At 60.4% G+C, this 57,671-nt stretch carries 41 protein-coding genes and 9 pseudogenes (1 of these 50 running past the window's edge); 19 read left to right on the top strand and 31 right to left on the bottom strand.

All coding sequences use genetic code 11. The annotated features are described in order from the left end of the window. Together P3T40_RS39370 and P3T40_RS39365 are read right to left on the bottom strand one after the other, a co-directional pair. Positions 1–1,486, bottom strand: partial view of a polysaccharide biosynthesis tyrosine autokinase gene (locus P3T40_RS39370; RefSeq protein ID WP_429273089.1) — the 5' portion only. The gene continues 842 nt to the left of window position 1, outside the view; 1,486 of the gene's 2,328 nt are visible here — the first part of the coding sequence; the start codon lies at positions 1,484–1,486; its stop codon lies beyond the left edge, outside the window. Between the two features lie 33 nt (positions 1,487–1,519). After that, positions 1,520–2,830: a polysaccharide biosynthesis/export family protein gene (locus P3T40_RS39365; protein WP_429273088.1), complete on the bottom strand. Its 1,311-nt coding sequence runs from the start codon at positions 2,828–2,830 to the stop codon at positions 1,520–1,522. Between the two features lie 1,291 nt (positions 2,831–4,121). Here P3T40_RS39365 and P3T40_RS39360 point away from each other — a divergent pair. Continuing rightward, positions 4,122–5,402, top strand: a complete 1,281-nt coding sequence (locus P3T40_RS39360; RefSeq protein WP_429273087.1) for an O-antigen ligase family protein — start codon at positions 4,122–4,124, stop codon at positions 5,400–5,402. Between the two features lie 330 nt (positions 5,403–5,732). Here the strand turns inward: P3T40_RS39360 and P3T40_RS39355 are convergent, their stop codons facing one another. From P3T40_RS39355 to P3T40_RS39335, 5 genes and pseudogenes are all read right to left on the bottom strand, one after another. After that, entirely contained in the window at positions 5,733–7,193 is a 1,461-nt protein-coding gene (locus P3T40_RS39355; RefSeq protein WP_429273086.1) for a flippase, read from the bottom strand. Positions 7,194–7,505: 312 nt separating this feature from the next. Beyond that, positions 7,506–8,771 carry a glycosyltransferase family 4 protein gene (locus tag P3T40_RS39350; RefSeq protein ID WP_429273085.1) on the bottom strand — a complete coding sequence of 422 codons (1,266 nt, stop codon included), beginning with the start codon at positions 8,769–8,771 and terminating at the stop codon, positions 7,506–7,508. Positions 8,772–8,964: 193 nt separating this feature from the next. Then, entirely contained in the window at positions 8,965–10,101 is a 1,137-nt protein-coding gene (locus tag P3T40_RS39345; protein ID WP_429273084.1) for a glycosyltransferase family 4 protein, read from the bottom strand. 658 nt (positions 10,102–10,759) lie between these two features. Continuing rightward, positions 10,760–10,948 (bottom strand): annotated as a pseudogene (locus P3T40_RS39340) (IS30 family transposase); the annotation flags it as partial. Between the two features lie 195 nt (positions 10,949–11,143). Continuing rightward, a pseudogene (locus tag P3T40_RS39335) lies at positions 11,144–12,368 on the bottom strand (ISL3 family transposase). A gap of 220 nt (positions 12,369–12,588) precedes the next feature. Between P3T40_RS39335 and P3T40_RS39330 the strand changes: the two are divergent. The 4 genes from P3T40_RS39330 (at position 12,589) to P3T40_RS39315 (ending at position 15,720) form a co-directional block, all read left to right on the top strand. Beyond that, positions 12,589–12,768 (top strand): hypothetical protein, encoded by a 180-nt coding sequence (locus P3T40_RS39330; RefSeq protein ID WP_429273083.1) that lies wholly within the window; start codon positions 12,589–12,591, stop codon positions 12,766–12,768. An 81-nt stretch (positions 12,769–12,849) separates the two neighbouring features. Continuing rightward, the gene (locus P3T40_RS39325) at positions 12,850–13,050 is read left to right on the top strand and encodes a hypothetical protein (protein WP_429273082.1); all 201 of its coding nucleotides are present in this window, start codon (positions 12,850–12,852) and stop codon (positions 13,048–13,050) included. 579 nt (positions 13,051–13,629) lie between these two features. After that, positions 13,630–14,760 carry a glycosyltransferase gene (locus P3T40_RS39320; protein WP_429273081.1) on the top strand — a complete coding sequence of 377 codons (1,131 nt, stop codon included), beginning with the start codon at positions 13,630–13,632 and terminating at the stop codon, positions 14,758–14,760. A gap of 36 nt (positions 14,761–14,796) precedes the next feature. After that, entirely contained in the window at positions 14,797–15,720 is a 924-nt protein-coding gene (locus P3T40_RS39315; protein ID WP_429273080.1) for a class I SAM-dependent methyltransferase, read from the top strand. A gap of 58 nt (positions 15,721–15,778) precedes the next feature. On the opposite strand, the gene P3T40_RS39310 is transcribed toward P3T40_RS39315, so the two are convergent. The 5 genes and pseudogenes from P3T40_RS39310 to P3T40_RS39290 all read right to left on the bottom strand — a co-directional run. Next, on the bottom strand, positions 15,779–18,478 hold the full coding sequence (locus P3T40_RS39310) for a GMC oxidoreductase (protein WP_429273079.1): 2,700 nt from the start codon (positions 18,476–18,478) through the stop codon (positions 15,779–15,781). 56 nt (positions 18,479–18,534) lie between these two features. Continuing rightward, on the bottom strand, positions 18,535–19,509 hold the full coding sequence (locus tag P3T40_RS39305; protein WP_429273078.1) for a glycosyltransferase family 2 protein: 975 nt from the start codon (positions 19,507–19,509) through the stop codon (positions 18,535–18,537). Between the two features lie 300 nt (positions 19,510–19,809). Beyond that, entirely contained in the window at positions 19,810–20,970 is a 1,161-nt protein-coding gene (locus P3T40_RS39300) for a glycosyltransferase family 4 protein (RefSeq protein ID WP_429273077.1), read from the bottom strand. Between the two features lie 529 nt (positions 20,971–21,499). After that, positions 21,500–21,982: pseudogene (locus tag P3T40_RS39295) on the bottom strand (group II intron maturase-specific domain-containing protein); the annotation flags it as partial. Positions 21,983–22,020: 38 nt separating this feature from the next. Then, positions 22,021–22,731 (bottom strand): annotated as a pseudogene (locus P3T40_RS39290) (amidohydrolase family protein); the annotation flags it as partial. 982 nt (positions 22,732–23,713) lie between these two features. Between P3T40_RS39290 and P3T40_RS39285 the strand changes: the two are divergent. After that, positions 23,714–24,340 carry a helix-turn-helix domain-containing protein gene (locus tag P3T40_RS39285; RefSeq protein WP_429273076.1) on the top strand — a complete coding sequence of 209 codons (627 nt, stop codon included), beginning with the start codon at positions 23,714–23,716 and terminating at the stop codon, positions 24,338–24,340. A 33-nt stretch (positions 24,341–24,373) separates the two neighbouring features. Here the strand turns inward: P3T40_RS39285 and P3T40_RS39280 are convergent, their stop codons facing one another. Further along, positions 24,374–27,349, bottom strand: a complete 2,976-nt coding sequence (locus P3T40_RS39280; protein WP_429273097.1) for an FAD-binding and (Fe-S)-binding domain-containing protein — start codon at positions 27,347–27,349, stop codon at positions 24,374–24,376. A 200-nt stretch (positions 27,350–27,549) separates the two neighbouring features. Next, on the bottom strand, positions 27,550–28,587 hold the full coding sequence (locus tag P3T40_RS39275; RefSeq protein ID WP_429273096.1) for a DUF1338 domain-containing protein: 1,038 nt from the start codon (positions 28,585–28,587) through the stop codon (positions 27,550–27,552). A 173-nt stretch (positions 28,588–28,760) separates the two neighbouring features. On the opposite strand from P3T40_RS39275, the gene P3T40_RS39270 reads away from it, so the two are divergent. Continuing rightward, entirely contained in the window at positions 28,761–29,693 is a 933-nt protein-coding gene (locus tag P3T40_RS39270; protein ID WP_429273075.1) for a LysR substrate-binding domain-containing protein, read from the top strand. Between the two features lie 16 nt (positions 29,694–29,709). Here P3T40_RS39270 and P3T40_RS39265 read toward each other — a convergent pair whose 3' ends face one another. The 4 genes and pseudogenes from P3T40_RS39265 to pcaQ form a co-directional block, all read right to left on the bottom strand. Then, a complete protein-coding gene (locus tag P3T40_RS39265; RefSeq protein ID WP_429273074.1) occupies positions 29,710–30,780 on the bottom strand; it encodes a 4-hydroxyphenylpyruvate dioxygenase family protein in 1,071 nt (356 codons plus the stop codon). Positions 30,781–30,789: 9 nt separating this feature from the next. Beyond that, positions 30,790–32,166, bottom strand: a complete 1,377-nt coding sequence (locus P3T40_RS39260) for a transposase (RefSeq protein WP_429273073.1) — start codon at positions 32,164–32,166, stop codon at positions 30,790–30,792. Then, positions 32,163–32,713, bottom strand: a pseudogene (locus P3T40_RS39255) (IS607 family transposase). The gene P3T40_RS39260 and the pseudogene P3T40_RS39255 overlap by 4 nt, the downstream one beginning before the upstream one ends. Before the next feature lie 225 nt (positions 32,714–32,938). Continuing rightward, the gene (gene pcaQ / locus P3T40_RS39250; RefSeq protein ID WP_429273072.1) at positions 32,939–33,970 is read right to left on the bottom strand and encodes a pca operon transcription factor PcaQ; all 1,032 of its coding nucleotides are present in this window, start codon (positions 33,968–33,970) and stop codon (positions 32,939–32,941) included. 109 nt (positions 33,971–34,079) lie between these two features. Between pcaQ and pcaH the strand changes: the two genes are divergently transcribed. Continuing rightward, on the top strand, positions 34,080–34,784 hold the full coding sequence (gene pcaH, locus P3T40_RS39245; RefSeq protein ID WP_429273071.1) for a protocatechuate 3,4-dioxygenase subunit beta: 705 nt from the start codon (positions 34,080–34,082) through the stop codon (positions 34,782–34,784). A 3-nt stretch (positions 34,785–34,787) separates the two neighbouring features. After that, positions 34,788–35,378: a protocatechuate 3,4-dioxygenase subunit alpha gene (pcaG, locus tag P3T40_RS39240; RefSeq protein WP_429273070.1), complete on the top strand. Its 591-nt coding sequence runs from the start codon at positions 34,788–34,790 to the stop codon at positions 35,376–35,378. Between the two features lie 200 nt (positions 35,379–35,578). Here the strand turns inward: pcaG and tssJ are convergent, their stop codons facing one another. From tssJ to P3T40_RS39225, 3 genes and pseudogenes are all read right to left on the bottom strand, one after another. Continuing rightward, positions 35,579–36,109, bottom strand: a complete 531-nt coding sequence (gene tssJ, locus P3T40_RS39235) for a type VI secretion system lipoprotein TssJ (RefSeq protein WP_429273069.1) — start codon at positions 36,107–36,109, stop codon at positions 35,579–35,581. A 13-nt stretch (positions 36,110–36,122) separates the two neighbouring features. Continuing rightward, positions 36,123–37,286, bottom strand: a complete 1,164-nt coding sequence (tssG, locus tag P3T40_RS39230; RefSeq protein WP_429273068.1) for a type VI secretion system baseplate subunit TssG — start codon at positions 37,284–37,286, stop codon at positions 36,123–36,125. Beyond that, a pseudogene (locus tag P3T40_RS39225) lies at positions 37,283–38,089 on the bottom strand (type VI secretion system baseplate subunit TssF); the annotation flags it as partial. The pseudogene P3T40_RS39225 and the gene tssG, both read right to left, overlap by 4 nt. Here P3T40_RS39225 and P3T40_RS39220 point away from each other — a divergent pair. Both P3T40_RS39220 and tssE read left to right on the top strand, forming a co-directional pair. Then, positions 38,082–38,843 (top strand): annotated as a pseudogene (locus P3T40_RS39220) (AAA family ATPase); the annotation flags it as partial. The pseudogenes P3T40_RS39225 and P3T40_RS39220 overlap by 8 nt on opposite strands. A gap of 11 nt (positions 38,844–38,854) precedes the next feature. Continuing rightward, positions 38,855–39,286 (top strand): type VI secretion system baseplate subunit TssE, encoded by a 432-nt coding sequence (gene tssE / locus P3T40_RS39215; RefSeq protein ID WP_429273067.1) that lies wholly within the window; start codon positions 38,855–38,857, stop codon positions 39,284–39,286. A gap of 58 nt (positions 39,287–39,344) precedes the next feature. Here tssE and P3T40_RS39210 read toward each other — a convergent pair whose 3' ends face one another. The 5 genes and pseudogenes from P3T40_RS39210 to P3T40_RS39190 all read right to left on the bottom strand — a co-directional run. Next, complete coding sequence (locus P3T40_RS39210) at positions 39,345–39,923, bottom strand: NnrU family protein (RefSeq protein WP_429273066.1); 579 nt, start codon at positions 39,921–39,923, stop codon at positions 39,345–39,347. Positions 39,924–40,015: 92 nt separating this feature from the next. Next, complete coding sequence (locus P3T40_RS39205; RefSeq protein ID WP_429273065.1) at positions 40,016–41,086, bottom strand: substrate-binding domain-containing protein; 1,071 nt, start codon at positions 41,084–41,086, stop codon at positions 40,016–40,018. 61 nt (positions 41,087–41,147) lie between these two features. Further along, positions 41,148–42,533, bottom strand: coding sequence for an LLM class flavin-dependent oxidoreductase (locus P3T40_RS39200; RefSeq protein WP_429273064.1), 1,386 nt, complete (start codon positions 42,531–42,533; stop codon positions 41,148–41,150). Positions 42,534–42,579: 46 nt separating this feature from the next. Further along, complete coding sequence (locus tag P3T40_RS39195) at positions 42,580–43,809, bottom strand: SfnB family sulfur acquisition oxidoreductase (protein WP_429273063.1); 1,230 nt, start codon at positions 43,807–43,809, stop codon at positions 42,580–42,582. Between the two features lie 4 nt (positions 43,810–43,813). Then, positions 43,814–44,977, bottom strand: a pseudogene (locus tag P3T40_RS39190) (SfnB family sulfur acquisition oxidoreductase); the annotation flags it as partial. Positions 44,978–45,342: 365 nt separating this feature from the next. Here P3T40_RS39190 and P3T40_RS39185 point away from each other — a divergent pair. Genes P3T40_RS39185 through P3T40_RS39170 form a run of 4 tightly spaced genes read left to right on the top strand, consistent with a single transcriptional unit; the run spans position 45,343 to position 49,853 of the window. After that, entirely contained in the window at positions 45,343–46,317 is a 975-nt protein-coding gene (locus tag P3T40_RS39185; RefSeq protein ID WP_429273095.1) for a sugar ABC transporter substrate-binding protein, read from the top strand. Continuing rightward, complete coding sequence (locus P3T40_RS39180; RefSeq protein WP_429273062.1) at positions 46,314–47,879, top strand: sugar ABC transporter ATP-binding protein; 1,566 nt, start codon at positions 46,314–46,316, stop codon at positions 47,877–47,879. Before P3T40_RS39185 ends, P3T40_RS39180 begins: the two co-directional genes overlap by 4 nt. Positions 47,880–47,887: 8 nt before the next feature. Then, positions 47,888–48,901, top strand: coding sequence for an ABC transporter permease (locus P3T40_RS39175; protein WP_429273094.1), 1,014 nt, complete (start codon positions 47,888–47,890; stop codon positions 48,899–48,901). Then, complete coding sequence (locus P3T40_RS39170; RefSeq protein ID WP_429273061.1) at positions 48,894–49,853, top strand: ABC transporter permease; 960 nt, start codon at positions 48,894–48,896, stop codon at positions 49,851–49,853. The genes P3T40_RS39175 and P3T40_RS39170 overlap by 8 nt, the downstream gene beginning before the upstream one ends. Here the strand turns inward: P3T40_RS39170 and P3T40_RS39165 are convergent. From P3T40_RS39165 to P3T40_RS39155, 3 genes are all read right to left on the bottom strand, one after another. Then, positions 49,844–50,920 (bottom strand): ABC transporter permease, encoded by a 1,077-nt coding sequence (locus P3T40_RS39165; protein ID WP_429273060.1) that lies wholly within the window; start codon positions 50,918–50,920, stop codon positions 49,844–49,846. The two genes, P3T40_RS39170 and P3T40_RS39165, sit on opposite strands and share 10 nt — an antisense overlap. Next, positions 50,917–52,410, bottom strand: coding sequence for a sugar ABC transporter ATP-binding protein (locus P3T40_RS39160; RefSeq protein ID WP_429273059.1), 1,494 nt, complete (start codon positions 52,408–52,410; stop codon positions 50,917–50,919). The genes P3T40_RS39165 and P3T40_RS39160 overlap by 4 nt, the downstream gene beginning before the upstream one ends. A 231-nt stretch (positions 52,411–52,641) precedes the next feature. Continuing rightward, positions 52,642–52,905, bottom strand: coding sequence for an H-NS family nucleoid-associated regulatory protein (locus P3T40_RS39155; RefSeq protein WP_429273058.1), 264 nt, complete (start codon positions 52,903–52,905; stop codon positions 52,642–52,644). Between the two features lie 380 nt (positions 52,906–53,285). On the opposite strand from P3T40_RS39155, the gene P3T40_RS39150 reads away from it, so the two are divergent. The 3 genes from P3T40_RS39150 (at position 53,286) to P3T40_RS39140 (ending at position 54,918) form a co-directional block, all read left to right on the top strand. Beyond that, entirely contained in the window at positions 53,286–53,924 is a 639-nt protein-coding gene (locus P3T40_RS39150) for a LysE family translocator (RefSeq protein WP_429273057.1), read from the top strand. A gap of 330 nt (positions 53,925–54,254) precedes the next feature. Further along, positions 54,255–54,458, top strand: coding sequence for a cold-shock protein (locus P3T40_RS39145; protein WP_012428559.1), 204 nt, complete (start codon positions 54,255–54,257; stop codon positions 54,456–54,458). 235 nt (positions 54,459–54,693) lie between these two features. After that, the gene (locus P3T40_RS39140) at positions 54,694–54,918 is read left to right on the top strand and encodes a hypothetical protein (protein ID WP_429273056.1); all 225 of its coding nucleotides are present in this window, start codon (positions 54,694–54,696) and stop codon (positions 54,916–54,918) included. 72 nt (positions 54,919–54,990) lie between these two features. On the opposite strand, the gene P3T40_RS39135 is transcribed toward P3T40_RS39140, so the two are convergent. Continuing rightward, a complete protein-coding gene (locus P3T40_RS39135; RefSeq protein ID WP_429273055.1) occupies positions 54,991–56,664 on the bottom strand; it encodes an acyl-CoA synthetase in 1,674 nt (557 codons plus the stop codon). A gap of 134 nt (positions 56,665–56,798) precedes the next feature. On the opposite strand from P3T40_RS39135, the pseudogene P3T40_RS39130 reads away from it, so the two are divergent. Beyond that, positions 56,799–57,086: pseudogene (locus P3T40_RS39130) on the top strand (helix-turn-helix domain-containing protein); the annotation flags it as partial. 14 nt (positions 57,087–57,100) lie between these two features. Here the strand turns inward: P3T40_RS39130 and P3T40_RS39125 are convergent. Then, positions 57,101–57,493, bottom strand: coding sequence for a transposase (locus P3T40_RS39125; RefSeq protein ID WP_429273054.1), 393 nt, complete (start codon positions 57,491–57,493; stop codon positions 57,101–57,103). Positions 57,494–57,671: the final 178 nt, after the last annotated feature.

The following is a 57,671-nucleotide window of genomic DNA, read 5'->3' as shown; positions in this document are numbered from 1 at the left end:
CGCTGAACGGGACCGCGCCGAACACGGGAAGATTGAAGCGCCGTTCCACCCGTTCGGGGTCACTGACGCCGACAAAATACGAGTCGCGCGCGAAGGCGAAAGCCACGCCCGCAATAATCCCGAGCAGGCTGCCCGCGGCAATGATCAGTGGTCCTTTAGGCCTGATCGGCGTGGAAGGTGGGAGTGCCCTGTCGACAATGTGCACGTTGCCCACCGTACCGGCACGGCTTATTGACAGCTCTTGCGTCTTGTTGAGCAAAGCGACATAGACTTCAGCATTGACCTTAGCTTCCCGTTCCAAGGACACCGCCTGGCGCTCGGAAGCCGGCAAGGTCCCGAACTGGTTCTCGAATCGCGATTTCTCGACCCCGAGCGCCGCGAGCTGCGCGTCTATGGATCGAACCTCATCGGCGCTGCCGGTAAAGCGCTGCAACAACTGGACACGTTGCATGCGTAATGCCGCAATCTGGCGTTCGTAATCGAGACCACCAGACAAATAAGTCTGTGCCTCCTGCGTGGGCTGAAATGAACCGGCCGTCTTCTGGTAATCCGCCAAAGCTGTTTCGCTGGCGCGCAACTCGTCGCGCACCCGTGGCAATTCAGCGTTCAGAAAAGTCAGCATTCGATTCGCTTCTTCCTGGGCACGCTCGGTACGTTGCTTCAAATATGAAGCAGCCACGGCATTGACGACTTCCGTAACGAAGAACGGTTTATTGCCGCTATACGCGATCTGCACGAGGCCCGTGTCCTTACCTCTCTCGCTCACCTGCAAGCCGACCGCGAAATTCACGCTGGCCTGGAGTTGTGACGCACGGGTAACATAGAACTCGGTCCCCGGACGCGCGACCAGTTGGCTCACCAGCACATTGACGCCGTTGTCCTTCGCCGCCAGGCCGGCCCGCCCCTGCAACAACTCGTTCCCCTGCGGATCGAACAGCGCAAACCGGCACTGTCCGAGCGAGCGCAGTGTCAGACGCTGGTCCTCCAGCGAGGCGGGGACCGTCAACGAATCGACTTTGAACAGTTCACCGCCCCAGGCATAGGAATCCAGACCAAGCAGCGCGGGCTGTGGACGACCCTCGCTGGCGAACCACGCGCTGATTCGCCCGAGGACTGGAATGACATGGGGAGCGGTCGAGATATTCAGCTTGAATTGTTCAATGACCGGATCGATCACCACGCGGCTCTTGATGATCTCTACCTCCGCGTCGGCGTAGAGCAAGCCCGCACTTGGCAACACGGCCGAGGACGACGCCTGGTTGCTATTAGGCGCGTTAGGGTTCGGCGTGTCGAGTTGGACCAGGGCGTCGGCTAGATAGACCGGTGTAGCAAGCTTTGCATAGAGGACGGCCATAAGCGACATACTGATTGCAATAGTCAGCACCCACCAGATCTGACCGGCAATCATTCGGAACAGATCGCGCAGCACGTATTCTTCGTCTTTAGCTCGCACGGTCGAAATCTCGGGCATTTCATAAGCACTCATGTTGCACTCCGGGCGTGGCGGATGGCACAAATCCTAGCGGGTCGTTTGTACGGTGTAGAAGAGAGTCTGGATGGTCGGCGATATCTGGTCGAGCACGCGATTGAAGCGGGCCGAACTGGCAACCTGGACGTAGACCACGTCGCGGGGACGCAACTCGAACTGTGTCATCAGCATCAGCGCGTCCACTTGCGTCATGTCCAGCCTGTACACGTCAAGGTCGAGCGGGAAGGCGGCCGGAGCCGTGCCGGAGGCTGCCGCCGGAGCGGCCGTCTTCGTCATGCGGGGTTGCGCGAATTGCTGATCCGAGCCCCGTATCACATAGACCAGGCGAGGATCGGCGGTTTTCGGATCGATGCTGTTCGCATTGGCCAGCGCATCGGCGAGCGTCAGGCGACCCCGAATCATCGGTACGATTTGCGGCTTCACCAGTTCACCGAGCAGGAATACGCGGCTCTTGCTGCGATCCGGCACGTCGACGATGTCGTCGTCGCGCAGCAGCACGTTTTGCTGGATCTCGCCGCGATCGAGCAATGCCGCGACGTCCACACGGTAGCGCTGACCGTCGCGCGTGACGCCCACGTTCTGCAGGTCCGCATCGGCATTCGCCCCGCCGGCGCGATTGATCGCGTCGACGATGGACAAGGGGACGTCGGTGACCGGTTGCGCCATAGGCAGCTTGACGTCACCGGTAACCTGCACCTGCTTGCTGTAAAAACCGGTCACACGGACATCGAGTTGCGGGTTGCGAATGGTCTTGGCAAGAGACGTTGTCAATTTCTCCTGCACTTCCTGTGCGGTATCTCCAATAACATGTACCCGACCGACACGCGGAAAAAAGATGGTGCCGTCGTTGGCCACACGCACCGTCACGCCGCCCACCTGCGCGCCACTCGCGGCGGCGCCGGCGGCGTTGGCCTGTGCACTGCCCGCAGCCGCGCCAGAATCGCCGCCGGGTGGCGCCACGGGCAACGGCGGCATGCCCCCTGTGCCCGTGCTGAGCGCGATGCCGTTCGAACTGAACTCAGGATGATCCCAGACGGTAACGCTTATCTGGTCATTCACGCCTATCTGATAAGCGTAGAGCTTGCGCGTGTTCTTGTTGAGGCACGTGAGCGGGCAGGTGCTTTCCAGAGATCCGATGTTCGGCCTGGGGTTATGTTCGAAATAGGTCGAGTCAATGGGCTGCACGTGATAAATCACTTTGCCCTGCTCAGCACTTTCCGCCGACGGCATCTGGTCCAGGCGATCGGTGTCGAGGTAAGGTCCCGGTGCCAGCGCGCAACCACTAAGAGATGCAATGAGAGACGCGCCGGCCAGCAAGGACACAAGCAGTTTAATGTTCATATAAGTTGCTCTCACGGATCGTAAACGCCCAATTTCTGCAGCGCTATTTCCCTGGAACAGCGGGGTTCGTGGGAGGGGCCGCATTCGGGTCACACTGGTACGACTTTTCTTTCCACATTTGCATTGCACCGCTAATCTGATGTCAGGCGACGCTCGTTTGTGCCTGTTGCTGGTATCCGCCAGGAAAGAACCGTCGTCCCCCGGAAAATCCGGATCTCCTGCAGGCTGATAAATGGACAGAGAAAACGAGCCGAGGCCGCCGCTCGACTACACACTCCAGCGCTTCCACCCATCCCGGTAAGTGCGTTTGCGAACATTGCGCCTTGGATTGCTTAAATTAGCCAGTGCGATGACTTGTCCGCTGGTCCGGAATGCGATCGATTTGATATACCCAGCTTTTTTCCTGAACGAAATTCGTTAGCTTCCGTCAGGCTCGCGGAGCATTTGGCACGGTCGACCGTATCCTTTAGCATATCTGAGCAATGTATCGACTAAATAAAGGCTCATGCGTGCGCGAGTACACGTTCGCGGCGAGATGGTGCACCCGGTCAGGGATTGCGAGTGGAACATGGCGAGGAGACAACCCGACGCCGTCGAACTCCAACGATCAGGCAAATGAGCGTCCGGACGCCAGGACTCCCCTCGTCCCTTGCGCTAGCAATGCATAGGACGATTGGCGAGCCTTGGTGCGATCGCGAACAGAGCGATGGAATTTGGGAATATAAAGTGGTGCCAGCGTCGACGGCCGGTTGCCAAGGCCGGTTCGCCGCTGAAAAGGCCCGGTCAAATCATCGGGTTCCGAACAAAGCCCCGCAGTACGTCGCATTGACTCATCTGGCACCACGGACCGCTCCAACCAGGACCGAGGGGCTATTGCCGTGCCCCGGAGGCACGCAAAGCCAACCTTACTTTTCCGGATCTTATGATGTCAGGTGTTTCGACCACAAGTTCTGGGAACGACCGCATCGAAACATGGAAGACGCCATGGACGGCGCAACGCGAAAAGGCCCAGAACGCCCGCACAACGGACGAACCGGTGCTGTCTGAGTCCATGCGTACCGCCCCGGCATCGATGAACGCGAAGCGGCTCGAATTACGTCGTCGTCGCCGGCTGATGTATGCACCCGCGGCGTTTGCCGGATTTACGCTACTGCTGATCGCCTCGCATCAAGGTAGAGTGCTTGAACTGTTTTTCCCCGCCGGAGCACTAGCGGTGGCCAGTCTGCTCTACAAGCGCTCGCCCGCTCATTACCTGTCGTTCGTCTATTGGCTATATTTCCTGACGCCGGAAGTGCGGCGCCTGTCGGATTATTTCAACGGCACTTTCAACGAACGCAGCCTGATCATGCTTGCGCCGGTGATGGCGGCGGCACTGTGCAGCATGAACCTTCTAACGCATTTCCCGGTGCTCTTGCAGCGGCGCGCCATTCCTCTTACCTTGATCATGCTCGGCATCCTTTACGGCTATGTCATCGGCATGGTCGGCACAGGCATCGCGGCCGCTACCTTTGAATTGATATCCTGGCTGTTTCCGGTTCTGATCGGCTTTCACGTTCTCGTCAACTGGCGGCAATATCCAGATTATTACCGCACCATGCTCAAAACCTTCATCTTCGGCGGTCTGGTGATCGCAAGCTACGGCGTAGTGCAATACGTCAACCCGCCGGCCTGGGACGCATTCTGGCTGCTTCATTCAGGCATGAAGTCGGAGGGCGTACCGTTGCCATTCAGCATGAGAGTGGCGAGCACCATGAATTCGTCTGGCCCGTTCGCGAGCACCATGATGGTATGCCTGCTGATGAACCGGGCGGCACGCAACAAGGTGTCCCTGCTGGTGAGCGTCGTGGCCGTGCCCGCGTTCATTGGCACGATGGTGCGCGCGGCCTTCGGTGGTCTGCTGGTCGGTCTCCTTTACCTGTTCATCATGGCCGAGAACCGCAGCCGGCTGCGGCTGGCCGGGGGCCTTGCGGCGATTGTGCTGCTCTGCTCCCCGGTCGCGATGGTCGACAATATCTCGCAACAAGCGACGACGCGACTGGCGACCATCACTCAACTCAAAACGGATAATAGCTATCAGGCCCGCGCCGAGATTTACCAATATTTCCTATCCGAAATGACAACCAACATCGCGGGACGCGGACTGGGTGCGGTCGGCCTCGGCTCGAAGCTGTCCGATGATTCGGACCATGTGGTCGACTTCGACAGCGGCTTGATGGAAGTGCCATACGTGCTTGGGTGGCCCGGAACACTGCTGTATGTGGGAGGGCTGCTGATGCTCGTCTACCGTACCCTCGTCGCGAACATGTCGAACAAGCCCGACGGCTTCGCCCTAGCCAATGCCGCCGGGGCATTTGGCATCCTGTCGATGATGGTCTTCGCGCACACGCTGCTCGGCGCGTCGGGCATGTTCTTCTTTGTCGGAATGCTATTGCCGCTGGCGGAACGGCGCTATGTCCGTGAAATGCAGCGAGCGGTTCCGGCGGTTGCCCGTGAGCGGTTCCAGCCGCACAGCGCGCCGGCCGCAACAGTGGAGCAACTAAATATTGCGTCGCCGGTGATCCACGGTGGCTGAATGCTCAGATATCCATAGCAATCCAGCTCGAGAATCCCTTGAACAGTTAGACCCGCGCTGCAAGGGGTGGAACTTTCTTCGCGAACACATAATCAGCTGCTCCGTCATGGAGCCGGTGAGTACCGTCGTGCCCGTGTCCGCATCCGAAGCGGATCTGTCGAATTGATCTGATGGACGTCATTTGCCGCAGCCGCTGATGTCTCGTGGCCCGGTGACGGAAGTCGCAAGCGTATAACGGAATTCGGCGCTAGCGAAGTTCGGGGCCGCAGCCGGGTGTCTGCAACTCAACGGTATGGGCTGCAGCGTCCCTCCAGGAGGTTGTGGCCCCGTTCAGCTCATGCCGGGCAGGAACCTTCGGCAAATCCGGGCCGCGACGTCGCGTAATTCGCTCGAATCCCAGAAGGACCAGATGAGATTGCCAACGATCAGCAGCAACCCAATCGCGGCCATGCGCGGTAAGGAGTCCATGGAGTCGGAGCAGATCGTGGCGATGACCAGGAAAACCAGATGCCCGGCCATGTTGCGCACTATCGGCTGCGGCTTGAGTTTTGAGAAATAGAGAAAACCCACGTAGTCGAAAAAGGATTTGGCGACCACAGCCATGCCCACGCCCAGCATTCCGTACCACCGGATGCCAAGCCACAGCGCGAGCGCGAATATCGGCAAGCCGACCCACCCGACGAGGGCCACATGCGCCGGATTCGCCTTCGCCTGAATTAGGAGGCTGATGATCCTGGACTGTCCGACCAGCCACACCCCGGTCACCAGGATGCGTCCAACCGGCGCCGATTGATGGGCCATTTCGTGCCCAAGCCAGATGTTCAGAAACGGCGTGAGCGCGAACAGCGTGATCACGACGCAAGGCGTGAGCACGCAGTTCAGGAACGCGAGCGCTTGATGTGCTATTTCATCGGCGTGATCGCTCGCGGCGGCGGACAGGCGCGGAAAAAGAGTCCTTAGCATGGCCGTCGGCAACAGGTCCAGGCGCGTGATCAAATTTTGCGGCGTAGCGTAGTACGCCACATATCTGGCGCCCAGCATCGAGCCGATGACCACCCGATCCAGCGATGTGGATATCGCGCTCGCACCGGTATAAAGCAATAGCCAGCGTCCATATCTGAACAGTTCGTTGATCAGCGGCCATTCGGGTTTCGAGACGCGCTTGATGCCGATCGCACGGCAAGTGCCGTAACCAAGCAGGAGCGCGGCGGCTAGGCGCGCGATGACAGCCGCGGGAACCACCACGGCGAGAGACGGGGAGATCAGGTAGAGCGCGGCGAGCGGGAGCAACTGGAACAGGAACGTCCCAATGGTCTGGTTGACATTGAACAGCGTGAACTTCTCCATACCATTGATGGCACCACTGAATACCCATGACATATTCGCGACCGGTACGGCGATCGCAATCCAAGGCAAGGCCTTGAGCACCTCATGCTGGAACACCGGCTCGATAGCAGCGATATGCTCGATGTAGACGTATGCGCCAACCCAGATCAATGCCGCGCCGATCAGGCCCGTCGCTACATTCAGGAAAAACGCGCTCCAGAAGATGCGCTGTATCGTACCGTCTGTGGAATGACGCGCTTTTGCGATGTGATTTTCGGTTGCGGTCGAAATGCCAAGATCGAGTACGCTGAAGTAGCCGATCAGCGCCCAAACCAGATTGATCACGCCATATCGGTCGACTCCCATGCCGTGAATGTAGGCCGGCACCGTAACAAGCGATACGAACACGGGCAGGATAAGTCCGGTGAAATTGATTGCAACGTTCTTCAGAAGGCTTTTTTCCATCAAGCGAAGGACCGGTTACCGAACTTGTGCGGGATACGACAGAGGATTGCGCGTCGGCTTGCCGCGATACGAACGGACTTGCAGGCAAAATGACGAGGCATCATACTCCCAATGTACCAGTTGTTTTATTAGATTAAAACGGCTGCATTTTAGAATATGTACGCCGGCGAACGCTGTGCCCGGCGGTCTTCACGCGTTGCTTTCCTGTTAGGCGTCCGACGGCGTAGCATGCGCCGTGCGAGACATGCGCCGAGCGAACGGGCTCGGCGAAGACGGCACTGCTGGCGCTCCGTTGGCAGGTTCGCGTCGAGCTCAAGGGTGGGGCTTGATTTTGTTTTGGCCGCTTTCCGGCCTATTTGTCGACTGCGCAAGCGTTTCGTCGCGGCGCGCTCGGGATCCCGGCCACGCCATGTCGGAAAACGCGCTCGTCATCTGTCTGAGATATCGGTCTATGGAGAACTGCTGGCCCACGTCGGTAAGGCCTTGAGCTGCGAGTCTTGCGCAGAGCTCGGGCGAGCGCCGCAGGCTATCGATCGCTTCGGCGAGCCTTGCTGGATCGTCGGGTTCGACTATCCAGCCGTTCTGGAGGTGCCGAATGATTTCGCGGACCGCGCCGCCATTCGTGGCGATCACCGGCCTTCCCGCAGCCATCGCTTCGATGATGACGAGTCCGAACGGTTCGGGACGAATGGAGGCATGTACGATAAGGTCCATTGCCCTCATCCAGGATCCGACATCTTGCTGGAAACCCACGAAATGCACCCGGTTCGAAATGCCAAGCTTCTCGGCTTGCACGCGCAAACCTTTCGCATATTCAATCTCGCCAAAAAGCGCATCGCCGACCAGCACGAGACGCGCATTCGTTACGCGTGCGATCGCGTCGAGTCCGATATGCTGACCCTTCCATGGTGTCAAGCGTCCGAACAGGCCTACGAGGAATGCATCGGAGGGAAGTCCGGGCAACTCCCGCAGCTTTGCCAGCGCGCTCTTCGCTTGCGCCGCGTCTCCACGAAAGCGGGCGACGTCCACGCCGTTGTGTACGACCGGGACAGCGCTACGCGGCAGGCCGGTGAGTGCGATAAGCGCGTCGGCGGAAGCCTGCGAGTTCGCGATTACATGATCTATGCCAATTGCCACCGCCCATTTGATGAAAAGAAGATGTACCCGACTGAAGTGATCGCGCGAGACGATGTCATGGACATGCCAGACCGTGGGCTTGCGATGCAGTGCCCGGCCAAGAGCGCCCAGGATCAACGCCTTCTGTGTATTCAGGAACACGATATCGAATGACTTCGCACGGTGCGCGATCCTGCGGACCTGACGCGAAATTCCAGGCAGCGCGGCGAGCGCCGCCAACCTGAACCGGTCTTTCTTGATGGCTAACACACGCGGGTCCATGTCGACCGACACTTGCACGCCAGCCTCTTCAAGCTGTTCGCGGAACGGGCCGTCTGAAAGCAACAGCACTTCACTGCGTCGCATGCATCGGACGGCGAGCGGCAGCAGGCAGACTTCGGCGCCACCGATCTGGCCGCTTTGATCGATGAAGAGAATGCGCGGCTCTCCATGCGTCTGCATCGACGAAAGAGCGCTCGTGCGTTCTTCTACAGCCTCGCGAACGCCAGAAGCGATTTCATCCCTGCCCCTGTCAAGCGACAAGCCTGGAGTTGATTTCGGTGGTATTGACAAAGAAGTCTCCCATGGACTCGTACAAGCTGGCGGGAATTCTGAGCGTTGAACGACCCGCAATAGTCATCCACATCGCTGTGTACTAGCTGTGTGCTAACGTCTCGGCGCGGAAAACCGCAAGACGTACGTCAACGAACGCGTTCAACGATGCCTTGAAGTGCTCGACAGCAAAGCGCTCTGCGTTTTGCCGGCAATGCAGCGGATTGAACAGGCGGGAATTTCGCTCGAAGATGTCGACGGCTTCGAGTAAAGACTCGACCGTTTGCTCGCGGAAAAATATGCCCGTCGGACGTTCCGCGGAAGGACCGGCGACAGACTCGAGCGCACCGCCTTTTCCAAAGGCGATGACGGGCGTTCCACACGCCTGTGCCTCGACGATCGATATGCCGAAATCTTCTTCCGCTGCAAACACGAACGCGCGCGCCCTCTGCAGGTGATCGAGCAAGACCTCGAATGACTGATAGCCCATTATCTTCACATTGGGTCCCGCGACGGCCAGGATCTTACGCATGTCGGGTCCGTCGCCTATCACAACGAGCCGCCGCTCCGTGGTCCTGGAGAATGCCTTGACGATCAGGTCGATCCGCTTGTAAGGCACCATGCGCGACGCGGTGAGGTAAAAGTCGTCTTTGGCCGCGTGCAGCGTCAGCCCGGCCAGGTCAACGGGAGGATATATGACGGTCGCATCACGTCCGTAGATCTTCTTGATTCGACGCGCAACGAAGCGCGAGTTGCAGAGTAGATGGTCAACACCATTTGCCGAACGTGCGTCCCAACTCCGAATGTAATGCAACAACACCCGAGCCAACGCGGATTTGAACCCGGAGACCAGCCTCGCTTCCCGGAGGTACTGATGCTGCAGGTCCCAGGCGTAGCGAATTGGCGAATGCACATAGCTGATGTGTAGCTGATCCGGACCGATCAGAACGCCCTTTGCCACTGCATGGGAACTGGAAATGATGAGGTCGTAAGCCGCGAGATCGATCTGTTCGATGGCGAGTGGCATCAGTGGCAAGTAGCTCCGGTAGCGCGTGCGCGCGAACGGTAGCCGCTGAATGAACGAGGCGTAAACCGGCCGGCCCCGTACGCAGGCGCGGTCCTCGAGGAAATCCACGAGCGTATATATATCTGCCTGAGGAAAGCAATCGACAATCTGCTGCAGCACCTTTTCAGCACCGCCCGATACCACGAGCCAGTCGTGAACAATGGCAACTTTCATACGCTCCTCATACATCTGACGGAGGGTGCAGGATGAACTTCCAGAAACGCATTTAAAGCAAGGTCTTTTGGTATAACCGATGCATAGAATCAACACACGACAGGACTCGGCGCACGCCGATGTCGATCGAGTCGACGCGCCATCGAGATCGGTCCGTCAGGCAGCGAGGATCGCGTTGCGCTTCGCAAGCTCCAGACGATGTGCGAACTTTTTTGCAACCGCATATCGCGAACTTTTCGACAATTACATTATTTGAACTTTTGGACAACTACATAATCGAAGCTTTTTTACTACCACATAGTGCGAATTTTTGTACAATTGCATTAAGCAAACTTTTGGACAACTACATAATTAAAACTTTCGACAACCACATAACGCGAACTTTTGTACGACTGCATTATGCGAACTTTTGGACAACTACATAATTAAAACTTTCGACAACCACATAACGCGAACTTTTGTACGACTGCATTATGCGAACTTTTGGATAACTATATAATTCGTAATTTTTGACAACCACATAGTGCGAACTTTTGGATAACTGCAGATCAGTTCCGATACTGCATGGACCAATTATCTGGAACTGTACGCCGGGACACATACAGCCGGTTTGCGACTCTTTTCATGGGCAGTTTCAAATGTGAGGCGCAACAGCAGGTTAATGAACGGCAGCTGAAGTTATCGAAGCGGTTGCGAGCGTACGTTCGAACATCTCGAATGGCGAATGAAATGCATGCGTGACACGCGGTCGGCTGTTCAGGCTGCAGGCAATGGCATCGAATTCGTCTTGGTTGTAGACCGAGAGGTCGGTGCCTTTCGGCAAGTACCGACGCAGCAGTCTGGCGGTGGCGTGAATGCTGGAGCCCGGCTGCTTCATGCTTTCAATCTTCATGCGTTCTTCAGGCTGCAGTTCTTGGTAAGTTCTTTTTTGCATCGGCACACCTTACACGAGCAGGGTATTGCACTTCAAATTTGATCGCGCCATAAGTAATTTTAAGCATGATTTAAGTGGCTCTTTCAAAAATGCAGTGGGTAATGCGGCTCACGAGGCATGCGGATTGAAGGCCGAGAAGTCGAGCTTGCCGGCGATGAGGAACAGCACGGTTCGCATGGTTTTGAAGCTGGCGTATCCGCGCGCCTTGCGCTTGGCCGCTTGAAACAGGCCGTTGATCGCTTCAATGAAGCCGTTGGTCTGGCGCGTCTGGGCCCACGCGACGATGCCGTCGAAGTGTCGGCGAATCAATCGCGCGACGTCCTTCATCGGTTCAACCTTGGAACGCATGACGCCGGTACACCACCGGCGCAACATCCTGGAGAGCACATGGATCTGCTTTGCGATCGAGAATCTCGCGCAGTTGCTCGCGGTACATCCAGGCACGGGCGGTGCGGTTGGTGGTGTACTGGCTGATCAGTGCCTCGAGATCGGTCAGCTGCGCGAGGTTCAGCTTGTCTGCATCCTTGAGCAACGACCAGCGCATGCCCTTCAGTGCGGGATCGTTCTTCTGCTGCTCGCGGCGCACACCATCGAGGGCTTTGGACGCATGCGCAATGACGTGAAACTTGTCGAACGTCACGCGCGCATCGGGCAGATGCTCGTCCACGCCCTTGATGAAGGCGGGCGACATGTCGATGCTGACCGATTTGATCTGCGCAGGCGTTGCGTTGTGTTGCTCCAGGTGACTGGCAAAGCGTTCGACAACGCCGGCATCCTTGCCTGGCGTGACGAAGACCACGCGCCTGCCGTCCATGTCGGCGACCAGCGAGACATAGTCGTGGCCCCGTCGGCACGAGGTTTCGTCAATGGCCACCGCGGTGAGCTCGGACAAGTCAGTCGCGGCCATGGCCAGATCCACGTAACGATCACAGATGGCCTTCACGCGATGCCACGACAGGTTCACCAGACGAGCCACCGCCGCAAATGTCATCTCCCGGCACAGCGTCAGCACGAGCGCTTCAAACAGCAGCGTAAAGCCATCCAGCTTGCCCATCCAGTCAGGCTCCACGAGCCGCACCGTGCCGTCCGGCAGGCGTACACGCGGCACGCGCACCTCCAGATAACAGTCGAATTGGAAAAAGTTAAGGTGCCGCAGCCGTTTGATGACCGTGTCGTGCACCGGGTGTTCGCCCGGTACCCCGGGATAGGCAAACCGGCTGCCCGCGACAAAGTCCACGGCAATCGTCAGCTCCGTGCCGAAATCGACACCTTGCACATACCACGGTGCCTTGATTCCCAAGGCGGCTTCAAACAGCTGAGTTTGGTTCGTCATAGTTCGCTTAGTCTTGCAGGGCTGATTGCCGCATTCTGCCGCAACCAGCCCTGCATCAGCTTACTTCCCCTACACGCGTCAAGCGTTCGCTTCGCCGGGCTTGCGCCCGCGCTTGACCCGGCAGTACACCCACTCGAAATTCGAAAGAGGCATTTAAGTGTTCCTAGTAAATCTGTTTGGATTTGGCTAACGTGGCAGCATCTTGAAGCTGGGGTAGCGGATGAAGTGCATGGTAGGCCTGAGCGAAGTCGAGGAAATCACATTGCAGCAGCTTTCGATCAATCATAGGCACGGGGACACATGTACGCGCGCAGCGGGCCTGTTACAGCTTGGGCTCAAGGTCAAGCCGAAGGTCATCGCGGAGCAGCTTGGCGTCAGTGACCCGTCGGTCTACAACTGAGCTCGCGCATGGCGCGACGGCGGCGTATGCGTCCTCATGGGCGGCCATAACGGGTGCCGGCCACGAGCCCTTTCTGAAGCGATGGTCGCCACGGCGTTGGAAATAGCCCGTGCCGAACCCGTTGCCCTTGGCCAGGTTTCGCAAGACGTGGAAGAGATTCGTGGCGAGGCGCTGCCGTGTCGCATCGAAACGCCCGGCGAAGCTCTCAAGCGCGAAAACTTCTCGTTCAACCGCAACTGCTACCCTTTGAAAAAGAGCGTGACGAAGAGGCGTTCGCCGTGAAGCAGGCCACACTCGACAAACTTCAGGTCACCGCCCGCGACGGGCAGCAATGCCGCCTGTTCTACCTGGACAAAGCGGGCATTTGCGCAGCACCACTGGTTCAGCGCAGCTGGTCACCACGCGGCTTGCCCCCATGCCGTTGACCCAACACCCACCGCAGGCGCTCGATCATCGGCGCGCTCGACTTCGGCGGGATTGCGCTGATCCATGGTTCGCACAAGCGCGCTGTCAAGGCACTTCACGTCGTCGAGTTCATCGAAGCGCTGCTCAGCAGGTCGACGGCGAACCCGACGTGATCGTGCGCGATAACGCGAGCATCCATCATCAGGCTGCGGCAGCATTGAAATCGGAATGGGGCGTCAGGTCTTCACATAGATGCGATGCCGCCACCGAGGGGGTGGCGGAATCAGGCAACAGCGCGTTATGTGGCCTCGCCAACACTCAAATTGAGAAAGTGCCGAAATACTTTTAGCCAGTTCTCAAGTATCAGTACCCTGTATCTCCGGATGTACAGAGTGCGCGCACAGGATTGGGCAAAACTTTGGGTGACCTATGATATCGGAAGGTTTTTCGTCTGACATGGCAACCGACATTGCGACACGGCCACGAACCAACGTTCATGTTCATCTTTACTACGGCGTCGATCCGAGCCAGTATCGACAGGGCGAGAACGCGGGATGTCTATATGGCTACCACTACGCCGAATCGGACTCCATGGCGCTGACGTTTTCCAAGGATCACCCGGAAGGGCAGATCCTCAAGAAGTTTCGACGCGGCCTGAAGGCCCTCTTCGGCTGCGATCTCATTCATACGTTTAGAAACCGCGCCGCCATTCTTGACGCCGATGTGATCTGGACGCATACGGAGCGGGAGTACCTCTCCGTTGCCCTGCTGTTGATGCTTACCCGTCGACCTGACAAGCCACTCCTTCTCGCACAGACCGTATGGCTGCTGGATGTGTGGAAGTCGCTAAGCCTGTTCAAGCGGGTCGTTTTCAAAAAACTCATACGCCGGGCTAACCTGCTGACCACCCTGGCCTATGACAATGCGGCGCTGGCACTGAAGTTTTGGGGCCGCGAAGCGACCGTGGTGCTTTATGGCATAAACACAGACGACTTTCCCTTGAACGCCGTGCCTGACTGGCGCCCACACGAACCCTTGCGCATCGCTACTATCGGTAATGATCGGGACCGCGACTGGGACACGTTCATGGCTGCGTTCGCGCACGACGAGCGCTTTCAGGCCAGGTTGGCGACGCGCCGAAAGGTCCGGCGCCCGGCCCGGTCCGGAAACATCAGGGTTGCGCCGGTGTTCGGACTCGCAGAGCAACGCGAGCTATACGACTGGGCTGACGTAATCGTTGTCCCGTTGCATCCCAACCATCATGCATCGGGCATTACGGTCGTGCTCGAAGCGGTCGCCGCGGGAAAGCCGGTCGTCGCAACCGCCGACGGCGGCCTCTCGGCCTACTTCTGCGACTCGAGCATTACCTACGCGCCGCATCAGGATGCTCGCAGTCTGCGCGATACCGTCGTGGCGATGGCCGCTGATCCCACGGGAACCACGGAGCGGATTCGCCGCGCGCAGCATGAACTGGTATCCAAGGACCTGACGACGCGCGGTTTCGCGCGGCAGCACGTCATGCTTACGCATCAGATGATTGAAGCGGTGGCGGCGAGCGAAACCATGGCGCGCCTGACGGGCACATAGCTGCGCCAAGTCGGCCTGCGGACGACGAAGCCCTATTTGAAGGCCCATGATGAGGTGGCTGGCCTGATGGGGCCAACAAACTTTCGACGAATCCGTTTTATGAAAACAATGACTCTGAAAAGCTTTGGGACGCGGATGAAACGCAGTGTAAAGGTGCCTTTGATCGCCATGGTCACGATTTTGCCCGATGGCGTGCAACGCGCGTTGTTCGTTCCCTGGGTTCGCCGCATCGCGGATCGCGTTCCAGTGCTGCGAATCGTCTATACGGGTTGCTACCGCACCCATCCCATCGATCGGCTGCTCGGCACCGACACGGGTGGCATCATACCGCCCGAGCCACTCAACGGAGAGGCGGGCGTGGCGAGCGAGAATCTCCCTTACATGGGCTGCCAGCCAAGCATCGTGCGCAACGCGCTGCGTCAGCTTGGAGACCTGCATGGCTACACTTTCGCCGATATCGGCTGTGGCAAGGGCCGTCCGTTGATCATCGCTACGGAATTCCCTTTTGACGCCGTTCTTGGCTACGAGCTCAACCCGGTCCTGGTGAAAATCGCTAACCAAAACGCGACAATCGTCGCTCGCCGGTTTCCCGAGCGTACCCCGATGCGGGCGTTGGAGGCCAATGCACTCGAACTCGAACTTGCGCCGGGCAAGCTGGTGATATTCCTGTACAACCCGTTCGGCGAGTCTCTCGTCTCGGCGCTGCTGCGCAATCTTGAGAAAGGTCTCAAGACCGGCAGCATCGAGCATCTTTTCATCATCTACTGTCATCCGACTTGCGCGGAGGTATTCGACGCATCATCTGCTCTGGTGCGCTGCGTCACCGGCTCTGTTTCGTACGCGCCAGAGGAGATCGGCTACGGAGCCGAAGACCAGCTCAACCTTTTCATCTGGCAAAGCGTGCCGAGCGCACGGCCAGACCAAATGGCCTCACCGCGGGTATCGGGCCGGCCGAACTGAGGCTTGCCTTGCCTCGCCAAGTCAAGCACCCTCGGATATCCCGCGTCTTCCCGTGGTCTCATCGCTCCTTGGCGAGGCGCTCTTCCGATACGCGTGCCTCTCGCGCGCGCTGCAGGCGCAGTTCTTCAAGCGCGAGCTGATAAGCCTGCCCAATGCCAAAGTGGGGCACATAGCCGACCGCACGCAATTTATCGCATGAGAACCGCATCCGGCCGAGCGGATGGCGCAACGGCAGCGAACGGAACTTCATGAAATCGCGGCACCAGTCCAGGGGCCACGGCATTTTTATCGCGCTGAACCGAGGGTCCCCGGATGCCGTGAATGCCATCCTAAGAAAATCGCCATAAGTGTTGTCCGCGAAATCGTCTTCCGACAGGTTATAGACCCATACGCCCGGCTCCGCATGATCACGCTCCAACGACCGCTCCATGAACCAGACGAATGCATGAGCGACCTCGCGTATGTAGATATGGTGAGCGTGACGATAACCTGCAAGGTTCTTCTTCAACCGGCTCCAGTTTCCGAGCGCGATGAGGTCGGGCACATCAACAACAACCGTCGGCCGCAGGACCACGTATTCGACCGAGCACGCTTCGTCTGCAAGCGCGGCCTCGCCCTGCAACTTGGTACGGCCATAGGTGCGGATATAGTCCTCGGCCCAGTACTCGCTGCGGACATCATGCTGCGCGGTAAGCGTCGGGCTGTCTTCCGTGATGAGACGCTTTCGGCCACTGCCATAAACAGCCACGGAACTCGCATGGCAGAAAACCTTCACTTGCGCACGCTCGCTCGCCTGTGCCAAGGCCCGCGTCGCATCGACGTTTGAACGCTGCATTTTCCCGGTTTCACGCAGTTCGCCGCCCAGATGCAGAACGGCGGCACACCCCGCCACCACAGGACCGAAGTCCAGCGACTGATGGAAGTCGTGCTGGCACCATTCGACGCCAACCAGCCCTTTCATTTCGGCGACGGGCCGGGTCGTGAGCGCACGCACGGCATAACCATGAGCCGACAACTGAGCGATCACATGGCTGCCGATCCGCCCCGAGGCGCCGGTCACCAGCACGCGTGTCTGGTCACGGCAGAGGCCGGCCATTTCAGGCAATGCCACCTTTTCCACGGGAGCATGAGCACATGGCGCGACAACCGTTTCCCGGCTGGCCAGTTCGACCTTAAGGGTATCGGCCAGGCGAATGGCCAGAGCGACGATCATCTGCGTCGGATTGGCGTGGCCGGAGGTGGGAAACACCGAACTGCCCGCCACATACAAGCCATGCACGCCATGCACCTGTCCATGCGCGTCGACAACGCCCTGCTTGGGGTCATCCGCCATACGAGTGGTCCCGGTGGGATGGGCGACATCCTGGAAGCGCTCTGGCAGTGGTCCGTCATTTAGTACCCACTCGTCGAGGACAGGCGGATCGATGCCCATGCGGGAAAATTGTTCACAGACGACCTGGGCCATACGCCGAACCGTGCGTTCCTCTTGCTCGTGAATTCTCCAATCCACGCGTGACAGTCTTTGACCCAGGTAGTCACGCCGATCGGACAGCGTAACCCTGCTCTCCGGGTCCGGCCGCTGCTCGCACATGCAGGTGAGATCGAGTTGATCAAGTTTGCGTGGCAGGCCGTTGCGTTCGACGAAGTAGTCGTTGAGGCCCCGGGCGAACAGACCCGCGTTCGATGCGATCATGGCCGCGTCCTTGCGCCAATCGGCTTCCCCGCGCAGGAAGCGCTTTAATGCGTTCCAAGGATCATCCGGCGTAACGACTTCGCCAAGCCACGCGGAGCAGTTCAAGAGTCCTTCCTTGCGCTGTAGATCGGGGCTCAACCGTACGCCATGGCGAAACAGATGACCGCCGGACGGGTCCTTGACGTTATACAGGCCGAAAAGCTTCTGCAACCGCTCGGAGCCCTTGACGCGAAACGAGGCGACCGTACCGCGAGGATGATCCATCAGGAAGCGGCCGACGAGTCCGTTCTGATTCCCGAGCCCACGCGCCATGGTCTTGTCCGAGCAGAGCAGTATCCGGGCGTTCTCGATCCCGCCCGCACATACGACAACAGCCGAAGCGCGAAGCGTTCGTCTGCCTCCATCCGGGGCTGCGATCTCGACCGACTCGATTGCCGTCCCGCCCGGGTTGGTGCCGAGTTGAAGGACCGTGGCATTGGTGACGAGCGAAACGTTGGGAGCGAGACTTTCCAGCAACTGAGGACCGAAACGCATGTAGTCGTAGCGATTGCTCCGATCGCGGCTGAACTGCCAGAAGAACGGCTCCAGACAGGCCTTGTCCCAATCGAGCCGTGGTGGCTTGCACCCTGCAAGGGCCCAGAGCCCTTCGTCACCGAATCCATTGCCTGGGCCGATCCCAAGGTACGGTGGCGTACGGTCCAGGAATGGCTTCACGTGATCAATGGCGAACGGCCAGCCGGAATGCGGCACCCAGTCGCGACGCTCCAGGTCGATCTCGTCGAAAGGCGCGCAACGGCCGGTCCAGGTATGAGAACTGCCGCCAACAACCCGATTGCGGACGAGCCACTGGTCGAGCACCCGCGGTCGTCCAACGTTCTCTATTTCGTTAAGCGAATCGACATGGGCCTGACGCTCGATATCGCCGCTTTCAAGGACGACGACATCGAAACGCGCTTTGCCTAGCTCCCGAGCAACGGTGGACCCTGCGGGGCCGCTGCCAATGATGCAGATATCGCAATTGAAGCTGTGATCTGGCGGAACTGTCTTGAGGTCGATTTGTGGCATTCCCCCTCCTCCTGATTGGTACTGCGAATCGTGCTGGTGAAGGATTCGATGCCGGATTAGCCCGGGGTCCTGCCGCGGTCAGCCAGCTTGTCTCGTGCAAGGGTGAGACGCGCTAGCGCAGCGCCGCTGCGCGACGCCCGCCAGTCCTGAAGCGCTGACGTCTGCCGTCGAAGGACGCGGTTCCTAAGCAAGTACGCGAGACCCAGGCACCCGTCGTGACCAATCAACGCGATCCAGCACAGCGCGGCCCAACGGCGCACGTAGCGGAATTCATCGTGCAAAAGCAAATGCAGATTGTAGGATTCGTTTTCTACCGCGATCCACTTACGGCTGCCACGAGAGGAGCGTGTATCTTCATCGAATCGTTGAGCCGGGTAATGATCGACCGCCACCGCCGGGTCATAGACCAGACGCCAGCCTGATCGCCTCACCGAGGACGCGAACGCCATGTCGTTATGGACTTGAGCACCGGCGCCACGTAGCCGCGTGTCGAAGCCGATCGCGCCGTTGCGAATCGCGCTCATCCGATAACTCATGTTTGCACCCTTCAGAAAGTGCACGTCGCGCGCCCCCCCCACTCCGAGATGATGAGCGCCGATCGCACGGCCGGGGAACCGCCATCGACCGACGAACCGCTGTGCCCCGGTGAGTACCGCCCCGTCCTGGTGGACCCAGTCGCGGCCGCCCACCCCGCCCACGTCGGGCGAGTTGGCAAAGTGCTTTTCAATGATCGCCACCCAACCGGGACGTGGAGCGGCGTCGTCATCCGTGATCGCCACGATGTCGCCGGTCACCGCATTCAGGCCCGCGTTCAATGCCGCTACCTGACCGGGCACGTCGATCGCAACTTTCAAAAGTGGCAGGCAGCCCACCGCTTTTTCCATTGCGAGCCACGCGACGGTTTCTTCGTCATTCTCGCGAAACACAACAACGACCTGGTCCGGCCTACGGGTTTGGCACGCGAGCGCCTCCAGGCATCGAGCCAGGTCGGACGTACGTCGATAAGTTGGTACGAGTACGGTAATTTTCATATGTAATAGCGGTGTCCGACGCAATACACAAATGCGCGTCCGATTCAACACGCCGTCTCCGCCAATGCCATTGGCAGGCGGTGATCGAAGCGATGTAACTGGAATATCCCGCGGCGCCCGCGACACCGGCTGACCGGCGTCCTGACACTTCATGCGCATCATCGGACAAGAGCTATTTCCGGAGCGAGCCATCAATGCAGCCCATGCGCGGTATACGTACCACCCTGCATATGTGAACACGTCGGGTCAGCAGGCGTCTGTGCGACATCGAACGCTATCCGCAATGCAGCCGGTTCGCCGTCAGTACGTATCGATTGCTTCGCGGTAGACCGTTGCCACTTGCGCCGCAATCACGGGCAGGTCAAAGTGCGAGCGGACGTACTCGCAACAAGCGGTTTCGTCGGGAAGAATGCGCTTGCCGAGAAGCGCATCCGTGAGCCCGGAGCCCAGCGCCCGAAAGCCGCACGCTTCCAGCACCAGGGCCTGGCTGAGCGGCGCGACTGCCTCCGGCAAGCCGCCCACTGGCGTGACGAGAACGGGAGTCCCGGCCGCGAGGGACTCGATGGTGGTCAGGCCGAAACCTTCCAGCGCGGTAGTCGGCACCACCGACATGTCCGCCGCCCGATACCACAGGGGCAATGCTTCGTCGGCGACGAAACCCGCGAGGTGCACGTACTGCGACAGACCGCGGTGCTCGATTCGCGCTTGCAGCGCCGCCGTGAGTGGCCCCTTGCCGGCAATGGTCAGGAGTACGTCGGGTACGGACTGGCGCACGAGGAACACGGCGTCGATCAGATCCTCCAGACCCATGCGCGAGACGAGGCGACGCACGCAAAAAAGCATGGCTCGGTCCTGCGGAAGTCCAAGGGCGGCACGCGCGGCGCGGCGGTCGATGCCGGTGTCGAAATGCCCGACATCCACGCAGCCGGGCACGATACGAATGGTGCCTGCGCTGACACCGTATCGCTGCAACACATCGGCGAAAGCTTGAGACAACACGATATGCAGGTTGCCGCGCCGATACGCGTATTTCTCAATCGCACGCCGGATGGTTATGTTCATGCCTCCACGGGCCGCATGGGCGGATTCGTCGCCCCAGGGCCCATGAAAATGGATGACCTTCGGCACGCGCCGAAATGTGCCAAACACTGGAGCCGCATAAAGCGCGAAGTGCGCGGCCACCACGTCAGGCATGCGTGCATTGCGAAGCTGGGCAGCCGCACGCCGCAAGTTCGTTATCCTCGTCAACATCGGTGCGTCTGGCAATGCAAACGGGGTCACCGCGCCATGGCTCAACGAACGCACCTGCTCACTGCCCGCAACTAGGCCGCGTACGATCACGCCCTGCGCCGGAAGGGACCGCACGAGCTGACTCACCACACGGTCGAGACCGCCGGGCCGCTCGTCGAACCAGTTCATCCCGATCTGCAAGGAATCGATGGTCTGAGAAGGTTTATGCAAAACCTTTCTAGCGCACTGCGGGGCGCATATTGCAGCGTCGGCAGTCGTCATGATGATATTCTTCATGGGCGTCCTGTTACTGTTCATGGGCGAGACGTCGACCAGCGAGCGGTTTGCGAAGAGTGCGGGCCATGCGGCATCGGCAAGCCCGCTGCGTACCGCGCCCGCCCGCTCCCGCGGGCAGATCCGACGAGGTAACCCATCGAACGGTTATCAAGGCCGATGACATCGCCCTTTCGCGCCGGCCAACTTCGCAGTTACGCCTGTACGCAATATTGACTGTCACGCGGAAAGAGAGGTCTGGAGATTGCCGCGCGCGTGAGCACCATCGTCGTTGGCTGGATGAATTACCACCGAAGACGCCTTCAGGCCTTACGGGATCTTGTCGACCAATGCCGTTCAAGCGCCAGTTTCCTCGTCACACACGCTAAATCGCCCCATACAAAATCACCGTGCGCCATCGCACCGACACTAGCGCATCCCTCGACAGGGCAACCGTCGCTGGCTGAAATGGTTTCGCACGGTTTTTACCCACACGGCGCCAGTGTTTCAGCTGGATGGCACGCAACCGGTGACGCAACCACTCGTCCAGCTCGCGCCAGACCCCGGGGGTTTGCGCCAGCCGGAAGTACGCCTTCGAGCCCAACACATAAGACCTTAGCTGTTCCACCACTTCCTTCATGCTGCGCCCGCCTGAGCGACGAGTCAGTTCGCGAATGCGCTGCCTGAACGCCAGCAGCGGCTTCGCCGCCACCTTGCGTTTGGCCACACCGTCGGGAGCCACCCACAGGCTGTAGCCCAGAAACTTGCGACCAAACACACCGCCCACGGCGCTTTTGGTCTCGTTGACCTTCAGCCGCAAGCGCCCATACGGACGCCGCAACAATGCCATCACCAGCTCCCCCGCACGGCGACTGCGAACGTACACATTCGCGTCGTCGGCATAGCGTGCGAAGCAGTGACCCCGCCGATCCAGTTCCCTGTCCACTTCATCGAGCAGCACGTCGGCCAACTCCTCGTAGCGCTGCTGCCCCTGGTCGACAAGGCCTCACCGCGCTTAAGCATATCTTCCCCACTTGCTTGTGCGGTCAGTCTCTTAAAGGCGTTCCAGCCATTGCTGAATGGATAGGAACCTTTGTCCACCGGGAAATTGCTTTCGAACATGCAGCGGTTTGCACCAAAGGCTTCGATGCAGGTATGCACCCATGGCTTCCACGTTTCTGCAAGTTCGATCGAAGACGGTGGACGCTCACCTTTTTCAAAGTCGAAGCCGTTGAGATGCATACCCAACCCGCCGACCTTCACATACACGTTCGGCAATTGCGCGAGTTCGCGCATCGAGCGGGCCCATGTATCGAACACTTCCTTGCGTTGGTCGCCGTAGCTGGCGATTCGCACAACACCGTCGCAGTGGTTGACAACGAAGCGCGTATCCGGATACGCCTTGGCCAAATCGAACAGCTCCGGAAGCTGTGGAAAGAACAGCCAGGCGTCGTACGAAAGACTTAGCGGACCGAGTTGTGCTACGCCCGCGCGATAGGTCGGGTCGAGCAACAGTCCGCGCGGTACTGCTGACGAGGGATTCACGATTGTCTTATCGGCGTCCCACGTTACAATGTGCCGCACGCCACGCAGGCGACCATCGCCGGCATCGAGTTCAGCCTCCAGCAGATCGCGAACCGCTGCTCCGCGCCTGAGATCAGCGTATCCCACGATTCCTTTCGCGACCTGTGGCTTTTCTTTTTGTAACGGTGCGGTGCCGCATGCCAGAGCCGTCCGTCGAGTCTGGCAAGGGGCCGACCGGGAAGATCGGGAGCGCTATTCCGGACAAAAGGCTGCGTTGTTATCAACCTGAGCAGATCACGGTCATAATATTGTTGGCGACCCCGGCCCTCAACCGATGGTGCGCAAAATGAATAGCAACGAGCGCCATGCGCGCGGAGCGGGCCGACTCACGAAAGCCCTTGACCGGTACATAGCGGGTACCGCGCTATCGGAGCAGGCACTGCCACACAGCTGGGCACAGCGCTGGGCGTACGTTGCGGGGATATGTACGCCGATCGAGCGCCATTTACAGGGCGGGCGCGTGCGGTGGGAGTAGGCGCGATCCCGGACAATCGGAGTCGGTGTGTAATCCGAGGTCAAGGTCGCGTTTTAGACACCGAGCGAACATTTGATTGGCCGCTACGATCGACCGCGTCTGGCCGGGTGCCGCCTCATGCAAATCGCATGTCCCGCTTTGCTCTTGGACGGCGCTGGTCGGCAGCACGCGACCCGGAGCAGCCCTTCGACTTCGCCCGAAGCGGCCACTCAAACGTTCGCAGGTGCGGGGCGACAATGATTTCGAGCCAACGGACAGCGAAAACCGGGAGATTCGCCATCGTTAAGCACGCTCAGTACCACATTCTCGGCGTTCCGCGATCTTGCGAAGATACCAGTTTCCGAAGGGAAAACTCCCGCATCATTGCACGAGATCAGATCGTTATCGGCACGCCTGTACACGGAGCAATATGGCCCTGAATTCGCACAGGCGCTGTTGGACACCGCTCCGCAAGCATGGCCGCACTCTACCGCGATTCCCGCGGACGAAAATGGTCCGAGGTAAAGCTGAAGGCGGGCTAGCATTTTGGACGAATTTTGGATGAATGTTGGATGACCTAAGCCAGCAAAGGCTGGGCGACCGCCCCAATGTTATGATCGGAAACATTGCACGCCATGAGGCGCGCTTCTGTCCCTACACCCCATGGATACCCATATCACCAAACCCGCCGAGCCATCCACGTCGGATCTGGGTCGGCGCGTGCGTGCCGCGCGCCAGGCGCAGGATCTGACGCTCGAGACTGCGAGCCGCCTGTGCGGCGTGTCGCGCTCGACATTGTCGAAAGTCGAAAACGGCCTGATGTCGCCCACTTTCGACGTGCTGCAAAAGATCGTGCTCGGCCTGAAAATCGAAATCGGCGAACTGTTCGGCTCGACGCCGAAAGTCAGCGCCGGCGGCCGCCGTGCATTGACCCGCAAGGACGCCGGTCAACGCCATGCGTACCGCGGCTACCAGATGGAACTGCTTGCCACCGACCTCGCCCACAAGGCGATGCTGCCGTTTCGTATCCGCATCTCGGCACATACGCTCGATGCGTTCGACGACTGGGGACGACACGAAGGCGAAGAATTCCTTTATGTGATCAGCGGCAGCGTGTGTCTGTACTCCGAGCTGTATGCCCCCACGCACCTGAATGCGGGCGACAGTATCTATTTCGATAGCCGCACCGGTCACGCCGCCGTATCCACCAGCGACGAAGACGCCGAGGTGTTGTGGATGGCGACCAGCGCGGATATTCCGCAAGCGCCTGTGGATTCGTCGAAGAAGTAAGCGTGGGGTACGTCGGTCCGCATAGGCGTCACGTCACGCCGCGGAATGCGGCGCTGAGTTTGCCGCCGCAGCAGTAGCGGTCTCGCTGGCTGTCGGCGTTACACTTCGCGCCGCCAACGCCCGCTGCGCGAGTTGCGCAATATGCAGCGCGTGACGTCCGGTGCCCTGCTCGATCTGCTCGCGGCAACTGAACCCGTTAGTTAGCACGATGGTTTGAGCCGCCGCGCTACGAATCGCGGGGAACAGCTTGTCCTCGCCGATCTTCTCGGACAGCGCCTGATGCTCCGCGTTAAAGCCGAAAGAACCGGCCATCCCGCAGCATCCCGTATCGAGCAGTTTCCATTTCACGCCGAGCTGCGCGAGGAGCGCCGTGTCGCCTTGCATGCCGAACAATGCCTTCTGATGGCAATGCCCGTGCACGACGACCTCGGCGTCAAGCCTGGGCCAGTCGAACGGCTCGCGCACAACGAAATCGGAAAACAGGAAGGTCTGCGCCGAAAGGCGCTTGGCTTGCGCGTGATCGGGCAACTGCTTGAGCAGTTCATCCTTGAAGACGGACAGGCAGCCCGGTTCAAGACCGACCAGCGGCACACCTGCAGCGATATCGTCGGCGAGGTCGTCGAGCACATTCACCAGCAATTCGCGCGCACGCTCGAGCAGGCCGAAGTCATAGAGCGGACGGCCGCAGCACAAGCGATTTTTCGGCAACACGACGTCCCAGCCGAGTTGCGTCAATACATCAGCAGCAGCCTGCGCGACGTCAGGCGAGAAATGGTCGCTGAATGTATCCACCCAGAGGATTACTTTGCGGGCGGCCGGCTTAGGGCGGGCGGGGATAGGCGCCGCCGGGTCAGCCCCGGCACTGCGTGCCGCGCGCCGCACGATTTCCCGATACGTCTGCCGCGCAAACTTCGGCAATTCACGTGTTTGTGCAACACCCGCGATCCATTTGCTGAGCGGCGCAAGACCCGGCGCTGACGTCATGAAATTGGTCAGACGCGGAAAACGCGCTGCAAGCGGCGCCCATTTACCGATCCGGCCCATGAACATCGCCTGCCGGGGCCTTCGATTCGTTTCGTAGTAATGCGAAAGAAATTCTGCTTTGTACGACGCCATGTCCGTATGTGTCGGGCAGTCGGACTTGCAGCCCTTGCAGGCAAGACACGTGTCGAGTGCTTCCTTGACTTCACGGCTCTGCCAGCCGCCGGTGATCACGTCGCCCTGCAACATCTCCCAAAACAGATGCGCGCGGCCTCGGGTCGAATACTTCTCCTCGCGCGTGGCCCGGTAGCTGGGGCACATCGTCCCACCTTCGAGTGAGCGGCACTTTCCCATGCCGATACAGCGCTCCACAGCGCGTTGTAAACCATCGCCTTCCTGGCTCGTGAACGTCAGCCTGGTCTGCAAGTTGACTGGCCGATACGCCGGCCCCATGCGCAGGTTTTCGTCGGCGCGGTACGCATGGACTACCTTGCCGGGATTGAGGCGGTTGGCCGGATCCCAGATCGCCTTGAATTGCTCCATGGCCTGCATCAATTCCGGGCCATACATGATCGGCAGAAACTCGGCCTTCGCTTGACCGTCGCCGTGTTCGCCGGAGAGTGATCCGCCGAATTCGACCACCAGCTCCGCCGCCTCGCGCAGAAAGCGGCGCCACGTCGCAATGCCTTCCGCCGCGCGCAAATCGAAGGTGATGCGGGCATGCACGCAGCCATCGCCGAAGTGGCCGTACAGGCTGGTTTCATAACCATAGCGGTCGACCATTGCCTGGAACGCGCGCAGATAATCGCCGAGCCGTAGAGGATCGACGGCCGCGTCTTCCCAGCCCACTATCGGATCTGGACGCGCGGGATCAACCGACAACGCCACGGCCGACGCGCCCGTCTCGCGGATCGACCAGACCTTTGCCTGCAACGCGCGCTCTTCGACGAGCATCATCGAAACATTGGCACCCGCAGCACCCGAAGCGAAATACTGAGTCGCCGCGCGAGCCTGACTGACTGCCTCGTCCTGCGTATCCGCGCCGAATTCGAGCACGACCCACGCATCGCCTTCGGGCAGCAGCGCGATCTCTTCCTTTTTCAAACCACGTGCCTGCAAGCCGCGAATAATCGCGCGGTCGAGTCCTTCAATCGCAATCGGCCCGCACTGCATGAAATGGGGCACCGCATCGGCGGCCGTGAAGATATCCGCGAAGCCGAGCACGAGCAGCACGCGTTTCGCAGGGCTTTTGACGAGCCGCACTTTCGCCTGCAAGGTGATTGCGCACGTGCCTTCGCTGCCGACCAGCGCACGTGCGACATTGAAGCCGTTTTCCGGCAGTAGTTGATCGAGATTGAAGCCCGACACGCGCCGCTTGATCTGCGGGAATTTTGCGCGAATCAGCTCTGCATAGGTATCACGCAGTTGCTTGAGCGCCGCGTAAATCTCGCCCTGACGGCCGCCCGCTGCGATGATGCGTCCGAGTTCGTCGTCTGCAGTCGGGCCGACCCAGAAGCGCGCGCCGTCGTACGTGACGATTTCGAGCGCTTCGATGTTCTCGACCGTCTTGCCGGCCATTACCGAATGCGCGCCGCACGAATTGTTGGCGATCATGCCGCCGAGCGTGCAGCGACTGTGCGTGGCCGGATCGGGTGCAAAAGTGAGGCCATGCTGTTCCGCCGCGTCGCGCAGCGTGTCGCAGACCACACCCGGCTCGACAATCGCCGTGCGCGCCGCCGGGTCCACCGAGACGACGCGATTCACATACTTGCTCGCGTCCGCGACCACCGCGACATTCACGCACTGGCCGTTCTGCGACGTACCGCCTCCGCGCGGCAGGAACGGCACGTCGTTGCGTCGGCATACAGAGACGGTAGCGAGCAGATCGTCGACATCGGCGGGGACGACTACCGCAAGTGGCACCTGCCGGTAGTTCGATGCGTCCGAGGCATACAGCGCCTTCGACGCTTGATCGAAGCGCACTTCGCCGCGCACATGCCGGCGCAGATCGTCTTCGAGCGACTGCATGACCGCCGCCGTGCCACGAAACGGCGTAGCGACATGCCGGTTATCCTGAGCCCGCGTGCCATGCGCCGATCCGTCCGTGGCTTCCTGCACGACACTACTGCCCGCCTCCGCTACGGACGTTTTCCCCGCGGCGTTGAACCGCGCTTCATCGGTTGACGATTCCACCTCTACGGCACCTCGTGCGAATGATCGCGTCACGCTTAAGCAGCCTGACTGGCGGTCATCTTGAAGATTCCCTGGGCATTGCCCGCGTCGAAACGCAGGTCCGTTTCCCAGCGGCGTGTGTCCTGATCGAACGTGCGCTTGCGAGTGATGAACTCGTAGAACGAGCCCGGTACCTCGCGCGTGACCTTGCTGCCATCGGCCGCGCGAAACTCGCGCTTCACGATATCCGCACGATACGCGGTCTGGAACACCCGACCCGAACGCGAACGCTCGACTTCCGGTTTCATCGGGCGGGCCTTCGCTTTCTCGTCATCCGAAAGCTGGAAGACGTCGGCGACGCGATCCGTCGCATGGTTGAACGCATTGCCTTCGGTGGCGATCCACGCCATTTCCGCCGACTCCTTCAACAATACTTCGTAATCCGCCTTGCGGGGAATCTCGTGTTGCCGCGCAAACGCGCCAACGATCACCGGCAGCAGTTCATGCGCCGCGTCGAGCGGCAACACACCTTCGCGCTCGAGTTCCCACAGTTGTGCGGTCGCAACCGGCGTCAATGGATCGCGCGACGCGCCGATCACGTTGGTCACCGCTTGCTGAAACTCAGCCGAGAAACGCTCAGGATGCAGTTCGCTCACGAAGAACTGGGCGATTTCATCGGGTGCGTCCTCATGCGCCCAGGCACGGCCCGTCATGCCGAGACGGTCCAGCGGATAGCGGCCGTTGATCCGGAAACCGAGCGGCCTCAGGATGCGTGCAAACGCCGCTTCGCCCGGCGGCAGCGCGCCGCTTTGCGCCCAGCGCACCGTGCGCAGCGCGCCGTGATCGAAGTACACGCTGCCGCCCGCAGCCAGCGCGTCTTGGGTGTAGGCGCGGCCATTCGCCGAGCGCGCCAGCAGGTTTTCGAACAGCGCCATGTTCATCGCCTGCGCGAGTTCGGCACTCGTGACGACGCCGGGCTCCCATTCATTGAGCACTTGTGGATGATTGAGCGTCTTGAACAATGCCGCTGTCTTCTCGGCGCCGATCAGTTTCAGCAGCAGTTGTTCAACATTCGCATTTCGAACGGTTCTCAGGTTCTGCACGTCGTTTCTCGGGAGAGCGGACTCGGTCAAGTCCGCGTGGGAGTGGGGGGCGCCGGCGCTGCGTCAGCACGCAAGGATCGGCTCGTTTGAACGCGATTATTCAAATCCGCGGCCGTCCCGTAAAGCGAGATAAAATTCAGACTTGATGCGTTTTCGGAATCAACGTGCGAAAATTCAAGATCCCCAACATGGGCGCGCTGCTCGCTTTCGAAGCCGCGGCACGGCATGAAAGCTTCACTCACGCGGCACGCGAACTCTTCCTGACCGAAAGCGCGGTGTCTCGCCAGATCAATACGCTGGAGAGCAATCTCGGCGTGCGCCTGTTCGTGCGGGTCAAACAGCGCGTGGTCCTCACCAAGGCGGGCAAGGTCTATAGCGCGCAGGTGCGCCGTGCGCTGGAGGGGCTCGACCGCGACACACTGTCGATCATCGCGCACGGCAGCGGCGGCGGCTATCTGGAACTGGCCGCCCTGCCCACCTTTGCTTCGCACTGGCTGATTCCGCGGATGGGCGACTTCAATGCCCGCTATCCGGACGTGCGCGTGAACATGGGCGTGCGCACCGGCACGTTTCCATTCGCCGAAACCCATTTCGAAGCAGCGATCCACTACGGCAAGCCCACCTGGCCCGGCACGTCCGCCGATTTTCTGTTCCGTGAGGAGGTCGTTCCGGTCTGCGCAGCGAGCCTGCTGACGCGGCCGGTCTCGACGCCGGCCGATCTGCTCGACTACCCGCTGTTGCACTCGACGACACGCCCGGACGGCTGGGCAAACTGGTTTGAGAAGCTGGGCGTGGACGATAACCGCGCGATGCAGGGCGTGCGCTACGAACTGCATACGATGCTGATCAGCGGCGCGGCCGCGGGGCTGGGCATAGCGGTAGTGCCGCGTTTCTTTGTGGATGCGCAGTTAGAACGGCTCGGGCTGGTCGTGCCCTTCGATGCGCCGGCGCTTGCCGAAGCGGCTTACTACCTCGTCTATCCCACCGAACTCAGCCACGGCAGGCCGCTTGCCAGTTTCCGGGAATGGCTGCTGGGACAGGCTGCGGCATATGGTGCGGCTAATCCGGTGCTGGCCAGTGAGGCGGACGACGATTGAGGGGACCTGATCGCGATCAACGCGCCTGTGCCAGCGCGCTTAGATTGCCTTCGCCGAAGCCATGGTGTCCTTGGCGCTGCACGATCTCGAAGAAGATCTCGCCGGCGCGGCGCCGCACAAAGGTCTGAAAAAACAGTAGCGGCACGCCGTCAGGTCCGATCTCGCCGTCCACCAAAATCCGGCCGCGCTTGAGCCGTTCGATGTCGAGCCCGTGACCCGGCAGCCGCGCATCGATCTGGTCGTAATAGCGCGGCGGCGGCTCAACGAGTTCGATGCCGTTAGCCATCAGTTGCTCGACGCAGCCGAAGATATCGGCGGTAGCGAGCGCGATGTGCTGCACGCCCTCACCTGGATGATCCGGCAGATATTCGTGCATCAGGCTCGTGCGGCTCGTGCCTTCCTCATAGAGCGGGACACGAATCGCCCCGCACGGCGACACCATCACGCGAGATTCTGCCGAGACATGCCAGTTAGCGTGCAACTCGTGAATCTCGCGGAAGTTCAGCAGGTCGCGATAGAAGTCGAGCCATTCCTGCATGCGGCCCGCGCCGACGGTTTGCGTCAGATGATCGATGGCCACGAGACCCGTGCCCGCATGGCTCAGATCGGCCTGCGCCGTGTCGATCTCAATGGGCCGGAAATCGATGTCGAAGATCGAGATGTCGCCCAGGCCACCGCGCTGGCCGCCACGGCCGCGCCAGCGGTCAACGAAGTAGATGTGCGAGTCGCCGATGCCCTGGATGGCTGGAATCACCAGCTCGCCTTTGCCGATTTTTTCGCCCTCGAAAGCCCATGCGCCGAGTTCGATCGCGCGATCAAAGGCGAGCGGGGCGTCAGCCACGCGGATACCCACCGCGCAGATGCCCACGCCGTATTCCTCTGCGTAGCGCGCGGCGAACGAATCCGGCTCGGCGTTGAGCAGGAAATTCATCTCGCCCTGGCGGTACAGCGTGACGTCCTTGCTGATATGGCGCGCGATGGGTTTGAAACCGAGTTGCTCGAAGGTTTGCCCGAGCCCCTGCGGATCGCGCGCGGCAAACTCCACGAACTCGAGGCCAGCGGTGCCAAGCGGATTGTTCTGTTCCATGAAAGCTACTCAGAGTTGAGCAATGGATTTATCTGCACTTCGTTGACGCGGCTTGCGCCGTCCAACTGAAGCCTCATGACGCTCAGTTGCGCCGGATGAGCGCGCGAGCAGAATCTGCTTCACCTGAAAGTGAGGCATATACCGGGTGATTTCCTGGTCATGAATTCTGTTCCGCACGTTCCGCGCAGCATTGGCGTCCGCCTGAAGAACGTCCCCGTTGATACGGTAAAACTTGTCGCCCTCGCGCCTGCCATGCAGCAAGCCCGTGAACGAGTCCATTTGCGACGTGTAGGCGGCGTTCACGACGATATGCGTCGCTCTACGCTGCGTGCATACTTCATCAAGCGCCTGAGCCAGAACACCCTTGGCCCATGCGCTCATGCGGCGGTTGTATTTCCGCCATTGAACCTTGCCCCTGACTGGCGAGCTCGGGTCTTCTGAGCCGACCACTGCGGCCTTGTCCACGATCGTGTGTGACGACTGATAGGCGATGGTCCGCAACTTCTTCTGCGTGCGCTCCCGGCGCGCGTCAAGCTTCACGCGCCCGAGGTTGTTCGCCCTGATGTGATCAGCCTTGGCAATGCGGCCAGCCGCGCGATGCTTCTTCTCGAGCGCGTGCAGCCGGTTGCGCGCCTTCCCGGTCTTTGAGACCTGATCGCTGTACGCGCTCAGCACGGCACCGAAATTCTCGCCGTGACGCTTGCCGTCAGAGTCTGTGAATGCCTCGGTATAGCCTTTATCAACGCCGATCTCAGCAGCCCCGCACGGGCGACCTTCAGCCTTTTCAGTCGCATAACGAATCTCAACGGCATCGCCCTTCAGGATCACGCGCAAGTTGCAGCCCGCGAGGTCCACATTCTTTCCGCTGCTGTTTGTCGTGAGCATGAGCGGCTCGCCGTACTTCGATGCGATGGAGACCTTGACGACCAGGCAACCGTCCACGATGCGGCTCTCGTGCTTGTCTGAGCGCACAATGAACTGGTTGTCGCAATGGGATACGCCGTGGCGGAAGTGCTTGCGCATCATCCGGTGCAGATACCGGTCTTCGAGCCACCTGTCACTTTTCAGCAGTGTATAGAGCCGCTTCGAGGTCCGCTTCGCGATGGCCTGCCGCACCTTCGCGCAGGCAGCGGCCTTGTACGTCAGAATGTCGTTGACGGCATCCTTCGTGGTCTCCGCGCGGATCGTACCATCCACCGCGAGACCTGCATACCAGCCGCTGGCCGTCACTTCCTTGCGAATGTCAGCCGCACTCTTGCCGACGTTCCCCAGCGCGCCATAGCGACGCCAGAGGTCTGCGCGCACGAACGCCATCACGTCGCAGACCGCGCGAAGCGCAGGCAGCGAGGACGGCGTTGCGTAAAGAGTGCGGGTAACGGTTGTCATTGCAGAATTTCCTTCGGCTCCCTGCTTCCGGGGAAGTCTTCCCTGATCTGTTTCCTGTACTTGCGCAGCCCATACAGGCGGCACGAGAACGTATGCACGATAGCGAGCAGGTCCTCTGCCATTTCCTGCTGCGGCGACAGCGACTCCTGATTGACCACGACGATCTCGCAGCCGTGCTCACGAGAAAGATCGTCCAGCAGGTCGAAACCAAAGCGAACGAGGCGATCCTTATGAGCGATCAAAAGCCGCTCGATCTCGCCGCGCTGGATGCGCTCGATCAGCGTGAGGAAGCGCTTGCGCCTGAAGTTCGTGCCGCCGCCGATTTGCTGAATCCATTCATCAACGGCGATAGCGCCAGCGCGACAATATTGCTCCATCGCTTCAACCTGAGCAGCCAGGTCCTCACGCTGGCCCGCGCGACTGACGTGGCAGTACACTACGGTCAGGCGCTTCGCAGTCAGCTTGCCCTCGCGCTCCCAGCGGCGCACCGTACTGGTCGCGCGGCCGATGCGCTGGCAAAGTCGTTGATCCGATAAATTTTGCTCATGGCAAACAATTATAGATACTTCTGGGCAACACCTAGGTATCAGCTGATTGCTCCTTTATCATACGTTCCGACGCTCTTCCTGAGGTTGTATGCGGGTCATCGCAATTGCGCAACGTCGCGGCGCCCTGTGAATGCATCCGCGATGCGTGAACTGGCTACAGCTTTCTGACCGTGTTTGTACACCGGGGACGGGGCAGCCCGCAACCGCATTTTGTACTAGATGGTTCACTTTCGTGCGCGGTCTTTGAAAACGTTGCGCGGAATCGCCTCAAAGGGTTTGCGGCGGCGCTTCTGTGTCTTCGCCGGCGCGGCGGCCACAGCGGTGGCCGCCATGCGTTGCCGCGCGACGGTGCGCAGCGCGTCGATCAAGGCAAATCCCACCGGCGACGGCTGCGTATCGGAACGCCGGATCAGGCCGACCGGCTCGCCGGTGCCCGCGAACGGCAGAGGCAGACGTACCAGCATGCCGTGTGCCAACTCGTATTCGACTGCACTTCGCGGCACGAACCAGACTGCGTCATTTTCGAGCGCCAGTGCCCGCCCGGTCGATACCGAAAGCATTTCGACAAAGGCGGAGAGCGGCGGCACACCCCACGCCGCCAGCAAACTATCCGCAGATTGACGAATCAGGGTGCCGAACGGCGGCACGACCACCGTAAATCCTTCGAGCAACGCGGCTGGCAGCCCTGCGCTCGCCGCAAGCGGGTGCCCGGCGCGCACCACGGCGATCAGCGGCTCGTTGAATAGCTGCTCGAAGCTGAGTCCGACCATGCGCTCCGGGTCGGCCAGACGCCCCACGGCGAATTCAATGCTCCCCGCCTTCAGGCGCTCGAGCAATTCCGAGTTTGCACCCGTTGCGAGACGCACAATTACTCGCGGCCACTGGGCGGCAAACATCTTGAGCACCGGCGGAACCAACGCGCTCGCGACGGTGGGCAGAACGCCGATCTCCAGCGTGGCCGAGGCCGCGCCTTCAGCCCGCGCCAGCAGATCGACGCCTTGCCGCAGCGCGCTCACACAGGCGCTTGCATGCGGCATGAAGAGTTGCCCTTCGCGCGTGGTCACCGCACCGTGGCGGCCCCGCTCGAACAGCTTGACGCCGAGAATAGCCTCCAGTTCGGCGACTGTCTTGGAGACCGCCGGCTGCGTAATGGACAGGCTCTCCGCCGCCTTCTGGACTCCGCCGAACTGCGCGACGGCCAGAAAACACTGGAGATGACGGAATTTGACGCGGCTATCCGCGAGACTTCGTTGCATAACGAGATGTTATACGAAAGGCGAGAAAACGTCATTTTTCATAACTTCTTGGATTGGCTAAAGTCCTCACATCCCCTGCTATTCCAATATTCATCCAAGGAGACACCGCATGGACGAGTCCATTCTTACTCCGCGCGACTTCGAGTCGCATCCCGCTTACGTTTATCCCGGCTACGGTTCGTCCGTGAAGCGCGGCCCGACGCGTCCGCTGATTCCGCTGAAGGAAAAGCTGCGTGACCAGCGTGTGCCGGTGTATGGCGCCGAAGACCTTGGCGCGCTCGATAACGACCTGACGCGCAATGCCGCACGCAATGGCGAGCCGCTGGGCGAGCGCATCATCGTGACGGGCCGCGTGCTCGACGAGGGCGGCCGCCCGGTGCGCAATACGTTGGTTGAAATCTGGCAAGCCAACGCGGCTGGCCGCTATGTTCATAAGGCCGACCAGCACGATGCGCCGCTGGATCCGAACTTTCTCGGTGCTGGTCGTTGCTTGACCGATAACGAAGGGCGCTATCGTTTTCTGACGATCAAGCCGGGCGCTTATCCGTGGGGCAATCACCCGAATGCATGGCGTCCAAATCACATCCACTTTTCGCTGTTCGGCGATCACTTTGGGTCGCGACTGGTGACGCAGATGTATTTCCCTGGCGATCCGCTGCTGGCTTTCGATCCTATCTTCCAGGGCACGCCCGAGAATGCGCGCGAGCGCCTCGTGTCGCGTTTCACGCTGGATACGACCCAGGAAGCCTACGCGCTCGGCTACGATTTCGACATCGTGCTGCGCGGCCCGAACGAAACTCCGATGGAGCGCTAAGCCATGACCGCACTCAAACAAACGCCTTCGCAAACGGTTGGACCATACTTCGCGTATGGGCTGTGTCCTGAGCAGTACAACTTTGATTTGAAGAGCCTGTTTACTCCGGCGGTTGCGGATTATGAAGCGGCGGGCGAGCATATTTCGATCGTCGGTCAGGTGTTCGATGGCGACGGCAATGTGATTGGCGATGCGATGCTCGAGGTGTCGCAGGTGGATAGCCAGGGGCGCTATCCGGCTTCGCGGGCGGAAGTTGAAGCTAGCGGGTTTCGTGGGTTTGCGCGAGTTGGTACCGGGACCGATCCGCAGAAGCGGTTTATTGTCGAGACGGTTAAGCCTGGGCGGCCTTCCGCGGATGAAGCGCCGCATCTGAATGTGATCGTGACGATGCGCGGGATGCTGCTGCATACGTTCACAAGGATTTACTTCGATGATGAGGCTGCTGCGAATGAGAGTGATCCGGTGCTGGGTTTGGTGCCGGTGGAGCGAAGGGCTACGTTGATTGCGCGGCGTGAGCCGGGGACTACTAAGACGGTTTATCGGTTTGATATCCGTATGCAGGGTGAACAGGAAACCGTGTTCTTTGATTTGTGAGCTTTCACGGCGCTTTCACATTCGCACGATAGGATTGCCGCTCGCGATTTGAATTGATTGCGAAACTCCGAGTACTTTTGGGCCCGCTGTGTGCGGGCTTTTTTTCGTTTCATAACGCGCATTTGGTTCGCGCGCTCGGGGCGTTGGCCTTCAGCGTCTGTTGTCAGCGGCGTTGCCCAGCGTGCGATAAGTGCGTGTCATTAATCCACCCTCACGCCCGGTGTGTCGCCGGGACTAGCTAGTTTGTTCGCGAGAAGCTCCAGTTTGAGCGGCACATCGGCCGAGAGTTTTTTCTTCGGAATAACGCGACGCCAGGCGCCGTTCGAGTCCGGGTCGCGGTAGAACGCGACAACGGCCACGTATTCCGTGCCGGCCTGCATCGGTTGCGACAGGCTTGCGGAGGCACCAGGGTTCACGACGATCGCAATACTCCCCTGCAAGTCCTGCGCAAGCACAGTCTTGTCGTTCTTCAGCAGATCGTCATACGACGCGCCATCGAAAAGCTTGCGGTCCTTGAGCTGGTACACACGCACCGCGACCGACGTCGACCGTTGCGCCTCGTCGGGATTGACAGACGCCCGGGCCGTCAGATCGACGTTGAGCACCTTGACCTGTTTGAAGAAGACTGCGTGATATGCACTCGAGGTCGTGTCGGACACGGCCTGCCAGGCACCGCAGGCGGACAGCAGCGGGCCGGATGCAAGAATAATGGCTGTTAAACGGATAGACATGGAGACTCCAGAATCAGGCAAGCGGCGCGAGGAACGGGTTAGGTCCCGGCGCAGGAAATACTTCGTAGGAGCCGAGCGGGATCGTGATGAGGCGCTCGTCGTCTGAGGGCAGCACAGTCGTCCACGACAGGCGCGGTGCCGGTCCAGCCGGCGCGGCTGATGCCGGCAACGTTGAGCCGATCCTGGGCGCAGGCATAAGCTTCGACGACGCTTCCATACGCAGGAGCACGTCTGCCTTCGTACCGACGTACAGGCGGATAAATGCCATCAGCTCACGGTGCAACCATGCGCCAGGCAACAGGCCGTGGGCCTGTTCGGCGCTCGCCGGCCGTAACGTCACGCGAGCAGCGCGACTGCGATACTCGAGGCGACTCCTCAGCACATAGCCGCCACCGAGGCCGCGGCGTTTGCCCTCCTTTGGCGCACGGCTGGCGCTGCCGGTCGAAGTCAGCGGCTGTGGCTTGCCCGCGCCCTTCAGGGTCGGGTAAAACTCGTCGACGCGCACCTCGACGCCCGGCACCGCCAGCGCGACAACACCAGCAAGACCTTCGGGCGTGCGCGTGCGCTGGATCAGCAACCCCAGCAGCGCGAGGACTCGCGAATCTGGCAGCCCCGCTCGCGCCGGCTTCTCACCCCAGCCGAAACCGGCGAGACTCAGCAGCTTGCGCGAATGTCCGTCGGTACCGCCCGGCCGGAAACCTATCGGATAGCGGTACTTCTTCCATGCGCGATACAACAGCGTCACGACGCGGTGATTGAACTGGTCGAGGAACGCTTCAACCGCTTCATGTCCCTCCTCGCGTAGCACGATGTCATCGATCGTGTGCGAAGGCATCGCGGCATCCACGCCGTACAGGCCCATGAACGTCGTGCGTACCGTCGGCGTCGCGTGGGGGCGTTCTTCGTCAAATTCGACGGATGCGACTTCACCAGCGGGAAATCCCACGCGCGGTCGCGGACGGAATCGCACCGGCTCATGTTCATGCGTGTCACGCTCACCGAAGCCGGGACGATCCGGTACGCTCACTTCGAGCAACTGGCACAACTGCATGAAGCCCATCGTCGGCGCGCGTGTAAGCAACGAGGCGACGAGTGGTTCAAGATTCGGCAGGTCTTCCCATGGCCCAAGGCCACTTCTTGCGGGGCGCGGGGACTTCCTTTGGGCACGTGGTTTCATAGGGGGGAACGCAACGCCTTGCTGCGCGGCCATTCGGTACGTTGCTGGGATGGCAGGCTCACAATCGCGAGCTTCGTGAACAGGTTGATTTCTGCGTATAGCGCGAAGAACCGGTGCAGCAGTTCACCAAACAGCATCACGTCGCCTTCGCCAGCAAACGCGTGGGAATCGAGCGTCACTTAGATCAGCACGCCCCGCTCGACCGAACCACCGGATACCTCCTCGAGTAACTCCTCTGACACATGCAGGATGCCCGCAAGCCGTCGACGGTTTACCTCGTCGTCGCTCCAGTCGTAGAGCGCCAGTGCACCACGCAGCACTTCGGCGTCCATCATCGACAGGAAGTTCGGCGCAAGGTGTGACAGCACCCGCCACTGGAACCTGTCGCCCGTCGGCGGATAGAGCGGCAGCGTCGGTGCCGACAGATTGCGCACGCCCGAAACGTTCGGTGTGCTCGCGCCCAGTTCGTTGATGCTCGCTTCGCGCAGTCCCTTTCTCGGCAGCATGCCGTTCGTGCCCGTCACGCGCAGCGACAGGCTTTCCTCCGGCAGATCCTCCATCGCCTCCCACGCATGGCCGCCCAGGATGACCCACGTGTCGTGCAGGCCCGTGACACCCGGGCGCACCCGGGTATGGAAATACCGTTCAGGTGCTTCGTGCCGTAGCATGCCGCCACGGTGCCGGAACGTAGAAAACGGCACGTACTCGTAGCGCTCCGCGCTGTCGTGGTCGAACGATTCGATCGCGTCCACCGAGTAGGTTTCGACGTGTTCGCCCTGGTGGCCGGCTGGCACGACTCGGTACCAGGAATCACACTCGGTTTCGCAGCTCAAGGGATCGCCGCCGGGCTACGTCGGTTATGGCCGCGGCGGGATGCTGACGGAGGCGGTGCGTCAACGGCCGTATAGCGTCGTGCTGCTCGATGAAGTTGAGAAGGCACACCGCGACGTGCTCGACATGTTCTATCAGGTATTCGATCGCGGCATGATGCGCGATGGCGAAGGACGGGAAATCCACTTCCGCAACTGCGTTATCCTGATGACGTCCAATCTCGGCAGTGCACAGATCGACGAAGCGACGATAGAGAACCCTTTCATCTCACGGGGCGCACTGCTCGACGCGATTCATCCTCAGCTCGTCGCGCACTTCCAGCCGGCACTGCTTGCCCGCTTCCAGACGCTGGTGTACCGGCCGCTCGATGCTGTCGCGCTCGCGTCGATCGTACGGCTGAAGGTCACCAAAATCGCCGAACGTCTGCACCGTCAGTACGACGTCGCGCTTACTTGCGATGATGCGTTGGCCGGTTCGCTGGCGCAACTTTGTCTCGCTCGCGAATCCGGCGCACGCAACGTCGACGCGTTCATCAACCAGCGTATTCTGCCGGCCGTGTCGCGCGAATTACTGGCGCGGATGGCCAAAGGCTTGCTGCCGGTTGAAATCCGTTGGTCGATGTCGCAGGACGACAATCTCGTGATCGACTTTATCGATCGCAGCGATGCGCCTGCTTCGGCCGAGGCTTCAATCGACGATTCGGTTGCAGCCGGCATCGGTACCTGAAGGAGCGCGCGATGCCACCCGGTCCTTCCCTGTACGACATGCTGCTGGGGCACATCGGTGGTGAGCCGCTCGACGCCTACGACGATAACACGCTTGAGATAATGAGCGTCCAGCAGAACATCCGCCGCATCCTCAATACGCGAGCCGGAGCGCTCAAGCACCTGCCCGATTACGGATTGCCAGACCTCACGAACATCTACAAGGCTCTACCGGCTTCGGCGCATCTGCTCAAGCAGCAGATGGAAACCACGCTGCTGGCGTATGAGCCACGTATCCGGGCAATCGACGTCGACTACATCGACAATGCTGGCCCCGGGGTCCTGGTGAGCTACGAGATGACCTGTCACTTGAAGAAGGCCGGGCTTGTGCGGTTCGGAACCTATTTTGAGCCGCCAGGCCGTATGCGAGTCGAGCGGGTGCAGCAGGCAAAGTCCAACCAGTGACCGCAGGTATCGCGGGCGGCTATTCCAGCGTGAAAACGCCCATGGGTCCGCTTGACACTCACCCCAACGGCCTCACCCCAATCCACCACCCATGCAACCAGAAAGCAAACACAACCCAGGCCACCGCCCCACCCACCACCGCTATCCCATCCCTAGCCACCGTCCCCGCCGGATAAACCACCCCTAAAGCCGCATCCCGCCGCCGCGCAGCGAGATACGCCAGCACACCCCAAATCAGAAAAGCCGCAAAGAGGACAACAGCGTTCAAAGTCCCATTGGCCAGTAGATGCGCAAACGCCCATAAAGCCGCGCTCAAGGCCATCGGATGCTTAACCCAATCCTTAAAGTGATTACCGGGAATGTAAGCAGCAAGAAAGAGAATAAAAGCGATGAGCGTCAGCAGCGCAGCAAGATGCGGCGCCCAAACCGGCGGCGCCCACAGCACGACAGGATCGCGCCGTGCAATCCCGTAACCCCAGATAAGCAGCACCAACCCCACAGCAGACACTACGGAATACGCACCCTTCCAGCCCTTCTTCCCCAGCCGGGCAATCTGCCGCGTACGCCACGACTCGGCGAAAATTCGCACCGAATGTGCGCCCAGAAAAATCACCAACCCCAGTACTAGTACCGACATGGCAAGCTCCTCGCGACAGGTGTCGACAGATCGCCGCGATTGTCGCTCAAGATACTGATCCTGCCAATGCCGGACTCAACTCCAGCGCAAATTCACTCCGTAGCCGGTATCCAGGCCGCATTCGCTGCGTCGCTCGAGCGGAAGGCCGGGAATTTAGCTTCCAGTTCAGCAATCGTCTTGATGTCGATCTTCACGAGATCGTCACGCGTGATCAAGGTCGGCTTCACCACGATCTGATGGCCCGGGTCCACACCCGCTACCTCCAATGCAGCTGCCCGTACCGACACCGCGCCCACCACTGCCGGATTGGTCGCGGCTGTTGCAACCCACGCGCTGTTCGGCGCGCGAATCGCTTCGATGTCCGCGGTCGAAATGTCCGCACTGTAAATACGGATCTTCGAGCTCAGGTTCGCCTCGTTCGCCGCGAGCGTCGCGCCACGTGCGAATTCGTCATAAGGTGCGAATACCACGCGGATATCCGGATGCGCACGGTATGCAGCGGCGGCCTGATTCGCCACCGATTGCGCGATCGGGTTGTCCACCGTGCCCCAGCGCGCTTTCTCCTGTACCTGAGGATGGGCGGTCTTGAAGTCGCGCCACACTTCGTCACGACGATCGAGCGGCGCGAAACCGGCCACGTACACATACCCCGCGGCGAATGCGTCGCCGTTATCCTTCACGGCCTGGTTCAGCAACAAAGTGGCCAGATCATGATCGCTCTGCTCGATCTGAGGCACCTTTGGATTGTTCAGATTGACGTCGAAAGCCACCACCTTGATGCCCTTGCCGAGCGCGCGCTGCACCACGTCCTTCAGCGATTCCGGCAGGCCATGATTGACGATGATCGCCGACACGCCCAGGCTGATTGCCTGCTGGATCTGCTCGCGCTGCTCGGCGGCGTCCTGCCGTCCTTCGTAAATGCGCAGATCGACGCCGAGCGCCTTCGCCTGCTTTTGCGCGCCTGCCTCATAGGCCTGGAAGAAATCCCCGGTCGACAGGTAATTGACCAACGCGATTTTCACGCCGCCCTTGTTGAACGGTGCAGGCGCGCCTTTGAGCGGCTCGGCCTGTGTCGTCTGACCCAGCAGTAGGGTTGCAGAAAGGAGTGCTAGTGCGCCAAACGCGCGACGTACAGCGGATTTACGATCGAACAGCGATTTCATGAGGACTCCTCAGCGCAATATTTAAATGGCTTTTTTAAACTTTCTAAGCGAATTCAAAACATTAGTCGGCATGCGCCGCGTGGCGGACGGCGCGATACCATGCGCCCGGATGGGGATCTACCAGACGCGGGCCGCCGCCGTGCAGCTTTTCCCGCAGCGAACCGTTCGCATACTCAGTCTTGTAGACGCCACGGCGTTGCAATTCAGGTACGACAAGCTCGACAAAGTCGCTAAACGTCTCATGCGTCAGCGCGTAGGCAAGATTGAAGCCGTCGACGTCGGTCTCTTCGACCCACGACTGCAACTCATCGGCAATTTCCTGCGGACTACCTACCGACAAAGGCCCAAGACCACCTATGCCACCCCATTTCGCGATCTCCCTTACGGTCCATACCCGCGTCGGATCTGCGCTCGACAGTGCCTCCACAGCGGATTGCACCGCGTTGCTCTCCACGTGACGCAGCGGTTCGTCAAGGTCATACTTCGACAGGTCGATACCAGTCCAGCCCGACATTAACGCGAGCGCACCTTCGTCGCTTGCATAGCGCCGATAGTCCCCATGCTTGGCGTGTGCCTCAGCCGAGGTCCTGCCCGTAATCACCGTATGCAGATTGAAGATCAGCACGTCGTGCGGATCGCGGCCGAACGACTTCACGCGGGCACGAATGTCGGCGACGAACTCCTTCAGAATCTTGCGCGACGGCGCCGCGATGAAAATGCACTCGGCGTGCTGCGCGGCAAAATCCTTGCCGCGCTTCGATGCGCCGGCTTGATACAGCACCGGCGTACGTTGCGGCGACGGCTCGCACAAGTGAATACCTGGTACATCGAAGTATTGTCCGTGGTGTTCGATCGGATGCACCTTGGAAGGCTCCGTGAACACCTGTCGCGTCGCATCGCGCACCACGGCATCGTCTTCCCACGACGACTCCCACAGCTTGTAGCAGACGTCGAGATACTCTTCAGCCAATGCATAGCGTTCGTCGTGATTCGCCTGGCTCGGTAAGCCGACATTGCGAGCCGCGCTGTCCAGATACGACGTCACAATGTTCCAACCAATGCGCCCGTTGGTCAGGTGATCGAGCGTCGACATGCGTCGTGCGAACGGATACGGATGCTCGTACGACAACGAGCACGTCACGCCAAAGCCCAAATGCTCGGTCACGTTGGCCATCGCCGATACGAGCAGGATCGGATCGTTGACCGGCACCTGCGCGGCCTGACGAATCGCGGCCTCTCCGTTGCCGTTGAAGACGTCATAGATGCCGAGCACATCGGCGATGAACAGGCCGTCGAATTTACCGCGTTCGAGCAACTTCGCGAGGTCGGTCCAGTAATCGAGGTGCTTGTAGCGCCAGGAGGTGTCGCGCGGATGCGCCCACAACCCTGGCGCCTGGTGTCCGACGCAGTTCATATCGAACGCGTTTAGACGGATCTGTCTGGCCATAATCGGATCCAGTTAGGTGATACAGATAAAGCCCAACGCCGGTGCGTTACAGCGCGCCGTGACGCGGCGGCAACACGTCGTTCAGGTAGTAGTTCCCGACCGCGATGTACTTCCAGCGCACCGGATCGTGCAGCGTATGGGTGCGTGCATTGCGCCAGTGACGGTCGAGGTTGTGCTCGGCAAGCGTCGCCTGGGTACCGGCCAACTCAATCAGGCGCGTCGAGGCCTGCAGCGCGATCTCAGTTGTCGCGGCACGCGCCTCGGCCACAGCAATCGAGGCCGTCGCGATGGTCTGGGCCGTCGACTCCTTGACCGCCGCATCCACGCGGCGACCCGCACGTTCGACTAGCGCCTCGGCTGCGTGCAACTGCAGCGTGAGCTTGCCGAACAATTCAAGCGTCAGCGGATCGTCGCTGGCTCGTTCAACCCCGCTGTCGATCCACGGACGTGAGCGTTCGCGCACGAAACGTCGCGCATCGGCAACGGCTGCGCGTGCGATACCGAGGTCGACTGCGGCATGAATCAGCTGGCCGATCGGTCCGACTGTCGTGGGCCGCGCATCGAATGCAGTGCTGTACGGGACGACCGCGGACGCCTCGACGTAGATGTTGTCGAGCGTGGTCGTGCCGCTTCCGGTAGTACGTTGTCCGAACCCAGACCAGTCGTCCACCACGGATAAACCGGGTGTCTGCGCGCTCGCGAAGGCCACATACAAGACGTCGTCGGCCGCCTTGGCGACAATGGGAATCCACTGCGCAAACAGGGCGCCGGTCGAGTAAAACTTGGTGCCGTTGATGCGAAATCCGTCGCCATCCGGTGTGAGTGCGGTTCGGTAATCGGCTACCGTTTTCGTGCCGCGCTCGGAAAGCGCGTTGCCAAACCGTTCACCCGCCAGCGCACGTTCGAAATAGAACGCCTGCTGGTCGCGCGTGCCATTGACGCGCAGCACGTCGAGCATGTAGAAGTGATTCTGTGGAATCTGCCCGATTGCGGGATCTGCTTCAGAGATGATTGCGGTCACTTCTGCAAGCGTGGCGTATGAAACGTCGGCCCCACCAAACTCGCGCGGCACGGCAATGCCCCACAGACCGCTCGCCGAATAAATGCCGATCTCGGCATACGGCAAGCGACGCTCACGATCGCGCTGTGAGGCACCCTCGGCGAGCGTGTGCGCCACTGCATGCGCAACGTCGAGCGCCTGCTGATCGTTCTCGATACGCGCGGCCTGCGGCACGTGACGTGCATAAGGCGCTACGGATTCTGCCAAAGCATTCATAGCGTCAATTCCACGGATGACGGGCGGGTTTGACGCCGTTCAGATAGTAGTTGCCGACGAGGTGATATTTCCAACGCACCGGATCATGCAGCGTATGCGTGCGCGCATTGCGCCAATGCCGGTCGAGGTTATGCTCGCCAAGCGTCGCCTGCGTGCCCGCCAGTTCGAAGAGTTTCTCGCTCGCCAGCAAAGCGATTTCAGTGGTCAAAACTTTGGCCTCGCCCACTGCCACAGACGCCAAAGCAACATCATCCTCGGTCGTTTCGCCCTTTGCGGCGATCACATCAAGCGTCCGCGCGGCACGTTCGAGGAGCGCCTCCGCAGCGTGCAACTGGATATGCAGGTGACCGACCTCGCGCACGGTCAGCGGGTCGTCGCTCGCTCGCTGGACGCTACTGTCAATCCACGGCCGCGACCGCGTGCGCACGAACGTCAGCGTATCGGCCAACGCCGCCTGCGCGATCCCGGCGTCGATTGCCGCCTGGATAATCTGCGAGATCGGACCATTCAGCGTCGGGAAATCGGAAACGCGATGCGCAGGGAATACATACGAAGCCGGCACGCGCACCGATTCGAGCACCACGGTTCCGCTTGCCGTGGTCCGCTGGCCGAAGCCCGACCAGTCGTCGATCACATTCAGGCCCGGTGTGCCCTTCGGTATATAAGCGAGCCAGCCCTTGCGTTCCTCGTCGAGACCCAGCACCGGCACGAAATGTGCAAACAACGCACCGGTCGAATAGAACTTGGTACCGTCGACCACATAGTCGTCGCCGTCACGCCGCACGCGCGTCTTCAGATCGAGCACGTGCTTCGTGCCTTTCTCGGAGAAGCCATTGCCGAAGCGCTTGCCGCTCAATATCTGAGCGAAGAAGTAGCGCTTCTGCTCCTCAGTGCCTGTCAGTGAAATTACATCGACCAGGCCGAAGTGGTTTTGCGGCAACTGCCCCAACGACGGATCGGCCGCCGCGATGATCTTGACCACTTCAGTGAGCGTGACGAAGGAGACACCGGCGCCGCCGTAGGCCTTCGGCACGGTAATCGCCCACAACCCGGACTGCGAGAACCATTCGATCTCTTCGTGCGGCAAACGGCGCTCGCGGTCGCGCTCCGGCGCGCCTTGTGCCAGACGAGCCGCCAGCTCATGCGCCACGACAATGGCCTGGGCTTCGTCCTGAATGACGCGCACCGCGTGTTGACCTGCATCGCCTGTATGCGATGAGGTCGCTTCGTAAAGCTCGGCCATACGAATCTCCGCTTGAGTGACTGTTCGCACAATCTATCAGCGGGTACGACGCACGCAAACTGAACGATTAAGAAATAGATATTCCTTCGGATGGCAAACAAAATTCCAATAAATAAGGCATAAGCACTTCGCCCCGCGCCTAATAACCATAGTCCTATTTGATGGTTTCATGCGCAGCCGGTTGTTGATTAGAGTCGTCGCAAGATGGACCTTCCTGCCTCTTTGATTCGGACACCATGACACGCTTGCACACCACCCTCTCTTCGTTGCTGGCCGCGACCGTATTCAGCATGGCCGGCGGTACTGCTACTCAAGCTCACGCCCAGGGCGCGACGCCCGCAGCGGATGCAACCGCCACCAGCGACAATGTGCCATCGCTGAAAGGCAAACGCATCGGCATCACGGCCGCGGGCACCGATCACTACTGGGATCTGAAGGCTTACCAGGGCGCGATTGACGAGGTGAAGCGCCTCGGCGGCACACCCATCGCACTCGATGCGGGACGCAATGACAACCGTCAGATCGCGCAAATCCAGACGCTGATCGCGCAGAAGCCGGATGCCATCGTCGAGCAATTGGGTACTGCAACGGTGCTGGAGCCGTGGTTGCAGAAAATCCGCCAGGCTAACATCCCGTTGTTTACAATCGATACCGCTTCGCCATCGAGCATCAACGACACCACCTCGGATAATTTCTTCATCGGCGAGCAGCTCGCGCTGAAGCTCGTCAACGATATCCACGGCGAAGGCAACATCCTCGTCTTCAACGGTTTCTACGGCGTGCCGGTGTGCGCGATCCGCTATGACCAGCTCAAGGCGGTGCTCAAGTACTACCCGAAGGTACACATCATCCAGCCTGAGCTGCGCGATGTGATTCCGAATACGGTGCAAAGCGCGTATGCGCAGGTGAGCCAGTTGCTCCAGAAGTATCCGAAGGGGCAGGTTGCCGCGATCTGGTCTGCCTGGGACGTGCCGCAGGTCGGCGCCACCCAGGCCGTGGACGCTGCGCATCGTGACGAAATCAAGACCTACGCAGTCGACGGCAGCCCTGACGTCGTCACACTCGTGAAGGATCCCAAATCGAGCGCTGCGGCTGTGGTCGCGCAGCAGCCCGCTTTGATCGGTAAAACCGCAGTTGATAACGTCGCGCGATATCTCGCCGGTGATCATGCGTTGGCACCGTACACGTATGTGCCGTCGATTCTGGTCACCAAGGACAACGCCAGCGCGATCCAGCAGACTCTCGGTCAGCTCGCTGCAAAATGACCACCGACGCCCGCCCTGCCGCGCTTGAACTGCGTGACGTCGTCAAACATTTCGATGGCGTGCCTGCGCTGCGCGGTGCCTCGCTGAAGGTGCCGCGCGGCACGGTTCACGGCCTGATCGGGCAAAACGGCGCGGGCAAGTCGACGCTGATCAAGATTCTCGCCGGCATCCACACGGCTGATTCAGGCACGATCGCCGTCGACGGTATCGCGCAGGCATACGCAGCGTCAGCCCACAGCAGCGCGTCGGGGATTGGGTTCGTTCACCAGGAACGTTTGCTGCCGCCCACTTTCACGGTGGCCGAAGCGCTCTGCCTCGGCGACGAAAAAACCATCGGCCCAAGGGTGGCGCGCGGCATCAGGCTGCTCGACGTGCGACGCATGCAGCGCGACGCCCGTGATGCGTTGCATAGCCACTTTGGCGTCGATATCACGCCGAACCGGCTCATCGGCGATCTGAGCGTCGCCGAACAGCAGATCGTGCAGATCACCCGCGAACTGATCCGCGAGCCCCGCATTCTCGTATTCGACGAACCCACGGCCGCGCTCGTCAGCCGCGAAGTGGACCGTCTGCTGCAGACCATCGACCGTCTGCGGCAACGCGGTCTCACGATCCTGTACGTGTCGCACTATCTGAACGAGGTCGCGGCAATCTGCGATGGCGTCACCGTGCTGCGCGACGGCGTGGACGTCACCCACGTCGACGCGCGCACGACGTCGACCGAAGCGCTCGTCACGGCGATGATCGGTGCGCAGACGGAAGCCAAGGCATCGGCTTCGGCGGCGCGCACGCCCGGAGACGTCGTTCTGACCGTGTGCAATCTGAGCGCGCCAGGCCGCTTCGAAGACGTATCGTTCGACGTGCGACGCGGCGAGATCGTCGGCATCACCGGCTTGCTCGGCTCCGGCGGCAAGCCCGTAGTGCGCAGCCTGTTCGGCCTCGAACGTGGCGCGCAGGGCGAGATCGAAATCGACGGCAAGGCGGTGCGCCTGCGTCGCCCGCAAGATGCCGTGCGCCAGCACATCGCCTTCGTGCCTGAGGATCGGCGCGCACACGGCGTTGCACCGGCGCTATCCGTGCGCGAGAACACCACGCTCGCGAGCCTCGCTCGTTTCAGCCGCTTCGGGCTGCTGGCGCAGCGCCGTGAAACCAATACTGCGCAACACCTGATCGAAGAACTGGCGGTGCGCACGTCCAGCACGGAAACGCCCGTACGGCATCTCTCCGGCGGCAACCAGCAGAAGGTGGCGCTCGCCAAGTGGTTGAGCCGCACGTCCTCGCTCTATCTGCTCGACGAGCCGACGGTCGGCGTCGACGTCGGTGCAAAGACCGAGATTTATCGCCTACTCGACCGGCTCGCCCGCGATGGCGCCGGCGTTCTGCTGTTCTCCAGCGACCTGATCGAACTGCTCGGCGTCACCGACCGCGTGCTCGTCATGGCGCGCGGCCGCATCGTGCGCGAACTCGTCTCGCGTGAAGCGGATAGCCAGGACGTGCTCGCATGGGCCACCGGCGCGCGCGGACCGCACAGTGAGACAGCGCATCAGGAGATCGCAGCGTGAGCAAAGTACTGGATGCCTCACCACATGATGGCAAATTCGAACTGCCCGAGCGGCTCTTCGGCGCGCAATGGTGGTTGAGAAGCGGCGCGGCGCTCGCGTTCGCGGTGGTATTTATCGGTTTCGCGGTGAGTTCGCCCCTGTTTTTCACGGTCGCAAATCTCGCCAACGTGTTACAGCAATCGGCGGTCGTCGGGATTCTCGGCTTCGGTTTAACGTTTGTACTCATCGGCGGTGGCGCAGATCCGCTTAGAGGGGGGCTCGATCTTTCGGTTGCCGCCAATCTTGGACTGTGTGCGGCGGTTTATGCCGTGGCGCAACGCGACGGCGCAGCACCAGGCACCGCCCTGCTATTGACACTTGCAGCAGGCGCCGCAGTCGGCGCGCTCAATGCATTTGCCGTCATCGCGCTGCGTATCTTTCCACTGCTTGCCACACTGACCACGATGAATCTGTGCGCCGGGTTCGAACTCGTACTGACGCAGAACACATCGGTCCCTGCGAGCGGTGTCCTGCTCAGCTTTCTGCTCGATAACGGCGCATTCGGCGTGCCGCATCTTGCGTACGCGCTGCTTGTCGTCGCCTTATTGTTCACCGCCCTGGTTCACTACACACCGTTCGGGCTGCGGCTGCGTGCAACCGGCGCCCACCGGGATGCAGCGCGGGCCGCCGGCATACGGACGAACAGCTACATCGCCGCAAGCTACGTATTGAGCGGGATTGCCGCAGCGTTAGCAGCGTTGGCCTCCACTGCACTACTCAGCGGCAGTTCGCCTGGTGCGGGAGAGAATCTTCTCGCTACCGTGGCCGCAGCGCTGCTCGGCGTCGTATTCTCACGGCGGCTCGTGCCCACCATCCCCGGCACATTACTCGCTGTCCTCTTCATCGGCGTCATCAGCAACGGTTTTCAGCTCGATAACGTGTCGAGCTATTGGGTCAACGGTGTAGAGGGTGCATTGATCCTGTTCGTCGTTGCCACTACCGCGCTCGTGCGCCGCCATGCCGGGAATCATGCTCATGACTGAACAGATAGGACGCTTGCAGCGCTTCGCGCTGGTCGGTGCATTGATTGCGGTGATTGTGTTCTTTGCGTTGTTCGCGCCGGGTTTCGCGCGTGTAGACAATCTTGCTGACGTACTGCTAAACAATTTCGCGCTACTGGCGATCGCTTCGCTTGGCATGACGCTCGCGCTCTCACTGGGCGCAATTGATCTTTCGCTCGGCGTTTCCATCGATGTGGCCAGTCTAGCGTTCGTTGTGCTAAGCGCGCATCACCTTGGCGTAGTGCCCGCGGCGCTCGGCGGTCTCGCGGCGGCGTTGCTTGTTGGCGGATTCAACGGCGTGCTGACCGGGTGGTTCGGTATCGCACCGTTTCTTGCCACGCTGGGCACACTATTCATCGGTCAGACGGCCCAGCAACTCGCCACCGACGGCGGTCAACCGGTGTATCTGCTGAATATCGCGTTGCCACCGCTTTTTAGCGAGCTGGCGCACGGCACGCTCGCTGGTTTGCCGGTGCCGTTATGGATCGTAGCCGTTCTGGCTCTTGTGGTGCATGTCACGCTCGCGCATTCCACTTTGGGCAGGCAGCTTACCGCGCTCGGCGCGCAACCCGGTGTGGCGCGTTATTCAGGCTTGCCGGTGGCAGCCATCACGGCGGCGGCATTTATCGCGAGTGCGCTGATTTATGGTGTCGCTGGCTTGCTGCTGTCGTCGACCGTCAAAGCCTACGTACCGCAGGCCGGCAACGGTTATCTGCTCAATGCGATCGGTGCGACCTTCATCGGTACGACGCTGTCGCCGACGCGCCGTCCTGGCGTCGTCGGCACGCTGCTTGGCGTACTGCTGCTGAGCCTCGTCGCAAACGGCCTGTTGTTGATCGGCTGGAATTTCTATTGGCAGCAGGTCGCGACCGGCGCTCTGATCTTCGCCGTGCTGGCCGTCAGTTTTGCGCAACGGCGCGGCCGCTACGCGTGATTTTCGGCGCTACGCCCCACGCTGAAAGTGAACGCTAAGGCGCCCACCAGCAGTACACCCTTGATGAAATCCTGCATGTAGTACGGCGCGTTGAGCATCGTCAAACCATTGAGCAACACGCCGACGAATACCGCACCGACGACTGTGCCGAACACGTTCGGCCGCTTGGCGCCCCATACCGCGTAGCCGACCAGCGCAGCCGCCACCGCATCGAGCAGCATCGAATGGCCCGCACTGACGTCGCCCCGTCCAACACGCGCAGCAATCAGCACGCCGCCGAGCGACGCGATCGCACCCGACGCGACATACGCAGCAATCCTATATCGCGCGGTGGGCGCACCGGCGAGGCGTGCCGCGGTTTCGTTGCCACCGATCGCGTAGATGACCCGGCCCCAACGCGTCGTTTCCATTACGATGCACGCTACGACAGTCAGCACCGCCAGCACGACCACGGGCAACGGCACGACATCGAACAGCCGTAAACGTCCGAGTGCGAGAAACGCATCGGGAAAGATACCGGTTGTTTCAGTGCCGTCGGGCAAGATCGTCCCGGTTGCGAGCGAACGGCCGCCGGTCGGAATCAGCTGCAGGCCCGCGAGAAGAAACAGCGTGCCGAGCGTGGCCAGTTGGTCCGGAACACGCAGACGGGTAATCAGGAATCCATTGAATAGACCCGCTACGATACCAAGTGCAAGGCATGCCACCACCGCTTCGAACGCATTGCCATGCCAGACGATCAACACATAGCTCGCCGCCATTTGCGCCGATGCCGCCACACTGCCCACTGAAAGATCGAAGCCGCCAGCGGCGAGCGTCACTGTCACGCCAATACCAAGTAACGCGACAATCGACACCGCCTGCAAGATGCTGAAGAGGTTGTCGATATTCAGAAACGCGGGCTGGTTGATGGCAAATACGATGACGAGCAACGCGAGCACGAGCAGCATGCCGGTCCGTTCGAGATGACCGCGCAGTCCTTGCAACCTTCCACGTCGAACAACTGGTTCATGTTTGGTCGGAGCGGCCTCAGAGACGCCCTCGGGTGGAATCGAAGTACTGGTTTTCATGAGCGAGCGTGGGAAGTGAAATCGGAATGGGAAACGCGATCGAGCGTCGCGCGGTCGAAGCGGACGACACGATCCGCAATCTCGAATGCCTCTTCGAGATCGCTGACGAAGACGAGGGTGGCGCGCTCCTGCGCATGGCGCCGCAGCGTGTCGACGATATCGGCACGCGCGCCTGCATCGACACCCTGAAACGGTTCATCTAGCAACAGCAAGCGCGCAGGCTGCGTGTGCCAGCGTGCCAACACGACCTTCTGCTGATTGCCGCCTGACAGCCGGTTGAGACGATCGTCCGGTCCGGTACAACGAATGCCGAAGCGTTCGATCGCGTCAAGCGCGGCACGCTGCTCGCGCGCACGCCTGAGTCCACCGTACTTGAACCAGCGCGACAGAAACGGAAAACTGAGCGTGCCAGCAATCGATGCGAACGGCACACTGTCCGGAAACAACGAGGTTCGCCAACGGTCCTCTCCGGCGAGGAAGACGCCGGCGCGGATTGCATCGGCGGGCGAGCGAGGGCGCCAAGGTTGGCCATCCAACGTCATCGCCCCAGCCGTGGCTCGCCCCGCGCCGAAAATTGCACGCGCAAAGCGCGACTTGCCACCGCCAACCGGGCCGGCAATGGCGACAATTTCACCGCGCTGCACGTCGAGATCGAACGGGATGCTGCCGGGCGTCAACTGCAGATCGCGCACGCTGAAGAACGGCACGGATATTACGGCTGCGGCCGTCGTTACATTCACTACGGCCTGGCTGCGCAGTGGACGCCCGATCATCGTTTCGACTGCGGCATCGAAATCGATCGGCGCAGGCAGATCGGCGACGATGCGGCCGTCGCGCACAATCGTCACGCGCTCGGCGACGCGTCGCAGATCGCCGAGCCGGTGCGATACAAGCAAGATCGCCACGCCCTCGGCGCGCAACCGATCGATCAATCCAAAGAGACGTTCGGCCTCGGGTGCCGACAAACTGGCAGTGGGTTCGTCGAGAATCAGCAATGCAGGCCGCGTCGCCAGCGCACGCGCCAACGTCACGAGCTGCTGCGCGGCGAGCGACAGCGACGCGAGCGGTGCCGCCAGATCGACATCGAGCCCCACGCGCGCGGCCAACGGCGCCGCCGCCTGACGGCGAACCGCAGGAGGCACACGCCACGGAGACGCCGGATCGCACAAGCGGTCGAGCAACAGGTTGTCCGCAATCGAAAGGGTCGGCACCACTGCATCCGCAATCGATTGATGAACGGTCGCGATGCCCAACTGTTTGGCGTCGTGGGGTGAAGCCGGGCGGAACGGTTGCCCGCGCAGCAAAAGATCGCCGCTGTCGGGACGATAAACGCCGCTGAGAATCTTCACGAGGGTCGACTTGCCCGCGCCGTTCGCGCCCATCAGCGCGACAACCTCGCCCGCACGAATCGAAAGATCGACGCGATCGAGCGCAACGGTCGGGCCAAAGCGTTTGGAAACGGCGGCAACGGTCAGGATGGGAGCAGTCATCGAAAAGGACGCGCGCCTAGATGCGCTCGTAGCGGATGACCGACCATCGTAGCCACCCGTTATAGGTGTGCCAACGAAGCGTTGTTCATATCGATAGCTTGTCTGGGGATGACAAAGCGTATGCCCGGACGGAGGTGTCCGGATCTTTGCAGCGTGGAGGCGACGCGCTATAGACCAGCGCTCATTAGCCGCCCGCCAGACCAGCGGACCTCAGTAAAGCTCACCAGCGCTTTAACAGCGGAAATGGTCGATATTCTGACCAGCGTAAATCGCCCGCGCGAGCCAGTCTGGCTTCTCACCGTGGCCGTCCCATGTATTGCCGTAGGCATCCCGGTACATGACGGCCCTGGTCGCAGCGACATCCGCTTCGATCGCTTCGGCCAATGCCTCAAGCGTAATGCCGTACTCCTCCATACGGCGATGTATCCACACGATGAGGCGCTCACGCGCGTTCCCGTCGAAGTCGAACGTGCGTTGTTCTTGTCGCTCTTTCATAACGTACCGATGTCGCGGTGGTAATTGCGCGCGTTTTGAAAAATAAAAGGCTTCGCTAATAAACGCGAAGCCTATACGTGATTCGAGTAGGCCGAACGCCGTTCGACCTTACCTTGCCGTTCTGCGCGCAGATGCGCCCCCGGAAACGATGCCCGACAAATCATCTATTGATCAGGAAATCCGTTCGGCAAGCGGCTCGAATCGTCGCCCGTCTGGCCCTCTACCCTCAAGGGCCGCTTTAGCGTCTATAAGCGAATTTTAGCATCCATTTTTTCCGCCGCGCACAGCAAAAAGGCGATTCGAGCCTTCGATAAGTGGGGACCAGCGTGCTATTTTATGGTTCTGCACTTTCTCTCGCGCACCTTCAAAGGAAAGCAGCCATGTCTCCGTCTACCGCCGTCGCCACCATCCTCACCGCGCTGCTGATCGGCGCGATGAGTCCGGGACCGAGTTTCGTCATCGTCGCGCGCAATTCAATCGGCCTGTCGCGTCGCGATGGATTGGCCACGGCCCTTGGCATGGGAATCGGCGGCGTACTCTTCAGCGGCGTCGCGCTACTGGGTCTGTACACCCTGCTCGCCGCCGTCACCTGGCTGTACGTGAGCCTCAAAGTAGCGGGCGGGCTATACCTGATCTATCTGGCGTCGAAAATCTGGCGCAGTGCAAAAACACCGCTCGCATTCAATCAGGGAGCGGCCAATACAAGCGGCAATCCGCGTAAATCTTTCTGGATCGGTTTGAGCACACAACTGAGCAATCCGAAAACCGCTATCTATTACGGCAGTATCTTTGCCGCATTACTGCCGCAGCATCCGCCGCTGTGGTGTTATTTCGCACTGCCGCCGGCTATCTTCGTGATCGAAGCCGGTTGGTACACCATCGTCGCCCTCTGTTTCTCCAGCAAGCGGCCGCGCGAACTGTATCTGCGGGCAAAGACGTGGGTCGACCGCATGGCAGCCAGCGCTATCACCGCGCTGGGCCTCAGACTGATCTTTGCGGCACACCGCGTCGGCCTATAGCCCGCAGCACAAAACCGATCCCACAGGCTTCGCTGCGATTCCCTAACACCATGCCTGGCATGGCAGACAGGGAATTTGCAGCGCTCCGTTTTCCTATGGGGGCCTGACCGTTTCCTGCTGCATCACGCGCAACCTAACCAAAACTTTACAAGATATTCCTTGACGGCAATGGCCTCGTCCAGCTATTGTGACCCTCGAAGTTCAAGAAGTTCGATTGCTGTTCATCAATTGCTCGCTCTGTCAGCGGTATTCGTTGTCCTCTCCCTCCTTGACGCTTCACGTGCTCCACCAGGAGCGATTTTTTACTTTTTTCTACCTCAAGGGTTCTTCATGGATACCGGTACCGTTAAGTGGTTCAACGACAGCAAAGGCTTTGGCTTCATTACACCGGACAAGGGCGGCGACGACCTGTTCGCTCACTTCTCGGAAATCAGCGGCGACGGCTTCAAGACGCTGGCTGAAAACCAGAAGGTGAGCTTCGAAACGAAGCAAGGCCCCAAGGGTCTGCAAGCGGCTAACATCAAGCCGCTGTAAAGTTTGACGGGTCCGGTATCCGAAAACGGGTACCGGGCTGCAGCGACATCCTCGCGGAGTTTGTTCTCCCACAGTTGGTGCAATCGCTTCAAGCAACTTTGCGCCAAACGCCTCGCTTGCCCCCTCATACTCCCCTGGCTTGACCGGCTTTAACGCCTCTCACGATACGCATTCGCTTCGGCTCGAACTGGCTTGTCCTGATCGCCGTGCACGCGTACGAATATTTAAAATTAAAATGCAAAACAAACACATTCATCATTACAACGGCTATGCCGTCCAACCATCGGCACATCGTCTGCCTGACGGTTCGTTTTCTTCTAACCTGCTGCTCGAGCGCGCCGGCAATACGCCTGCGGAAACGCGCTACCAGTTCTATTCGCTCGACTACTTCAACAACGAAGAACAGGCGCTGCAGCACTCGTGCCGTTGGGCGCGCAACTGGGTCGACAGCCGCGGTTAAATTCGCCTGATAGCAGCGGAATCCTCGTCCCATACGGCGTGAGATGCCGCTCGCAGCAACGCTACCTCTGCCTCAAGGTTTGCCTTGAGGCGGGCTTCCGCTTTCAGCGGCCAGGTCGATGGCACTGCCGGATTTCACGCGAGCGCGCAATTCGAATTTCTGGATTTTCCCGGTTGACGTTTTAGGTAGCTCTCCGAAGCGAACCGCTTTGGGCAGCTTGAAACTCGCCAGAAACAGACGGCAATGCGCGATGATCTCGTCGGCAGTGACGTAGGCCCCTTCCTTGAGCTCGACGAACGCACACGGCACTTCGCCCCATTTTGGATCCGGCATTGCCACGACGGCGGCCACCGAAACGGCCGGGTGCCGGTACAGCGTGTCTTCGATCTCGATGCTCGAGATGTTTTCCCCACCTGAAATGATGATGTCCTTGCTGCGATCGCGAATGCGAACGTAGCCATCGGACATCAGCACACCCAGATCACCCGTATGAAACCAGCCGCCCCTGAAGGCATCGTCAGTGGCACGCTCGTTCTTCAGATAACCCTTCATGCAGATATTGCCGCGGAACATGATTTCGCCAAGAGTCTCGCCGTCGTTCGGCACGGGCTCGAGCGTGTTCGGGTCCAGCACAGTGACGGCCGCCTGCAGGTGATAGCGCACGCCCTGACGGGCGTTGAGCCGTGCGTGTTCATCATCGCTCACGCTTTCCCAATGTTCCTGTTTGGCGCAGACCGATGCCGGTCCGTAGACCTCCGTTAGACCATACACGTGCGTCAGATCGAAACCGATCTCCTTCATCCTGGCTATCACTGCGGGCGCAGGCGCTGCACCGGCCACCATCGTGGCGACGCGATGCCCAATACCCGCGCGCCATTCCTCAGGCGCGTTGGCCAATGCGCTCTGGACGATCGGCGCACCGCAGTAGTGAGTGATGCCTTCGACCCGAATCAGATCGAACACAGTTTTCGCGTCGAACTTGCGCAAGCAGACGTTGACGCCGGCCCGCGCTGCCACCGTCCATGGAAAACACCAGCCATTGCAATGGAACAGCGGTAGCGTCCACAAATAGACCGCATGCTTCGGCATGTCCCATTCGAGGACATTGCTCACGGCATTCAGGTAGGCGCCGCGGTGGTGATAGACCACCCCCTTCGGATCGCCAGTCGTGCCAGACGTATAGTTCAGCGCAATCGCATCCCATTCGTCGGCGGGCGGTTGCCACGCAAATTGCGGGTCGCCACCTTGCAGAAAGGCTTCGTAGTCTGTGGCGCGGGGAAACTTGAGTGGATCCGCAGGCATCACGTCGTTGAAGCTCACGATCAGCAGATCGGGAAACTCCAGCGAAGCGCGATGCGCCAGTTCGGCAAACTCGGTATCGACGATCAGCGCTTTGGCTTCTCCGTGCCGCAACATGAACAGGATCGAAGCAATATCGAGCCGCGTATTGAGCGTGTTCAGCACAGCGCCCGCCATCGGCACGCCGAAATGGGCCTCAATCATCGGAGGAATGTTGGGTAGCAGCACCGCGACCGTATCGCCGAGTCCTATGCCGGCCCGTTGCAGAGCGCTGGCAAGGCGCCGGGTCCGCTCGTAAGTCTCGCTCCACGTGCGGCGAATCGCGCCGTGGACGACCGCCAGGCGGTCGCCGTAGACTTCGGCTGCCCGTGCAATGAAATCGATCGGCGTGAGCGGAACATAGTTGGCCTCACGGCGGCCCAAGCCTTCGTCGAACATATGCGTCATCGAATCGTCTCCTCGGGAGCTCGCGGGCTCCCATTCGTTTTCTGCATCATATGATCAAACAGGCTAACAATTACCATCGTGCGCTGTCTGTCGTTCAAATGACAGACTCCTGTATTGCGGCGCCCTGGCCGATTCGGAGGGGCGAGTTTATCGCCACGATCCGGAATAGCCGTTTGCTCGACGTCGACGCGCGGGTCGCCCAGTCGCTTGAACAACTGTTCAATCCGGATTTCTACCCCGACACGGGGCGCACACTTGCGATCTCACAGGAAGAGGTGGGGCTGCTCGCGGGCGTCTCACGCCAGCGGATCAATCAGGCATTGCAGAGCCTGGAAAAACAGGGGATTCTGCGGCTCGCGTACAACCAGATCCAGGTGATCGACCTTGAGCGCCTCTGCGCATTTGGCCAGGAACAGATCTAGCCAGGGTTTTACGCTCAAGCGGCTTTGCCTTCGCGACTTTCTTGCGTTTCATGCGCATCGCGCTTGCGCGAAACGTACTCGGTCAACACCGCATCGGTGCGAAACAGCTCGAACGCGATGTCCGATAGCACGCCCGCGTCGCGCCATCGCAGGTAATACCGGTGCGAGGTCTGATAGGGCGGATAGTTGGCCGGCATGGCGTTCCAAGCCTTGCCTGTGCGCAATACCCACAGGACGCTGTTGACCACACCACGCAGATTGACGCAGGGGCGCCCTCGGCGAACGACGCCCTGATTCAGTTCGGGCAGCAACGGAACAATACGTTCCCACTGCGCGTCGCTCAGCTCCTCAACAGGAGGCACAAAGGGCGCCGGCGAATTCGATTGGGTCGATTCGAGAGTATTCATGCAAGTGAGGAACACATACAACGCCACTGAGGTTCACCGTGGAGGTGTGGGCATACACCCACCTGCCAGGGCCTTGCATTTAGGGCTACGCTGAAAAAGGTCAACGCCACTGAGCCTTCAATCGTTAGATGCGCATGAAACAACAGACCCTTGCGATGGCGGCCGATCAAGGCGCCGG

The organism is Paraburkholderia sp. EB58 (assembly GCF_050436665.1).
GTDB lineage: Bacteria > Pseudomonadota > Gammaproteobacteria > Burkholderiales > Burkholderiaceae > Paraburkholderia.
The sequence above is the reverse complement of the archived record's forward strand: the minus strand, read 5'-3'. Positions and strand labels throughout refer to the sequence as shown.

Bases quoted from the DNA above. Each gene is read 5' to 3' on its own strand.
- P3T40_RS39365 (WP_429273088.1), bottom strand. From the start codon at position 2,830: ATGAACATTAAACTGCTTGTGTCCTTGCTGGCCGGCGCGTCTCTCATT.
- P3T40_RS39355 (WP_429273086.1), bottom strand. From the start codon at position 7,193: ATGGAAAAAAGCCTTCTGAAGAACGTTGCAATCAATTTCACCGGACTT.
- P3T40_RS39350 (WP_429273085.1), bottom strand. From the start codon at position 8,771: ATGCAGACGCATGGAGAGCCGCGCATTCTCTTCATCGATCAAAGCGGC.
- P3T40_RS39345 (WP_429273084.1), bottom strand. From the start codon at position 10,101: ATGAAAGTTGCCATTGTTCACGACTGGCTCGTGGTATCGGGCGGTGCT.
- P3T40_RS39330 (WP_429273083.1), top strand. From the start codon at position 12,589: ATGAAGTGCATGGTAGGCCTGAGCGAAGTCGAGGAAATCACATTGCAG.
- P3T40_RS39325 (WP_429273082.1), top strand. From the start codon at position 12,850: ATGGTCGCCACGGCGTTGGAAATAGCCCGTGCCGAACCCGTTGCCCTT.
- P3T40_RS39320 (WP_429273081.1), top strand. From the start codon at position 13,630: ATGGCAACCGACATTGCGACACGGCCACGAACCAACGTTCATGTTCAT.
- P3T40_RS39310 (WP_429273079.1), bottom strand. From the start codon at position 18,478: ATGCCACAAATCGACCTCAAGACAGTTCCGCCAGATCACAGCTTCAAT.
- P3T40_RS39305 (WP_429273078.1), bottom strand. From the start codon at position 19,509: ATGAAAATTACCGTACTCGTACCAACTTATCGACGTACGTCCGACCTG.
- P3T40_RS39285 (WP_429273076.1), top strand. From the start codon at position 23,714: ATGGATACCCATATCACCAAACCCGCCGAGCCATCCACGTCGGATCTG.
- P3T40_RS39280 (WP_429273097.1), bottom strand. From the start codon at position 27,349: ATGCAGTCGCTCGAAGACGATCTGCGCCGGCATGTGCGCGGCGAAGTG.
- P3T40_RS39265 (WP_429273074.1), bottom strand. From the start codon at position 30,780: ATGGAACAGAACAATCCGCTTGGCACCGCTGGCCTCGAGTTCGTGGAG.
- P3T40_RS39260 (WP_429273073.1), bottom strand. From the start codon at position 32,166: ATGACAACCGTTACCCGCACTCTTTACGCAACGCCGTCCTCGCTGCCT.
- pcaQ (WP_429273072.1), bottom strand. From the start codon at position 33,970: ATGCAACGAAGTCTCGCGGATAGCCGCGTCAAATTCCGTCATCTCCAG.
- pcaH (WP_429273071.1), top strand. From the start codon at position 34,080: ATGGACGAGTCCATTCTTACTCCGCGCGACTTCGAGTCGCATCCCGCT.
- pcaG (WP_429273070.1), top strand. From the start codon at position 34,788: ATGACCGCACTCAAACAAACGCCTTCGCAAACGGTTGGACCATACTTC.
- tssJ (WP_429273069.1), bottom strand. From the start codon at position 36,109: ATGTCTATCCGTTTAACAGCCATTATTCTTGCATCCGGCCCGCTGCTG.
- tssG (WP_429273068.1), bottom strand. From the start codon at position 37,286: ATGAAACCACGTGCCCAAAGGAAGTCCCCGCGCCCCGCAAGAAGTGGC.
- tssE (WP_429273067.1), top strand. From the start codon at position 38,855: ATGCCACCCGGTCCTTCCCTGTACGACATGCTGCTGGGGCACATCGGT.
- P3T40_RS39210 (WP_429273066.1), bottom strand. From the start codon at position 39,923: ATGTCGGTACTAGTACTGGGGTTGGTGATTTTTCTGGGCGCACATTCG.
- P3T40_RS39205 (WP_429273065.1), bottom strand. From the start codon at position 41,086: ATGAAATCGCTGTTCGATCGTAAATCCGCTGTACGTCGCGCGTTTGGC.
- P3T40_RS39200 (WP_429273064.1), bottom strand. From the start codon at position 42,533: ATGGCCAGACAGATCCGTCTAAACGCGTTCGATATGAACTGCGTCGGA.
- P3T40_RS39195 (WP_429273063.1), bottom strand. From the start codon at position 43,809: ATGAATGCTTTGGCAGAATCCGTAGCGCCTTATGCACGTCACGTGCCG.
- P3T40_RS39185 (WP_429273095.1), top strand. From the start codon at position 45,343: ATGGCCGGCGGTACTGCTACTCAAGCTCACGCCCAGGGCGCGACGCCC.
- P3T40_RS39180 (WP_429273062.1), top strand. From the start codon at position 46,314: ATGACCACCGACGCCCGCCCTGCCGCGCTTGAACTGCGTGACGTCGTC.
- P3T40_RS39170 (WP_429273061.1), top strand. From the start codon at position 48,894: ATGACTGAACAGATAGGACGCTTGCAGCGCTTCGCGCTGGTCGGTGCA.
- P3T40_RS39165 (WP_429273060.1), bottom strand. From the start codon at position 50,920: ATGAAAACCAGTACTTCGATTCCACCCGAGGGCGTCTCTGAGGCCGCT.
- P3T40_RS39160 (WP_429273059.1), bottom strand. From the start codon at position 52,410: ATGACTGCTCCCATCCTGACCGTTGCCGCCGTTTCCAAACGCTTTGGC.
- P3T40_RS39155 (WP_429273058.1), bottom strand. From the start codon at position 52,905: ATGAAAGAGCGACAAGAACAACGCACGTTCGACTTCGACGGGAACGCG.
- P3T40_RS39150 (WP_429273057.1), top strand. From the start codon at position 53,286: ATGTCTCCGTCTACCGCCGTCGCCACCATCCTCACCGCGCTGCTGATC.
- P3T40_RS39145 (WP_012428559.1), top strand. From the start codon at position 54,255: ATGGATACCGGTACCGTTAAGTGGTTCAACGACAGCAAAGGCTTTGGC.
- P3T40_RS39140 (WP_429273056.1), top strand. From the start codon at position 54,694: ATGCAAAACAAACACATTCATCATTACAACGGCTATGCCGTCCAACCA.
- P3T40_RS39135 (WP_429273055.1), bottom strand. From the start codon at position 56,664: ATGACGCATATGTTCGACGAAGGCTTGGGCCGCCGTGAGGCCAACTAT.
- P3T40_RS39125 (WP_429273054.1), bottom strand. From the start codon at position 57,493: ATGAATACTCTCGAATCGACCCAATCGAATTCGCCGGCGCCCTTTGTG.